This is a genomic window from Primorskyibacter marinus (assembly GCF_003313245.1).
GTDB classification, from domain to species: domain Bacteria; phylum Pseudomonadota; class Alphaproteobacteria; order Rhodobacterales; family Rhodobacteraceae; genus Primorskyibacter; species Primorskyibacter marinus.
Genome location: NZ_QJSD01000005.1, coordinates 57,672 through 115,342 on the forward strand (window position 1 = coordinate 57,672; position 57,671 = coordinate 115,342).

At 62.0% G+C, this 57,671-nt stretch carries 52 protein-coding genes (2 of these 52 cut by a window edge); 21 read left to right on the plus strand and 31 right to left on the minus strand.

What is annotated here, in order from left to right:
• Together prpE and DMZ65_RS09340 are read right to left on the minus strand one after the other, a co-directional pair.
• Positions 1-644 carry the 5' end (the start) of a propionate-CoA ligase PrpE gene (gene prpE / locus DMZ65_RS09335; RefSeq protein WP_116598644.1) on the minus strand. 1,246 nt of this gene lie to the left of the window's left edge, so only the first 644 of its 1,890 coding nucleotides appear in the window; the start codon lies at positions 642-644; its stop codon lies beyond the left edge, outside the window.
• Positions 645-1,141: 497 nt separating this feature from the next.
• The gene (locus DMZ65_RS09340; protein WP_116598744.1) at positions 1,142-3,421 is read right to left on the minus strand and encodes an NADP-dependent malic enzyme; all 2,280 of its coding nucleotides are present in this window, start codon (positions 3,419-3,421) and stop codon (positions 1,142-1,144) included.
• A 193-nt stretch (positions 3,422-3,614) separates the two neighbouring features.
• Between DMZ65_RS09340 and DMZ65_RS09345 the strand changes: the two genes are divergently transcribed.
• From DMZ65_RS09345 to DMZ65_RS09370, 6 genes are read left to right on the plus strand one after another with little or no spacing between them, the layout of a single operon-like run.
• Entirely contained in the window at positions 3,615-4,022 is a 408-nt protein-coding gene (locus DMZ65_RS09345; protein WP_116598645.1) for a cytidine deaminase, read from the plus strand.
• 2 nt (positions 4,023-4,024) lie between these two features.
• A complete protein-coding gene (locus tag DMZ65_RS09350) occupies positions 4,025-5,332 on the plus strand; it encodes a thymidine phosphorylase (protein WP_116598646.1) in 1,308 nt (435 codons plus the stop codon).
• Positions 5,329-6,537 carry a phosphopentomutase gene (locus tag DMZ65_RS09355; RefSeq protein WP_116598647.1) on the plus strand — a complete coding sequence of 403 codons (1,209 nt, stop codon included), beginning with the start codon at positions 5,329-5,331 and terminating at the stop codon, positions 6,535-6,537. Before DMZ65_RS09350 ends, DMZ65_RS09355 begins: the two co-directional genes overlap by 4 nt.
• Positions 6,534-7,520, plus strand: a complete 987-nt coding sequence (locus tag DMZ65_RS09360) for an adenosine deaminase (protein ID WP_116598648.1) — start codon at positions 6,534-6,536, stop codon at positions 7,518-7,520. The genes DMZ65_RS09355 and DMZ65_RS09360 overlap by 4 nt, the downstream gene beginning before the upstream one ends.
• Positions 7,517-8,149, plus strand: a complete 633-nt coding sequence (gene upp, locus DMZ65_RS09365; protein WP_116598649.1) for a uracil phosphoribosyltransferase — start codon at positions 7,517-7,519, stop codon at positions 8,147-8,149. Before DMZ65_RS09360 ends, upp begins: the two co-directional genes overlap by 4 nt.
• Entirely contained in the window at positions 8,149-8,859 is a 711-nt protein-coding gene (locus tag DMZ65_RS09370; RefSeq protein WP_116598650.1) for an SPOR domain-containing protein, read from the plus strand. Before upp ends, DMZ65_RS09370 begins: the two co-directional genes overlap by 1 nt.
• A gap of 51 nt (positions 8,860-8,910) precedes the next feature.
• On the opposite strand, the gene DMZ65_RS09375 is transcribed toward DMZ65_RS09370, so the two are convergent.
• A complete protein-coding gene (locus tag DMZ65_RS09375) occupies positions 8,911-9,930 on the minus strand; it encodes a M48 family metalloprotease (protein ID WP_116598651.1) in 1,020 nt (339 codons plus the stop codon).
• Positions 9,931-10,017: 87 nt separating this feature from the next.
• Complete coding sequence (locus DMZ65_RS09380; protein ID WP_116598652.1) at positions 10,018-11,643, minus strand: AMP-binding protein; 1,626 nt, start codon at positions 11,641-11,643, stop codon at positions 10,018-10,020.
• 105 nt (positions 11,644-11,748) lie between these two features.
• Between DMZ65_RS09380 and DMZ65_RS09385 the strand changes: the two genes are divergently transcribed.
• On the plus strand, positions 11,749-12,405 hold the full coding sequence (locus DMZ65_RS09385; RefSeq protein WP_116598745.1) for a sulfotransferase family 2 domain-containing protein: 657 nt from the start codon (positions 11,749-11,751) through the stop codon (positions 12,403-12,405).
• Between the two features lie 8 nt (positions 12,406-12,413).
• Here the strand turns inward: DMZ65_RS09385 and DMZ65_RS09390 are convergent, their stop codons facing one another.
• Entirely contained in the window at positions 12,414-12,728 is a 315-nt protein-coding gene (locus DMZ65_RS09390; RefSeq protein WP_116598653.1) for a DUF6476 family protein, read from the minus strand.
• On the opposite strand from DMZ65_RS09390, the gene DMZ65_RS09395 reads away from it, so the two are divergent.
• The 3 genes from DMZ65_RS09395 (at position 12,727) to DMZ65_RS09405 (ending at position 15,909) form a co-directional block, all read left to right on the plus strand.
• Positions 12,727-13,752: an RluA family pseudouridine synthase gene (locus DMZ65_RS09395; RefSeq protein ID WP_116598654.1), complete on the plus strand. Its 1,026-nt coding sequence runs from the start codon at positions 12,727-12,729 to the stop codon at positions 13,750-13,752. The genes DMZ65_RS09390 and DMZ65_RS09395 overlap by 2 nt on opposite strands.
• Before the next feature lie 168 nt (positions 13,753-13,920).
• The gene (gene rpoH, locus DMZ65_RS09400) at positions 13,921-14,817 is read left to right on the plus strand and encodes an RNA polymerase sigma factor RpoH (protein WP_116598655.1); all 897 of its coding nucleotides are present in this window, start codon (positions 13,921-13,923) and stop codon (positions 14,815-14,817) included.
• Between the two features lie 117 nt (positions 14,818-14,934).
• Positions 14,935-15,909, plus strand: a complete 975-nt coding sequence (locus DMZ65_RS09405) for a Gfo/Idh/MocA family protein (RefSeq protein ID WP_116598656.1) — start codon at positions 14,935-14,937, stop codon at positions 15,907-15,909.
• 122 nt (positions 15,910-16,031) lie between these two features.
• On the opposite strand, the gene phaZ is transcribed toward DMZ65_RS09405, so the two are convergent.
• Complete coding sequence (gene phaZ, locus DMZ65_RS09410; protein ID WP_116598746.1) at positions 16,032-17,318, minus strand: polyhydroxyalkanoate depolymerase; 1,287 nt, start codon at positions 17,316-17,318, stop codon at positions 16,032-16,034.
• Positions 17,319-17,435: 117 nt separating this feature from the next.
• Here phaZ and DMZ65_RS09415 point away from each other — a divergent pair, with 117 nt between their 5' ends.
• The 3 genes from DMZ65_RS09415 (at position 17,436) to phaR (ending at position 20,504) form a co-directional block, all read left to right on the plus strand.
• A complete protein-coding gene (locus DMZ65_RS09415; RefSeq protein ID WP_116598657.1) occupies positions 17,436-19,229 on the plus strand; it encodes a PHA/PHB synthase family protein in 1,794 nt (597 codons plus the stop codon).
• A gap of 132 nt (positions 19,230-19,361) precedes the next feature.
• The gene (locus DMZ65_RS09420) at positions 19,362-19,817 is read left to right on the plus strand and encodes a phasin, PhaP (protein WP_116598658.1); all 456 of its coding nucleotides are present in this window, start codon (positions 19,362-19,364) and stop codon (positions 19,815-19,817) included.
• Between the two features lie 132 nt (positions 19,818-19,949).
• Positions 19,950-20,504: a polyhydroxyalkanoate synthesis repressor PhaR gene (gene phaR, locus DMZ65_RS09425; RefSeq protein WP_116598659.1), complete on the plus strand. Its 555-nt coding sequence runs from the start codon at positions 19,950-19,952 to the stop codon at positions 20,502-20,504.
• A gap of 73 nt (positions 20,505-20,577) precedes the next feature.
• Here the strand turns inward: phaR and DMZ65_RS09430 are convergent, their stop codons facing one another.
• The 11 genes from DMZ65_RS09430 to DMZ65_RS09480 form a co-directional block, all read right to left on the minus strand.
• A complete protein-coding gene (locus tag DMZ65_RS09430; RefSeq protein ID WP_116598660.1) occupies positions 20,578-21,771 on the minus strand; it encodes a DegT/DnrJ/EryC1/StrS family aminotransferase in 1,194 nt (397 codons plus the stop codon).
• Between the two features lie 113 nt (positions 21,772-21,884).
• Positions 21,885-23,189, minus strand: a complete 1,305-nt coding sequence (locus DMZ65_RS09435; RefSeq protein WP_116598661.1) for an NAD(P)/FAD-dependent oxidoreductase — start codon at positions 23,187-23,189, stop codon at positions 21,885-21,887.
• Positions 23,190-23,266: 77 nt separating this feature from the next.
• A complete protein-coding gene (locus DMZ65_RS09440; RefSeq protein WP_116598662.1) occupies positions 23,267-24,634 on the minus strand; it encodes a glutamine synthetase family protein in 1,368 nt (455 codons plus the stop codon).
• Positions 24,631-25,314: a type 1 glutamine amidotransferase gene (locus DMZ65_RS09445; RefSeq protein ID WP_116598663.1), complete on the minus strand. Its 684-nt coding sequence runs from the start codon at positions 25,312-25,314 to the stop codon at positions 24,631-24,633. Before DMZ65_RS09445 ends, DMZ65_RS09440 begins: the two co-directional genes overlap by 4 nt.
• 75 nt (positions 25,315-25,389) lie before the next feature.
• The gene (locus DMZ65_RS09450) at positions 25,390-26,724 is read right to left on the minus strand and encodes a glutamine synthetase family protein (protein WP_116598747.1); all 1,335 of its coding nucleotides are present in this window, start codon (positions 26,722-26,724) and stop codon (positions 25,390-25,392) included.
• A 95-nt stretch (positions 26,725-26,819) separates the two neighbouring features.
• Complete coding sequence (locus tag DMZ65_RS09455) at positions 26,820-27,626, minus strand: ABC transporter permease (RefSeq protein ID WP_116598664.1); 807 nt, start codon at positions 27,624-27,626, stop codon at positions 26,820-26,822.
• A 97-nt stretch (positions 27,627-27,723) separates the two neighbouring features.
• Complete coding sequence (locus tag DMZ65_RS09460) at positions 27,724-28,608, minus strand: ABC transporter permease (RefSeq protein WP_116598665.1); 885 nt, start codon at positions 28,606-28,608, stop codon at positions 27,724-27,726.
• A 69-nt stretch (positions 28,609-28,677) separates the two neighbouring features.
• The gene (locus DMZ65_RS09465; protein WP_116598666.1) at positions 28,678-29,409 is read right to left on the minus strand and encodes a transporter substrate-binding domain-containing protein; all 732 of its coding nucleotides are present in this window, start codon (positions 29,407-29,409) and stop codon (positions 28,678-28,680) included.
• Between the two features lie 22 nt (positions 29,410-29,431).
• Entirely contained in the window at positions 29,432-30,208 is a 777-nt protein-coding gene (locus DMZ65_RS09470; protein WP_116598667.1) for an ABC transporter ATP-binding protein, read from the minus strand.
• A gap of 260 nt (positions 30,209-30,468) precedes the next feature.
• Positions 30,469-30,906 (minus strand): tellurite resistance TerB family protein, encoded by a 438-nt coding sequence (locus DMZ65_RS09475; protein WP_116598668.1) that lies wholly within the window; start codon positions 30,904-30,906, stop codon positions 30,469-30,471.
• A 109-nt stretch (positions 30,907-31,015) separates the two neighbouring features.
• Positions 31,016-31,792 carry a 23S rRNA (adenine(2030)-N(6))-methyltransferase RlmJ gene (locus DMZ65_RS09480; RefSeq protein WP_116598669.1) on the minus strand — a complete coding sequence of 259 codons (777 nt, stop codon included), beginning with the start codon at positions 31,790-31,792 and terminating at the stop codon, positions 31,016-31,018.
• 381 nt (positions 31,793-32,173) lie between these two features.
• Between DMZ65_RS09480 and DMZ65_RS09485 the strand changes: the two genes are divergently transcribed.
• Positions 32,174-33,094: a hypothetical protein gene (locus tag DMZ65_RS09485; protein ID WP_157960588.1), complete on the plus strand. Its 921-nt coding sequence runs from the start codon at positions 32,174-32,176 to the stop codon at positions 33,092-33,094.
• A 13-nt stretch (positions 33,095-33,107) separates the two neighbouring features.
• Here DMZ65_RS09485 and pyrG read toward each other — a convergent pair whose 3' ends face one another.
• The 3 genes from pyrG to DMZ65_RS09500 form a co-directional block, all read right to left on the minus strand.
• Positions 33,108-34,751 carry a CTP synthase gene (gene pyrG, locus DMZ65_RS09490; protein WP_116598671.1) on the minus strand — a complete coding sequence of 548 codons (1,644 nt, stop codon included), beginning with the start codon at positions 34,749-34,751 and terminating at the stop codon, positions 33,108-33,110.
• 159 nt (positions 34,752-34,910) lie between these two features.
• Positions 34,911-35,285, minus strand: coding sequence for a preprotein translocase subunit SecG (gene secG / locus DMZ65_RS09495; protein WP_116598672.1), 375 nt, complete (start codon positions 35,283-35,285; stop codon positions 34,911-34,913).
• 126 nt (positions 35,286-35,411) lie between these two features.
• On the minus strand, positions 35,412-35,930 hold the full coding sequence (locus DMZ65_RS09500; RefSeq protein WP_332871572.1) for a DUF6524 family protein: 519 nt from the start codon (positions 35,928-35,930) through the stop codon (positions 35,412-35,414).
• A 15-nt stretch (positions 35,931-35,945) separates the two neighbouring features.
• Here DMZ65_RS09500 and DMZ65_RS09505 point away from each other — a divergent pair, with 15 nt between their 5' ends.
• From DMZ65_RS09505 to DMZ65_RS09520, 4 genes are all read left to right on the plus strand, one after another.
• Positions 35,946-37,259, plus strand: a complete 1,314-nt coding sequence (locus DMZ65_RS09505; protein ID WP_116598748.1) for an adenylosuccinate synthase — start codon at positions 35,946-35,948, stop codon at positions 37,257-37,259.
• Positions 37,259-37,495, plus strand: coding sequence for a DUF2842 domain-containing protein (locus tag DMZ65_RS09510; RefSeq protein ID WP_116598674.1), 237 nt, complete (start codon positions 37,259-37,261; stop codon positions 37,493-37,495). Before DMZ65_RS09505 ends, DMZ65_RS09510 begins: the two co-directional genes overlap by 1 nt.
• 128 nt (positions 37,496-37,623) lie before the next feature.
• Positions 37,624-39,423: an ABC transporter transmembrane domain-containing protein gene (locus tag DMZ65_RS09515; protein WP_116598675.1), complete on the plus strand. Its 1,800-nt coding sequence runs from the start codon at positions 37,624-37,626 to the stop codon at positions 39,421-39,423.
• Between the two features lie 225 nt (positions 39,424-39,648).
• On the plus strand, positions 39,649-41,547 hold the full coding sequence (locus DMZ65_RS09520) for an acyl-CoA synthetase (protein WP_116598676.1): 1,899 nt from the start codon (positions 39,649-39,651) through the stop codon (positions 41,545-41,547).
• Between the two features lie 117 nt (positions 41,548-41,664).
• On the opposite strand, the gene DMZ65_RS09525 is transcribed toward DMZ65_RS09520, so the two are convergent.
• The 11 genes from DMZ65_RS09525 to DMZ65_RS09575 form a co-directional block, all read right to left on the minus strand.
• Entirely contained in the window at positions 41,665-43,101 is a 1,437-nt protein-coding gene (locus tag DMZ65_RS09525; RefSeq protein ID WP_116598677.1) for an amidase, read from the minus strand.
• Between the two features lie 42 nt (positions 43,102-43,143).
• Entirely contained in the window at positions 43,144-43,428 is a 285-nt protein-coding gene (locus DMZ65_RS09530; RefSeq protein ID WP_116598678.1) for an ArsR/SmtB family transcription factor, read from the minus strand.
• Between the two features lie 108 nt (positions 43,429-43,536).
• Positions 43,537-44,769: a mandelate racemase/muconate lactonizing enzyme family protein gene (locus DMZ65_RS09535; RefSeq protein ID WP_116598679.1), complete on the minus strand. Its 1,233-nt coding sequence runs from the start codon at positions 44,767-44,769 to the stop codon at positions 43,537-43,539.
• A gap of 22 nt (positions 44,770-44,791) precedes the next feature.
• Entirely contained in the window at positions 44,792-45,112 is a 321-nt protein-coding gene (locus tag DMZ65_RS09540; protein WP_116598680.1) for a hypothetical protein, read from the minus strand.
• Entirely contained in the window at positions 45,112-46,212 is a 1,101-nt protein-coding gene (locus DMZ65_RS09545; RefSeq protein WP_116598749.1) for a zinc-binding dehydrogenase, read from the minus strand. The genes DMZ65_RS09540 and DMZ65_RS09545 overlap by 1 nt, the downstream gene beginning before the upstream one ends.
• A gap of 161 nt (positions 46,213-46,373) precedes the next feature.
• Positions 46,374-47,714, minus strand: coding sequence for a lyase family protein (locus tag DMZ65_RS09550; RefSeq protein WP_116598681.1), 1,341 nt, complete (start codon positions 47,712-47,714; stop codon positions 46,374-46,376).
• Positions 47,711-48,427, minus strand: a complete 717-nt coding sequence (locus DMZ65_RS09555) for an alpha/beta fold hydrolase (RefSeq protein WP_116598682.1) — start codon at positions 48,425-48,427, stop codon at positions 47,711-47,713. Before DMZ65_RS09555 ends, DMZ65_RS09550 begins: the two co-directional genes overlap by 4 nt.
• Entirely contained in the window at positions 48,420-49,208 is a 789-nt protein-coding gene (pcaD, locus tag DMZ65_RS09560) for a 3-oxoadipate enol-lactonase (protein WP_116598683.1), read from the minus strand. Before pcaD ends, DMZ65_RS09555 begins: the two co-directional genes overlap by 8 nt.
• A 59-nt stretch (positions 49,209-49,267) precedes the next feature.
• Complete coding sequence (locus tag DMZ65_RS09565) at positions 49,268-50,263, minus strand: threonine ammonia-lyase (RefSeq protein ID WP_116598684.1); 996 nt, start codon at positions 50,261-50,263, stop codon at positions 49,268-49,270.
• Positions 50,242-51,063 (minus strand): alpha/beta fold hydrolase, encoded by an 822-nt coding sequence (locus DMZ65_RS09570; RefSeq protein WP_116598685.1) that lies wholly within the window; start codon positions 51,061-51,063, stop codon positions 50,242-50,244. The genes DMZ65_RS09565 and DMZ65_RS09570 overlap by 22 nt, the downstream gene beginning before the upstream one ends.
• Positions 51,063-51,746: a haloacid dehalogenase type II gene (locus DMZ65_RS09575; RefSeq protein WP_116598686.1), complete on the minus strand. Its 684-nt coding sequence runs from the start codon at positions 51,744-51,746 to the stop codon at positions 51,063-51,065. Before DMZ65_RS09575 ends, DMZ65_RS09570 begins: the two co-directional genes overlap by 1 nt.
• A 200-nt stretch (positions 51,747-51,946) precedes the next feature.
• On the opposite strand from DMZ65_RS09575, the gene DMZ65_RS09580 reads away from it, so the two are divergent.
• From DMZ65_RS09580 to DMZ65_RS09590, 3 genes are all read left to right on the plus strand, one after another.
• On the plus strand, positions 51,947-52,375 hold the full coding sequence (locus tag DMZ65_RS09580; protein ID WP_116598687.1) for an FKBP-type peptidyl-prolyl cis-trans isomerase: 429 nt from the start codon (positions 51,947-51,949) through the stop codon (positions 52,373-52,375).
• A gap of 404 nt (positions 52,376-52,779) precedes the next feature.
• Positions 52,780-54,591 carry an autotransporter assembly complex protein TamA gene (locus tag DMZ65_RS09585; protein ID WP_232824948.1) on the plus strand — a complete coding sequence of 604 codons (1,812 nt, stop codon included), beginning with the start codon at positions 52,780-52,782 and terminating at the stop codon, positions 54,589-54,591.
• Positions 54,588-57,671: the 5' portion of a translocation/assembly module TamB domain-containing protein gene (locus DMZ65_RS09590; protein WP_116598689.1), read on the plus strand. Its footprint extends 1,209 nt past the window's final position; only the first 3,084 of its 4,293 coding nucleotides appear in the window; the start codon lies at positions 54,588-54,590; its stop codon lies beyond the right edge, outside the window. The genes DMZ65_RS09585 and DMZ65_RS09590 overlap by 4 nt, the downstream gene beginning before the upstream one ends.

Sequence of the window (57,671 nt, forward strand, 5' to 3'; positions counted from 1 at the left end):
CCGTGCCAGTTGACGTCGCGGCCTTCCTTCAGGTGTGCCACTTCCTGTTCGCGCTGGAAAATCACGCAGAAATCGGGCTTGTGCGCGGCCTGATCAATGGCACCGTCCAGCAGGGGTTTGTAATGCACCACGCGGCCCGGCTCTATCCCGCAGGAGGCGGCGATGATCGCCTTGGGTTTGGCGTCGTCGATCCGCACTGCCAGTTCGCTTGCGGAAAATCCGCCAAAGACTACCGAATGGATGGCACCAAGGCGGGCGCAGGCCAGCATCGCCTCCAGTGCTTCGGGGATCATCGGCATGTAGATGATGACGCGGTCGCCCTTTTCGATCCCCTTGGCACGCAGCGCACCGGCAAGGGTGGCGACACGGTTTCGCAGCTCGACATAGGTGATTTCGCGCTTGGAGCGTGTGACAGGGCTGTCATGGATAATCGCCGCCTGATCGCCGCGCCCGGCCTCGACATGGCGATCAACCGCGTTCCAGCAGGTGTTGACCATGCCATCCGCGAACCATTCGTAAAGGTCATCGCCCTTGTCGAACAGCGCCTTGCTGGGCGCGCGGTCCCAGTCGATGCCTTCCGCGGCCTGCATCCAGAATGCTTCCGGATCGGCCTTCCAGCTGTCGTAGACGTCCTTGTATGCCATTGTATCCCTCCTCAAGAGCTGAATCGGTGTTACGGGCAAGCAGTCAATTCAGACAAGCCTGTTAGCGTTTGCAGCGTCAGAATGGCGCGCAAAATTTGCAGAAATCTGGGTGGTTCCACTGCAAAGTTTTGCAAATCATGCGTGATTAGACGTTTCGATGCAAATTATCGGACAGTTTGCAAAATTTAAATGATGTCATGCAAAATCAAGTGCGCGATCACGTTTGACCATGGAGGCGGCCGTTATGCCGGACCAGCCTGCACCATTTTCAGATAAAACCTGTCTGCGCGATGCCCAAGAGGGCTTGCGTGGTCGGATCGCCAAAGAGCACTCCGCGTCTCGTGCGAAATGGCTTGGTTCAGCGGCACCACAAGAGCCAGTTCAGTCAAAAGACCGGATACAAGAAAACCGGCCCCAAGAGGAGCCGGTGATCGGTTCTTGTTAACAAGAGACACGACAACCGCACAGGTTTCGGTCTGCGCGTGCCCTGCGGGGGCTCAGCCGTAATGCGACACCGGGGTGCCCGCGACGGCGGCCATGTTCAGCAGCCCGCGCGGCGTGATCGAGGGCGTCACGATATGGGCGCGGTTGCCCATGCCCATCAGGATCGGACCGACCTCCAGACCTCCGGCCTTCATCTTGAGGATATTTCGCGCGGTAGAGGCCGCGTCGGCATGGCCGAAGATCAGAACGTTCGCTACGCCCTCCATGCGGTTGTTCGGGAAAAGGCGCGCGCGCAATTCGGGGTTCAGGGCCGCATCAACGTTCATTTCGCCCTCGTAGCAGAAATCGCGCGGCTCCTGGTCGAGGATCCTGAGCGCGTCGCGCAACCGTTTGCCAGAGCCTTGGGCCTGGTTGCCGAATTGCGACTGAGAGCAAAACGCGATGTTCGGCGTAATCCCGAACCGGCGCACATGCCGCGCCGCGCCAATCGCGGTCTTTGCCAACTGTTCCGGCGTGGGCAACGTCCAGACATGCGTGTCGGCAATAAACAGCGGCCCGTCTTCAAGGATCATCATCGACAGCGCCCCCACCGGTTTTTGCGTCTCGGTGCCAAGGATCTGGGCGATGTAGTTCAGGTGCCAGCGGAATTCGCCGAACGTGCCGCAGATCAGGCTGTCCGCCTCGCCGCGATGGACCATGACAGACCCGATTGCAGTCGTGTTGGTGCGCATGATCGCGCGGGCCAGGTCGGGGGTGACGCCCCGGCGCGCCATCAATTCGTGATAGCTGCCCCAATAGTCGCGATAGCGCGGATCGTTTTCCGGGTTCACGATGCTGAAATCGCGATCGGGGAGGATCTCCAGCCCCATCCGTTCACAGCGGGCGGCAATCACCTCGGGGCGACCGATCAGAATTGGCAGTTCCGTGGTTTCTTCGAGAATGGCCTGCGCGGCGCGCAGCACGCGCTCGTCCTCGCCTTCGGCAAACACGATCTTGCGGCTGGCCGTTGCTGCGGCCTGAAACACCGGGCGCATCAGCAGGGCGGACTTGTAGACCGAGGCATCCAGTTTGCGGCGGTAGGCCTCCAGATCATCAAGCGGGCGCGTTGCCACGCCGGTCTCCATCGCCGCGCGGGCCACGGCAGAAGACACGATGCTTGACAGGCGCGGGTCAAAGGGTTTCGGGATCAGATAATCGGCACCGAATGTCAGCTGCTCGCCCTGATAAGCCGCTGCCGCTTCGGCGCTGGTTGTGGCGCGGGCGAGTTCCGCGATGCCTTCGATACAGGCGATTTCCATCTCGTCGTTGATCTCGGTGGCACCCACATCCAGCGCGCCACGAAAGATGAACGGAAAGCACAACACGTTGTTCACCTGGTTCGGGAAATCGCTGCGCCCGGTGGCGATGATCGCATCCGGTGCAATCTCGCGCGCGATGTTGGGCATGATTTCCGGCGTCGGGTTGGCAAGGGCAAAGATGATCGGGCGTTTGGCCATCTGGCCGACAAGTTCAGGCTTCAGCACACCGGGACCGGACAGACCCAGGAACAGGTCAGCCCCTTCGATCACTTCGGCCAGCGTCCGCTTGTCAGAGGCTTGTGCGAATGCTGCTTTTTGCGGGTTCATATCCTCGGTCCGGCCCTCATATACCAGCCCCTTCACGTCGCACAGCCAGACGTTTTCACGCTTTACGCCCAGCTTCAGCAGCATGTTGAGGCAGGCAATACCCGCCGCGCCACCACCGGTGGAGACGATCTTGATGTCCTCGAACGCCTTGCCCGCGACATGCAGCGCGTTTGTGGCGGCAGCCCCGACAACGATGGCCGTGCCGTGCTGGTCGTCGTGGAAGACGGGAATATTCATCCGTTCGCGGCACAGTTTTTCAACGATGAAGCAATCGGGGGCCTTGATGTCCTCAAGGTTGATGGCACCGAAAGTGGGTTCCAGCGCGCAGACGATATCGGCCAGTTTTTCGGGGTCGGTTTCGTCCAGTTCAATATCGAAACAGTCGATGCCTGCGAATTTCTTGAACAGGACGGCCTTGCCTTCCATCACCGGTTTGGACGCCATCGCCCCGATATTGCCCAATCCCAGAACCGCCGTGCCGTTGGACACGACGGCGACAAGGTTTCCGCGCGCGGTGTAGCGGGCAGCGGCGCTGTTGTCGGCCTGAATTTCAAGGCAGGCCTCGGCGACGCCGGGCGAATAGGCCCGTGACAGATCGCGCCCGTTGGCCATGGGCTTTGTCGCGCGGATTTCGAGTTTTCCGGGCTTGGGAAACTCGTGATAGTCAAGCGCGGCTTGACGTGCTGTCTCGCTGGGATTGTCGGCCATGGGATCCATCCTCCGGGTGTCTTTACGTCAGGCTTAAACCACTGTCGTGTGAAGCGGAACCATGGACAGCGCGAAACACCTTTTGATAAATGCGAACAGTCGCTGTTTCGACAGGCGCAGCAACGGAAGGCTTGCAATCCCCCGGCGCGCTAACGCACCATTGCCGGACTGATGGATGCGGGGGAGAGGACAGATGACACTCAGACAGTCAGCGTTGGATGTGCGGGACCGGGCCTATGCGCCGTATTCGGGGTTCAAGGTCGGGGCCGCGATCCGCGATACCGATGGTACCCTCCATTTGGGCTGCAATGTCGAGAATATCGCCTATCCCGAAGGCACCTGCGCCGAGGCGGGGGCAATTGCTGCGATGATCGCTGCGGGCGGCGCACGGCTGGCAGAGGTCTATGTTGTGGCCGATGCGCCGATGCCGGTGACGCCATGCGGGGGCTGTCGGCAGAAACTGGCGGAATTCGGCGCGGGGGATGTGCGCGTGACCATGGCCACAACCTCTGGCACCGAACAGGCGATGACCCTGGCCGAGCTGTTGCCCGGTGCCTTCGGCGCAGAGCATATGCGCCGATCAGAGACGGGCGGTGCCTGAGCATGGATGCCCGTGCCGTAAACGCCGCTTTGCGCGAGGGACAGGCGCTGACGTCAGAACAATTGGCATGGTTCGCGCAAGGTCTGGCGGATGGGGTGGTCTCGGATGCTCAGGCCGGGGCCTTTGCCATGGCCGTCTGTCTGCGCGGGCTAAGCAAGGAGGGCCGCGTTGCCCTGACGCTCGCCATGCGCGACAGTGGCGATGTGCTGCATTGGGATCTGGACGCCCCGGTGATCGACAAGCATTCGACCGGCGGCGTGGGCGATTGCGTCAGCCTTGTGCTGGCGCCCGCGCTGGCGGCCTGTGGGGCGTATGTCCCGATGATCTCGGGCCGTGGCTTGGGCCACACGGGTGGCACGCTTGACAAGATGGAGGCTATTCCGGGGCTGGTCACGGCGCTGGACGAGGATCGCTTTCGACAGGTCGTGCGTGACACGGGTGCGGCAATCGTCAGCGCCAGCGCCGATATCGCCCCCGCCGATAAACGCCTTTATGCGATCCGTGATGTGACCGGCACCGTCGAAAGCCTTGATCTGATCACCGCCTCGATCCTGTCCAAAAAACTGGCGGCGGGGCTGGACGGGTTGGTGCTGGACGTCAAGCTGGGCACGGGCGCGTTCATGAAGACGCCAGAGGACGCGCGCGCGCTGGCGCAGGCGCTGGTCGGGACGGCCAATGCGGCAGGATGCAAAACCACTGCGCTGATCACCGACATGAACCAGCCGCTGGCGTCGTCGCTGGGCAATGCGCTGGAGGTCGATGCCAGCCTGCGGGTGCTGACGGGGCTTGATCGCGGCCCGCTCGGAGACCTGAGTGCAGAGCTTGGCGGCGCGCTTCTGGCCTCGGCCGGGTTGGCAGAAAACGCGAAGGAGGGCAGAACGAAAATCGCCGAGGCGATCCGGTCCGGTGCTGCGGCAGAGCGGTTCGGGCGCATGGTCTATGCCATGGGCGGACCTGTGCATTTCGTCGAGGATTGGCAGCGCTTCCTGCCCGAAGCGCCGGTCATCCGCGAGATTGCCGCGAATGCGGCGGGCATTGTCACTGCCATCGACGGCGAGGCGCTGGGGCTGGCTGTGGTTGACCTTGGCGGCGGGCGGCAGGTGGAAACCGACGTGGTGGACCCTGCGGTCGGGCTGTCCGAGGTCGTGCGCCTTGGCGAGCGTGTCGAGAAAGGGCAGCCGCTGGCGCGTGTCCATGCCGCGCGGCTTGGTCAGGCCGATGCGGCAGAGACGGCGGTGCGCGCCGCGATCAGCCTTGGCGACGCGGCGCCCGTCGTGCCACCGCTCGTGCATGAAAGGATTACCCCATGAGCCGCGCTTTTCTGGTTGTGATCGACAGTGTCGGCATCGGCGGCGCGCCGGATGCGGATGCGTTCTTCAACGACGGTGTGCCGGATACCGGTGCCAACACGCTTGCCCATATCGCGCAGGCCTGTGCCGAGGGACGCGCCGAAGAGGGCCGCTCTGGTCCGCTGCGTCTGCCTACGCTCGACGCGTTGGGCTTGGGGGCGGCGGTCCGGCTGGCCTCTGGCGACAATGTGCCGGGGCTGGGTGCCGAACCCGTGGGCCTTTGGGGGGCCGCGACGGAGGTTTCGCCGGGCAAGGACACGCCGTCGGGCCATTGGGAACTGGCGGGTCTACCCGTGCCTTGGGACTGGACCTATTTCCCGAAACAGACGCCGGCCTTTCCCGACGACCTTGTGGCGCAGGTCTGCAAGATCGCGGGCACGAATGGCATTCTGGGCAATTGTCACGGCTCCGGCACGGTGATGCTGGACGAATTTGGCGCAGAGCATATGCAAAACGGCTGGCCAATCTGCTACACCTCTGCCGACAGCGTGTTCCAGATCGCCGCACATGAAGAGACATTCGGGTTGGATCGGCTGCTGGACCTTTGCGAAAAACTGGCCCCGACGCTGCACGAGATGAAAGTCGGCCGCGTCATCGCCCGGCCCTTTGTCGGGGAACCGGGCCATTTCAAGCGGACCGGCAACCGCCACGACTATGCGATCCGTCCGCCGGACCCGGTCTTGACCAACTGGGTGCAGGATGCGGGCCGTCAGGTGTTTGGGGTCGGCAAGATCGGTGACATTTTTTCGATGGAAGGCATTGACGAGGTCCGCAAGGGCGACGATGCCACGCTGATGACACATCTGTCCGATCTGGTCGATGATGCCCCCGATGGCAGCCTGACCTTTGCCAATTTTGTCGAGTTTGACAGCCTTTACGGGCATCGCCGCGACGTGTCCGGCTATGCCCGTGCGCTGGAATGGTTCGACGCAGGGCTGGCGCGGCTGTTGCCGCGGCTGCGCGGCACCGACATGCTGCTGATAACCGCCGACCACGGCAATGATCCCACCTGGACCGGAACCGACCACACGCGCGAACGGGTGCCGGTTCTGGTCGCGGGCCGGGATGCGGGATCGGTGGGACAGGTTGCTTTTGTCGATGTGGCGGCCTCTGTCGCGGATCATCTGGGCGTGGCCAGTCACGGCCCCGGAAGGAGTTTTCTATGAGTTTTCGATCCCTGCCCAAGGTGGAGCTGCACCTGCACCACGAAGGTGCCGCCCCGCCGGAGCTCATCCGGCGGCTCGCGGCCGAAAAATCGGTGAACCTGACAGGCGTGTTTGCCGAGGATGGCAGCTATGCCTACCGCGATTTCGTGCATTTTCTCAGCGTCTACGAGGCGGCAACACAGGTCTTGCAAAGCCCCGAGGATTACGCCCGCCTGACGCGCGCCATCCTGGAACAAAGCGCGGAAAACGGCGTGATCTATGCCGAAACCTTCCTGAGCCCCGATTTCTGCGGCGGCGGGGATGTCGGGGCCTGGCGCGAATATCTACAGGCCATTCGTGAGGCCGCAGAGGAAGGCGAGCGTGATACGGGTGTCACCTTGCGCGGCATTGTCACCTGCATCCGCCATTTCGGGCCGGAACGCGCCAAGCCGGTGGCGCTTTGCGCCGCCGAAACCGCGGGCGACTGGATCGTGGGCTTCGGCATGGGCGGAGACGAGAATATCGGCAATCAGGCCGATTTCGCCTACAGTTTCGATATGGCGCGCGAGGCCGGGTTGCGCCTGACCACCCATGCGGGCGAATGGCGCGGCCCGCAAGAGGTGCGCGAGGCCGTGGATGATTTGCGCGTCGAACGCATTGGTCACGGCGTCCGCGCGATAGAGGATCTGGCGCTGGTCGATGACCTGGCCGAACGCGGCATCGTGTTGGAGGTCTGTCCGGGGTCAAACGTGCGGCTGGGGGTGTATCCGCGTCTCTCTGCGCATCCGATCGAAAAGCTGCGCGCGCGCGGCGTCAAAGTGACAATCTCGACCGATGATCCGCCGTTCTTTCACACCACGATGACACAGGAATATGACAACCTCGCGCGGGTGTTCGGTTGGGAGGAGGATGATTTTCTCGACCTCAACCGTATTGCCGCCAGTGCCGCGTTCTGCGATGACGCCACCCGCGCCCGCATTCTGAAAAAACTGGAGCCCGCATGACCGATCACCTGAACGTCGTTTTACACCCGTTGGTGCAGCACAAGCTTACCCTCATGCGCAAGAAGGACACCTCAACCGGGGTGTTTCGGCAGTTGCTGCGCGAAATCAGCCAACTGCTGGCCTATGAAATCACCGCCAATCTGCCAATGACCACGCGGACCATCGAGACCCCGATGACCGAGATGGAAGCGCCGATGCTGGCGGGCAAGAAGCTGGCGCTGATCTCTATCCTGCGGGCTGGCAACGGGCTGATGGACGGCGTTTTGGAGCTGATCCCCTCGGCCCGCGTCGGCTTTGTCGGGCTTTACCGGGACGAAGAAACGCTGCAACCCGTGCAGTATTATTTCAAGGTGCCGGACAGTCTGAAAGACAGGCTGGTCATTGCGGTGGACCCGATGCTGGCGACGGGCAATTCCTCGGTTGCGGCGATTGATCTGCTGAAACAGGCCGGGGCGACGGATATCCGCTTTCTTTGCCTGTTGGCGGCACCCGAAGGGGTTGCCCGGATGAAAGAGGCGCATCCGGACGTGCCAATCGTGACGGCTGCCTTGGATGAACGGTTGGACGAGAAAGGCTATATCGTGCCGGGTCTCGGCGATGCGGGCGACCGGATGTTCGGCACCAAGTAGTGCAATCGCCGGACGTCGAGACCCTTCGGGACGGTGTGGAAATTGGCAAGATATTGGCGGGGACAGATATGCAGATCGCGAGTTTGATTGCATCGGTGGTGCTGGTCATTGGAACCAGTGCTTTCGGGCAAGAGGCCGGAACAGCGGCCGGGCAGGGGGCTGGTGCATCATCCGGTGATCTGCTTCATGCCCCGGCCGAAGCGCCACCCGCAGAATTTCCCGGCGCGCAATATGTCGACAGCCGGGGATGCATCTTCGTGCGCTCGAAAGACGACGGGCGCGAGGACTGGGTGCCCCGTATCGCCCGGTCCGGGCAGATGATTTGCGGCGCGGTTCCAAGCCTGACGACCCTTGCCGGACAGACACCGCAGGTCCGGCCAATGGCGCGGCTGGCACCGGCCACCGGAGGCAGCGATGCAGCCGCGCGGAATGCGACGCAGCCAATTCCCAATATTGCCGGCACACCCGACCCGAACGGATTGCCTGGCAGGTTTGTGCAGGCCGGATCTTTCAGAAGTGAAAAGACGGCGCAGGAAGCCGTCCAGAAGATCGCGGGCACCGGCTTGCCAGTGACGGTCAAACGCTGGCGGCGCGGCAGGGTGTATTATCAGGTCGTTTTGGCAGGGCCACTTCATGGCACAGTCGCACAGGAGCGCGGCGTGCGTATCGTGCAGGGCGAAGGTTTCAGCGACGCCTATTTAAGAGACTGAGGCGTTTCGCGTCCGGGCAGCGGAAATGCGGCAAGTTTCATCGTCTCGCGTTCAGTTGCCGCAGATGGTTTGCAGGCGGATCCAGTTGCTATCGCTCAGGACTGACGTGTCGGACCCGGTGGGATAGGGGTCGGCCTCGATCAGGCCCAGCACGGATTCGCCCGATACGTCTCGGGCATAGGCATAGGGTGCGGTGCGCAGCTTCGCTTTGGTAAAGGCGGCAATCATCTCGGCGTCAGGCAGGGGGGCGGGCGGCGCGGTCAGGATGCGTTCGGCCTGTGCGTCAAGTGTTTCAGGGGTGAGTTCGCCGCGCGTCAGAAGACGCAGGCTGGACCAGAAACCAGCGGAACGCAGCAGCGCCTCCAATGGATCTTGGCGGTCTGCACGCAGCGCTTCGGCGACGATGTAACCGGCAGGCACGTCCGCATCCTCGAAATCCTCGACCAAGGCGCGGTTCAGCAGAATTGTGCCGCCGGGCAGATGGGCGGTTTCCCGCACGCCGCCGGGCAGAACAACCAATCTGTCAGGCGTGTCCAGAAGGCGCAGTGACAGCGCCTGCAACGCCGGTTGCGCGGCGCGGTCGGCGCAGGCTTGGCCCGAGATGCGGGTGATGCGCGACAGCAGGACCTCGCCGATCTCGGTGCGTTTGACGTCCGGGATCACCGTGACGGTGTGATGCAACAAGGCACCCGGTAGCCAGACGAAAGCCAGCGCCGCCACGACCGCTGCGGCCGACAAGGTCAGCACCAGTCGCAAACGTCCGGGTTTTGGGCGCCGACGGTCGATGACCCTGCGCAAACGCTCGATCGCGTCGAGCATTACAGTGGCATCCTCGCTAAGTTCCAGCGTCTCGCCGGGGTCGCCGTCAGGGTGATAAATGGCCGGAAACTGACCGGGATTTGCCCGTTCCAAGGCCGCGAGCGACCAATGCGTCAGCGCCACGTCCCGCAGGTCGGAAATGGTCAGCGTGGCATCGCCCAGCGACACGACCACCTCGCGGCGTTGATCGTCGGCATTGGCCCGCCAGAGGCCGCTTGCCTCCAATCTGTCGTATTGCTTCAGCGCTGTCATTATCCGGGCTGCTCTGGCTTATTATTGCGCGGAAGCTAGCACGCCGACGACATGCCCGGCAATGCAGCACCGTCCGCAACCCGGCACCTACAGATCGGCCGCACGCTTGCGCAGTTCGAATTTCTGGATCTTGCCCGTGGAGGTTTTGGGCAACTCTTCGAACGCGATCTTCTTGGGCGTCTTGAACCCGGCCAGCCGCGCGCGGACGAAAGCGATCAGGTCGGCCTCTGTGACTGTGCGTCCCTGTTTCAGCTCGACGAAGGCGCAGGGCACCTCGCCCCATTTGTCATCCGGTCTGGCCACCACGGCACACAGGCTGACCGCCTCATGCGCCATCAGCGCGTTTTCCACTTCGACCGACGAGATATTCTCGCCGCCCGAGATAATGATGTCCTTGGCGCGGTCGGCGATCTGGACATGGCCGTCAGGGTGCATCACGGCGATGTCGCCGGAATGGAAATACCCGCCCGAGAAGGCCTCGGCGGTGGCTTCCGGGTTCTTGAAATACCCTTTCATCACGCCATTGCCGCGGAACATGATCTCGCCCCGGCTGGCGGCATCGCGCGGCACCTCGGCCATTGCGTCATCCATCACGGTCACACGATCAAGGAACGGCATCGCCACGCCTTGCCGTGCCTTGACGGCGGCGCGCTCTTCTCCTTCAAGCCGGTCAGAATGCGCCAGCCAGAGGCTTTCGGTGCCGGGGCCGTAGGTCTCTGTCAGGCCGTAAACCTGCGTGACGTTGAACCCCATGGGTTCGATCTGTGACAGGGTGGACGGGGCAGGTGGTGCGCCTGCGGTGAAAACCTCGACCGTCTGGGAAAATTCGCGACGGTCGGCTTCGGATGCGTTGATCAGCGCATTCAGCACGATGGGCGCGCCGCCGAAATGCGTGACGCCCTCATCCGCGATGGCGTCGAAGATCGCCTTGGCGGTGATGTCGCGGCAGCAGACCACGGTGCCGCCGACCATTGGCATCATCCATGTGTGGCACCAGCCATTGCAATGAAACAGCGGCACGATCGTCAGATAGACGGGCTGCAAGGTGATGCGCCAACTGATGACCTGCCCCATCGCGCTGAGATAGGCACCGCGATGGTGACAGACCACGCCTTTCGGATGCCCGGTGGTGCCCGAGGTATAATTGAGCGCGATGCTTTCCCATTCGTCCTGCGGCAGGATCCATTCGAAATCCGGGTCTGCCGAGGTCAGCAGATCCTCATAGGTCCGGTGCCGCCCGCTGGCTTTGAACCCTGCCTGCGGATCAGGGCATTCGATCAGCGTTGGTTCGGGGCCGTCCAGCGCGGCGATGGCGTTTTCCGCCAGATCAATGAACTGGCTGTCGACCAGCAGTACCTTGGCACCGCCGTGATCCAGAATGTAGCTGACGGTGGCAACGTCCAGCCGGGTGTTGATGGTATTGAGAACCGCGCCACAGGCGGGTGCGCCGAAATGCGCCTCTGCCTGCGGGGGCAGGTTGGGGATGATCGTCGCCACCACATCGCCCGGCGCAATGCCAAGCGCGGCCAGCCCGGATGCCAGCCGCGTGCACCGTTCGTAATATTCGGCATAGGTTACCCGGTGCGTGCCATAGACCATCGCGGTCTCATCAGCGAATACATCTGCCGCGCGGATCAGTCCTGAAAGCGGCGTCAGTGGTGTATAGTTCGCGGCGCATTTATCCAGCCCGGTTTCATCTGCAAGCCACCCCATCGGAACCTCCGCAATTTGCTGTGTTGGCTGACTATGCGGCGCTTTGCAGAGAGTGAAAACCCCTTTGCGCTTTTCCCCGGCTGGCGGCGCGCTAAACTGCGGCGCATGATTATTTCCGAAGGGCGCGCCTATATCTTTGTGCATATCCCCAAGACCGGCGGCACCTCGATGGCACTGGCGCTGGAGGCGCGTGCGATGGCCGAGGATATTCTGATCGGCGACACGCCCAAGGCGCTGCGCAGGCGCGGGCGGCTGAAGGGGTTGCAGCCGCGTGGCAGGCTTTGGAAACACAGCACATTGGCGGATATCGACGGCGTGCTGGCACCTGCGCAGATCGCCGCGATGTTCACCTTCACCATCGTGCGCAATCCCTGGGACCGGGCGGTGAGCTATTATCACTGGCTGCGCGCGCAGAGCTTTGCGCATCCGGCAGTGACACTGGCGCAACAGACTGATTTCGCGGCATTCCTGCGCGATCCGCAGATTGTGCGCAGCCTGCATGGCGCGCCGGCGCGGCACTACATGACGGATGCGACGGGGGTTGAACGTGCCTCGGCTTACCTGCGACTGGAACATATCGAAGAGGACATGTCGGTGCTCTCTCGGCATCTGGGGTTCACGCCCGATTTGCCGCATGTGAACCGGTCGGACCGGGCGGATGACTATCGCCAGCATTATGACGACGCGCTGGCCGGGCATCTGTCAAAACTCTGCGCCGAGGATATTGCCCGTTTTGGCTATCGCTTCGACGCGGAGGGGTAGGCGGCGCGTCAGGGTGCCGGGCGGACCTCTATGGTGTTGACAAGTTTTCCGTTGGCGCGGTCGAAAATCAGGATGCGGTCATCGGCCGTGACCACCGCGTACCAGTCCGAGCCTTGGGTGAAGGCGGTGGCCGTGGTCCCGTCCGGCAGGGTGATCGCCTCCGGCAAAGGGGCGCGCTGGTCAGAGTAGCGGATGACAACCAGCGCAATGATGATTAGAAGTCCCGCGATCATCGTGCCGGTCAGGATCGTGACCAGCATCCGCAGAAATTTCAGGTTTGCCGGTTCTTCGAAAACCTCGTCCGGCTTGGGAGCGTCATCCATGGATACCACCGTGATTAGCGTCACGATCGGGCTGGCCCCGCCGCCCCGCCTTGATAAGGCGCTTTCGCGGGATGTGCCAGACGCGGCATCGCTGTCGCGCACAAGGCTGGCACGGCTGATTGCCGATGGCTGCGTTGCGCTGAATGGCACTGTGGTGACAGACGCCAAGGCCAAGGTATCAGAAGGCGACGTGCTGGAGATCACCGTGCCGGTGGCGACCGAAAGCCATATTGGCCCGGAACCGATCCCGCTTGAGATCGTTTACGAGGACGACGACCTTATCGTGGTGGACAAGCCTGCGGGGATGGTGGTGCATCCCGCGCCGGGCACACCGACGGGCACATTGGTCAACGCTCTTTTGCACCACTGCGGCGACACGCTGTCAGGCGTCGGCGGCGAAAAGCGCCCCGGCGTCGTGCACCGGATCGACAAGGACACGACCGGATTGCTGGTTGTGGCCAAGACGGACCGGGCGCATCACGGGCTGGCCGCGCAGTTCGAGGCCCATACCGCCGAACGCGCCTATCGGGCGATTGTCCACGGCATGCCAGATACGGGCGATCCGCGTCTGCGCGGCATTCGCGGTGTCTCGGTCGAGCCGGGGGCGGTGATCCGCATCACCACGCAGTTGACGCGCCACAAGACGGACCGGCAAAAGCAGGCCGTGGTGTTCAATGGTGGACGACATGCCGTCACGCGGACGCGGGTGCTGGAAGGGTTTGGAACACCGCCTGCGGTGGCGCTTGTCGAATGCAGGCTGGAAACCGGGCGCACGCATCAAATCCGCGTCCATATGGCCCATGCCGGTCACGGGCTTGTCGGGGACCAGACCTATGGCGGGCACCGAAAGATCGCGGCAAGGGCTTTGACCGACACGGCACGAGACGCTGTATCGACGTTTCCGCGACAAGCGCTGCATGCCGCCGTGTTGGGATTCAAGCATCCCGCGAGCGGTGAGGTGATGCGATTTGAGTCGCAGCTTCCTGCCGATATGGCGCTGCTTTTGGCGCAATTGCGCGCATGACGTGGTCAAATACACAGCACATGCGCGTGAGCGCACTGACATAATGATTTCATCCCGACGGAAATGGCTTAACTAAACGTTATAGTTTTGCACGCTACGGGAGTTGAAAGCCCGTACCGAGATACCTAAGTTGATGTTAAGCCCTTAAACATGGGGAGGGACATATCCATGAGTAACTACAAAAACCTGCCGGCACCGACGCCAGAAGGCGGCCTGAACCGCTATATGCAGGAAATCCGGAAGTTCCCGCTGTTGGAGCCGGAAGAGGAATACATGCTGGCCAAACGCTGGGTCGAAGAGCAGGACACCGAGGCCGCCCACAAGATGGTGACATCGCACCTGCGTCTCGCGGCCAAGATCGCCATGGGCTATCGCGGCTATGGTCTGCCGCAGGCCGAGGTGATTTCCGAGGCGAATGTCGGTCTGATGCAGGCGGTCAAACGCTTTGATCCAGAGCGCGGCTTTCGACTTGCAACCTATGCGATGTGGTGGATCCGCGCCTCGATCCAGGAATATATCCTGCGCTCGTGGTCGCTGGTAAAGCTTGGCACGACCTCGGCCCAGAAAAAGCTGTTCTTCAACCTGCGCAAGGCAAAATCCCGCATTGGCGCGCTGGAAGATGGCGATTTGCGGCCCGAGCATGTCGAGCGGATCGCAAATGATCTGGGCGTGACAGAGACCGAAGTCATCTCGATGAACCGGCGTCTGTCGGGCGGGGATGCGTCGCTGAACGCCACGGTCGGGCAAGAGGGCGAAGGCTCTATGCAGTGGCAGGACTGGTTGGAGGACGAAGATGCCGACCAGGCCAGCGATTATGAAGAGCGTGACGAGTTGGAAACGCGCCGGGCGCTGCTCGCCGAGGCGATGTCGGTGCTGAACGATCGTGAAAAGGACATTCTGACCCAGCGCCGCCTGGCCGACCAGGCCGTCACACTGGAAGAACTGTCCGGACAGTATGATGTCAGCCGCGAACGCATTCGGCAGATCGAGGTGCGGGCCTTCGAAAAACTACAAAAGAAGATGCGCGATCTGGCAAGCGATGCCGGGATGACACTCGCGCAGTAACGCTGCCCATATGCCGACACCTGACAGGCCCCCATCGTGGGGCCTGTTTGCACATCTGATGGGCTGTTGACCTAAGGGGCGGCAAAGGTAAGGTGTTCACAACAGGGAGAAAACGCAATGAGCAAACACATCCGCTGGGGTATTCTGGGTGCCTCGAACTTCGCGTTGAACCACATGGCACCCGCCATTCACTCTGCGCGTGGTGGCGCGTTCAGTGCGCTTGCAACCTCTGACGCTGAAAATGCAAAGCCCTTTGTCGAGAAGGTGCCCGGCCTGACGGTGTTTGAGGATTACGATGCTCTGCTGGCCGACGACCAGATTGATGCAATTTATGTGCCGCTTCCGAACCATCTGCATGTCGAATGGACATTGAAGGCCTTGCGTGCCGGCAAGCATGTTCTGTGTGAAAAGCCGATTGCCATGCGGGCCGATCAGATCGACCAGATCATTGCCCTGCGCAATGAAACCGGGTTGCTCGCAGCCGAGGCCTATATGATCGTGCATCACCCGCAATGGCAGAAGGCCAAGGCGCTATACGAAGCCGGTGCAATTGGCGAACTCGTTCGCGTCTCTGGCGCGTTTTCCTACGATAACAGCGCCGATGGCGGAAATATTCGCAACAGGCCCGAAACCGGTGGCGGCGCGATTCCGGATATTGGTGTCTATACCTATGGCTCGACCCGTTTCGTGACCGGGCAAGAGCCGCAGGAGATCCTGTCCACGGCGATCCGCTATGAAAATGACGTGGATGTGTGGTCGCATATCACGGCACAATTTCCGTCATTCCACTATACGTCCGTCAATTCCATGCGGATGAGCCCCTGGCAGGACATGACATTCCATGGGTCCGAAGGGGTGATGCGTCTGACCGCGCCGTTCAATCCGATGGTCTACGGCGAGGCGCGCATTGATCTGCATCGCGCCAGTGGCGAGATCGCCGTTTACCGGTTTCCTTCCGACAACCACTATGTGCTTCAGGTCGAGGCGTTCAACCGATCCGCGACAAGCGGTGCCGCATATGCCTGTCCGCTGGAGTTTTCTCAAGGAACGCAGGCGATGATCGACATGGTGTTCGACAAGGACCGGGGTTGAGCCGACAGCCTTGCGGCTGGTCTGTTCCCCGCACGACCGTCTTGCATAAGAGGAGGGCCGAACCATCGCTGGTACGGCCCTGTCTTGTGATTGCTCCAACGCGACGCCCCGGAGATTTCCGATCAGGCGGCGGCGTTCTTGTTCGCTGTCTTGGTGGTTTTGGCGGCAGGCTGTGGCGCGTCCGAATTGGCGTCGATGAATTCCAACACCAACGGACGAATGTTCTGCCGCCAACTCTTGCCTGCGAAGATGCCGTAATGGCCGGCACCCGGTTCGAGATGGCTGGCTTTCTTGGACTCGGGCAGGCCGGTGCACAGCGCCAGCGCCGCCACGCATTGACCGGGGGCCGAAATATCGTCCTTGGCACCTTCGACCGTCTTGACGGCAACGCTGGTGATCTTGCCGATATCAACCAATTTGCCTTTGACGGTAAATTCGTTCTTGGCAATCTCGCAATTCTTGAACACGCGTTCCACCGTGGACAGATAGAACTCCGCAGGCATGTCCATCACGGCCAGATATTCATCGTAGAATCGGTTATGCGCGTCATGGTCAGAGGCTTCGCCACGGCTGACCCGCATGATCTGGTCATTGAACGCCTTGGAGTGCCGTTCGGCGTTCATCGAGATGAACGAAGACAGTTGCAAGAGGCCGGGATAGACCATCCGCCCGACGCCATTATACTTGAATCCGACGCGTTGGATCATGGTCTCTTCAAGCTGACCCATTGTAACGCGTGCGCCGAAATCGGTCACATCGGTCGGCGCTGCATCGGGATCAATCGGCCCGCCGATCAGGGTCAGCGAACGCGGTTGCGCATCGGGATCTTCTTCGGCCAGATAGGCGGTGGCGGCCAGCGTCAGCGGTGCGGGCTGGCAAACGGCGATCACATGGGTGTCGGGACCGAGATGGCGCATGAATTCGACAAGGTAGAGGGTGTAATCCTCGACATCGAATTTGCCTTCGCTCACCGGGATGTCGCGGGCATTGTGCCAGTCGGTTACATAAACCTCGCAGTCAGGCAGCAAAGAGATGACTGTCGATCGCAGCAGCGTGGCATAATGCCCCGACATCGGCGCGACCAAAAGCACTTGCCGGGGTTTCGGTTCGCGCCCCTGTACTTTAAAATGGATCAGGTCACCGAAGGCGCGCTGAACAACGTTCTGCTTGACCACAACGTGATCTTTTCCGTCTTCGCAAGTGATAGAACGGATGCCCCATCCCGGTTTTGCGGTCATTCGTTCGAAAGATCGTTCCGTAACCTCGCCCCAAGCCGCCATCCACTGCAACGCAGGGTTGGGAATCAGGGCAAACGCAGGGTAGGATGCAGCAGCCTTGGCCGTCGCTCCCAACCACTGGTTGGTGTTGCGAAGGGTTTCCATAAGGTCGTACGTCGCCATGTAGCGCATGTGCGTCTCCATAAGTCCGGGCAGGCAAGCCGGTTCATTTCGTCGCTTTGCCCCCCAACAAGAGGCGACAGGATATTTTATTCTGCGTAGCAGCAAAAGTAAGGGGGAAATTTTCCAATGACAACTAAAGACGTTGCCGCAGGGCAGAATTTGGATCGGCTGAAGGAAAATTTGACGCGTGTTGAGGAGTTGTCGCAACGTTTGATGGCCGCGATGTCGCAAAAACAGCCGGTAAATCCGGCACTCAGCGGCCCGAATCAAGAGTTGTATACCAAGGCTATGCAGACCTATTGGACGGAGGCCGTTCAGAACCCGTCGAAGCTTCTTGAACACCAGATCGAATTCTGGGGCAGCTCTCTGAAGCATTTTGTCGAGGTACAACAGACGCTTGCGCGCGGAAAACTGGAGGCACCCGAAGATCCCGGCCCGAAAGACCGGCGGTTTGCCAACCCGCTGTGGGATTCGCACCCTTATTTCAACTTCATCAAGAAGCAGTATCTGATCAATGCGGATACGATTTCTCGTGCTGTCGAGGACATCGAACATCTCGACAATATCGAAAAGCGTCGGCTGACGTATTTCTCGCGGCAGATCCTTGATATGATGGCACCGACCAATTTTTTCGGCACCAACCCGGATGCATTGCAGAAGGCGGTTGAGACGGATGGCGAGTCCCTGGTCAAAGGTCTCGAAAATCTGGTGTCTGACCTTGAAGCCAACAATGGCGAGTTGGTGGTGCGCCTGGCGGATGAAAAGGCCTTTGTGCTGGGCGAGAATATTGCCACGACACCGGGCGAAGTTGTCTATCGCAACAAGATGATGGAGCTGATCCAGTACACGCCGGACACCGATCAGGTCTATGCCACGCCGATCGTGCTGTTTCCGCCGTGGATCAACAAATTCTACATTCTCGACCTGAAAGAGCAGAACAGCTTTATCAAATGGGTGACGGATCAGGGTTACACGCTGTTCGTCGTCAGTTGGATCAATCCCGATCCCAGCTACCGCGACGTGGGGCTGGAGGATTACATAGAGGATGGCTACCTGACCGCTTTTCGGGAAGTGAAAAAGATCACCGGACAATCTGAAGTAAACGCGGTGGGCTATTGCATTGCCGGGACCACGCTGTCGCTGACGCTGTCGCTGATGAAGCAGCTCGGCGACAAGACGGTAAAATCGGCCACGTTCTTTACCACGCTGACAGATTTCAGCGATCAGGGCGAATTCACCCCTTTCCTGCAAAACGACTTTATCGACGGGATAGAACAAGAGGTCGAGGCCAAGGGGATGCTGCCATCCTTTGTCATGGCGCGAACCTTCAGCTTTCTGCGGTCGACGGATCTTATCTACGGTCCGGCGATCAAAAGCTATATGATGGGGGAAACGCCGCCCGCTTTCGACCTGCTTTACTGGAACGGCGACGGTGCCAATCTGCCCGCCAAGATGGCGATGCAGTATCTGCGCGGCCTGTGCCAGCGGAACGAATTCTCCGAGGGCACGTTCGAGCTTATGGGCCACACACTGAAACTGTCCGACGTTGATGTGCCTCTCTGTGCAGTCACTTGCGAAACCGATCACATTGCTGCTTGGAAAGACTGCTACCGGGGTGTTCAAAAGATGGGAGCGCGGTCCAAGACCTTCATCGTGTCGGAATCCGGCCACATTGCAGGCATCGTCAATCCGCCGTCCAAGAAGAAATACGGGCATTACACCAACACCGATCTGAAGCAGGACGCAGACGGCTGGATGGAGGGTGCGACCTTCACCGCCGGGTCGTGGTGGCCGCGGTGGGAGGAATGGCTGCGAAAGCGTTCCGGCAAGAAGGTGGACGCGCGAAAACCGGGTGATTCGGACCATCCGACGCTTGGGCCCGCCCCCGGAACCTATGTGGCGATCAAGGCAATTCGCTGAAAACATTGGTCAAACAAACATTTTGCTGCGTCGCAGCATTTAATTCTTGAAATGCCGCGTCGCAGCATGCATATTCTCTTCAATCGCAGGAAACGGGGTGGGCCCGGGTCCAGCATTGAAAGGAATTTAACAATGGCTAAGACACAAGATCCGACCGCAATGATGAAAGACATCATGGGCGCGTTCCCGGTTGACACGAAAGCAATGGAAGACGCGTTCAAGACCACGGCGACTCTGAACGAGAAGCTCTCGGGTGTTGCACTTGAAGCCGCCGAGAAGTCGACAGAAATCTCCGCCAAGTGGGCCAAGGACACACTGACCAAACTGGCAGACATGTCCAAAGCCAAAGCAGAGCCTGCTGACTACGCCAAAGCGATGACCGATTTCGCATCCGCTCAGGCTGAAGTCGCTTCCGAAAACATGGCCGCTTTCGCTGAAATCGCGAAAAAGGTTCAGATGGACACGGTTGAGCTGATGATGGCTGCCGGCAAGGACATCTCTGAAGACGCATCCGCGGCTGTCAAAAAGGCAACCAACGACGCGACAGCCGCTGCCAAAAAGGCAACTTCTGCCGCAACTGCGAAGTAAGTTATAATAACTACTGCGCCAACACCTCCCAGCGCGGCGCAGGGGTAGGGGCGGGCTTTATGCCCGCCCTTTCTTTTTGTTCTGCACTCGCATAAGCTTTTCTGCATTGCTGCATTCTTGGGGAGAACCTTCTTGGCTGACACCGATAAACCGCTGCTGATCAAGCGCTATGCAAGCAGACGACTCTACAATACCGAGACCAGTGATTACGTCACGCTTGAAGATATTGCAGGCTTCATTCGCGCCGGCCGCGAGGTTCAGATCGTCGATCTGAAATCCGGCGATGACCTGACCCGTCAATATTTGCTGCAAATCGTGGCTGAACATGAAAGCAAGGGCGAAAGCGTCCTGCCGATCAATGTGCTCACCGATCTTGTGCGCAGCTATACGACGCAGGCGACCTCTGTCGTGCCACAATTCCTTGCGGCCTCCTTCGATATGTTCCGCGACAGCCAGTCGAAATGGGTCGACAACATGAACTCGATGAACCCGATTTCCAAGGTTCCGGGGTTTGAGGCAGTTCAGGCGCAGCAAGAAGCGTTTGTTAAGGCGATGACCAGCGGAATTGGCAACACTTGGACCGGCCCCGGCAAGGACCCCAACGCCGAGAACGGCGATGAGGACCTGGAAGACATCAAAAAACAGCTCGCGGAGTTGCAGGCAAAACTGTCCAAACTCTCCAAGTGATAAAGCCTGTGACCGGAGACGCAGTAAAAGCCCGGTTACATATTCCGTTTCTTGTGTGTCTGATCGCCGTTTTTCAGGTGCCGTAGGCAGGCAGGGGGGGCATCACTGCCGCGGCCGCACCGGTCAAGGCATCTGCCACGAATTTCAGTTCAGGCATCGTCAGTCGTGCCGGAAGACGTACATCGCAGGCCTGTTTCAGCATGGCGCGGGTCTTGGGCAGATCCGGGATTCCGCCCGGAAGAAACTTCCAATTCCAGAACGCGCGTGCATTGTCCGTGGACAGGCCGAAAATCTGTACCTTGACCCCGGCTGCTGCGGCGGCTTCGGCAAAGCGCGCGGCATCTTCACCGTCCATGCCGACAAGGTTGAACTGGATCGAATCCGGCGCGCGTTCTTCAGGTGACAGCGGGGCAGGGACGTCCAGCCAAGGCGACTGGTTCAGCCGTTCGGCAACAAAGTCGTGGTTTTCCCGCCCATCACGCACCCTGCGCGAAAGTTCTTCCAATTGCGGGCGGATGACAGCCGCGCTGAGGTTGCCCATGCGCAGATTGTAAAGCGGCAGCAGATTCTGCCAGCGCTGGAACGCAGCCGCCAGCCCGTCATGCTTTTTCCAGTTATGCTCATAGGCACCGGACATGATCACCGCCTGAGCGACAATATCCGCGTCATCGGTGATCAGGATGCCACCTTCGCCCGCGTTGATCAGCTTGTAGCTTTGGAAACTGAAACATCCGATCTTGCCGATCGTGCCGATCTTGCGACCGTCCCATTCAGTTCCCAGGGAATGCGCGGCATCCTCGATCACCGGGATGTCACGGGCATCGGCCAGTTCCATGATGCGGTCCATATCAGACGTGTGTCCGCGCATATGGCTGATCAGAACCGCCTGCACATCGTCCAGCTTCGCCTCGAAGTCTTTCAGATCAATACGGTAATTTGTACCGACCTCGCACAGGACCGGATGGCAATCCGCGTGCAGAACGGCAGAGGGTACGGCGGCGAAGGTGAAGGCAGGGATCAGCACCCGTGCACCACGCGGCAGACCCAACGCCTTGAGCGAAAGGAACAGTGCGGCAGAGCAGCTTGACACCGCCAGCGCATATTTCACGCCCATCATATCGGCGAATTCGCGCTCCAGCAGGGACACCGGTGCGTCCTGTGCGGCATGATAGCGGAAAAGATCGCCCGATTGCAGCAGCTCCTCGACCGCTTTCAAGGCGGCTGCGGGGATCGGCTCGGCGTCATGCATCTTGGGTGCGGTGACCATATTTCAATTTCCCAAATAGACCTTTCTGATTTTGTAAACTTATGACGCGACACCGCAAAGCGAAAAATGCCCGCGCCACGGGGTTTTCATCGAATTGTCACATAGAAGTGTGGTCAGACGCCCAACCGGTCCCGCAGCGCGTACCAGCTCATCGCCAGGGCCAGCAGGGGATTGCGCATCATCGTGCCGCCGGGAAAAGGCTGCGCCGGGACCGCCGCCATCGCCTCGAACCCATCGGTCTGGCCTTCGATGGCGCGTGCCATAAGTTGACCGGCATGCACGGCCGTGCCCACACCATGCCCGGAATAGCCCGAGGCCGACAGGATGTTCGGTGCAACCCGTGCGAGATAGGGCATTCGCCGCATGGTGATCGCAAGCGTTCCACCCCAGGCATGGTCGATGCGGACGTCCTTTAGCTGCGGAAAACTGTGCTCCATCGGTTTGCGCACAAGGGCCGCAATGTCCGCCGGGAACTTGTAGCCATAGCTTTCGCCACCACCGAACAGCAGGCGGCCATCGTGGCTCATCCGAAAATAATTGACCACGAACCGATCGTCAGCCACTGCGACGTTCCGCGCCAGAATCTCGGCGGCCCGATCGCCCAGGGGTTCTGTCGCGGCGATAAAGTTGTTGATCGGCATCACCCGTGCCGCGACCTTGCGGTTCAATCCGCCCAGATAGCCGTTGCAGGCAAGGATGACATGATCGGCAATCACGCGCCCGCCCTCTGTTTGGATGGTTGCCGGGGGGCCTTCGGTCAGGTGATGCACTTGACTTGTTTCATGGATCTGCACGCCAGCGTCGCGCGCTGCCCGCGCCAGCCCAAGTGCCAGTTTCAAAGGGTGCAGATGCGCGGCACCGTGGTCAAGAATGGCCCCCAGATGCTGTGGCGCGCGGCAGATCGCCTGCCAGTCGTTGGTCCGCAGCGCGTCTATCTCTTCGTAGCCGTAGCGCGCGGCCAGATGTTCGGCATAGCGGTGCAACCCGTCCACGGATCCTTGCGACGTACCGGCCCAGGCCACGCCTGGCGTCAGGTCGCAGGCAATATCGTGGCGCGCGATCAGATCCTTGACCAGTGTCTTGGCATCCTCGGCCAGTTCCCACAGCACGCGCGCCGGACCGTCGCCCATCAGCTTTTCCAGCCCATCCTGCGTCAGCCGCTGTCCGGATCCCAACTGCCCGCCATTGCGCCCCGATGCGCCAAAGCCCACGCGATGCGCCTCGATCAGCACCACCGACCGGCCCGCCTGCGCCAGATGCAGCGCGGCTGACAGCCCGGTATAACCGCCGCCCACCACGCAGACATCCGCGCGGACCTCGCCGCGCAGGGGCGCAAACGGCGCGAGAGGCGTGGCCGTCGCGGCATACCATGACGCCGGGTAGGTGCCTCGTCTGTCATTGGAAAACAGCAAATCCACGACGCAGGTCCCTGTTTTGTTGCCTCAGGTCATTCGGAAAGGGGCAAAGCCCGTCCCCTTCCTCGCTTGTGGAACGATCAGACGTTCAACAGCAGATGTTCGCGTTCCCACGGGCTGATCACTTGCAGGAATTCTTCGTATTCGGTGCGTTTCACGATGGAATAGACCCGCGCAAATTCCGGGCCAAGCACCTTGTGCAGCGCCTCTGCCCCGTCGAACACATCCAGGGCCTGTCCCAGCACGCGGGGAATATCGCCTCCGCCCTCATAGGCATCGCCACGGAATTGTTTTTGCGGGCGGATTTCCTCCATCATGCCCAGATAGCCGCAGGCCAGCGACGCGGCGATGCCCAGATAGGGGTTGCAATCCATTCCCGCCAAGCGGTTTTCCACGCGCCGTCCGTCGGGGCTGGACAGGGGAATGCGAATACCGGTCGTGCGGTTGTCGCGCCCCCATTCCAGATTGATCGGTGCGGCCTGATCTTTCACATAGCGGCGATAGCTGTTCACATAAGGTGCCATCACGGCGATGGCCGAGGGCATATAGGTCTGCAACCCGCCAATGAAATGGAAGAACGCGTCGGTTTCACCGCCCTGCGGTCCGGAAAAGGCGTTCAGCCCGGTTTCAACATCCAGCACCGAATGGTGGATATGCATGGCGCTGCCCGGCTCGTCCGCGATGGGTTTGGCCATGAAGGTCGCGAAACAATCGTGGCGCAAGGCAGCTTCGCGGATCAGCCGCTTGAAGTAGAACACCTCATCGGCCAGTTTCAGAGGATCACCATGTTGCAGGTTGATCTCCAACTGTCCGGCACCGCCTTCCTGCGTGATGCCGTCAATCTCGAATCCCTGCGCCTCGGCAAAGTCGTAGATATCGTCGATCACCGGGCCAAACTCGTCCACGGCGGTCATCGAATAGGCTTGTCGTGCGGCTGCGGGCCGACCTGAGCGGCCCATCATCGGCATGATGTCCTTGGCCGGGTCCAGATTGCGCGCCACGAGGTAGAATTCCATCTCGGGCGCGACCACGGGCTGCCAGCCCTGATCATGATAAAGCTGCACGACCCGGCGCAGCACATTGCGCGGCGCGTAGGGAATGGGCCGGTCCTTGCGATCATAAGCGTCGTGGATCACCTGCAATGTCCAGTCACCCGTCCAGGGGGCGGCGGTGGCGGTGGCCATGTCCGGGCGCAGGATCATGTCACGCTCGATAAAGCCTTCGTGCTCGTCGGCAGCCTCGCCCCAGTCACCGGTGATGGTCTGATAAAAGATGCTGTCGGGCAGGTGAAAATGCTTCTGCCGGGCAAATTTGCTGGCGGGCACCGCCTTGCCACGCGCGATGCCGGGCAGGTCCGAGATGATGCATTCGACCTCGTCAAGGCGGCGACCTTCCAGATAGGCGCGGGCCGGGTCGGGCAAGCCATCCTGCCAGTCAGTGTCGCTCATGTGATCCTCTTTTCCTTGAAGAACAGCGCAAACATCTCGGCCAGTCGCGTGCTGTCCGTGTCGGCGTCAAAGCGGGATAGCGCCTGCTGACGCAGCGGTTCGGGCACGACGCCTTGGGCCCGCTTGTCCAGAAGCCCCTTGAGATAGGTCCGGTCAATCTCGGGGTGCGGCTGGATGGTGAAGGCGCGATCGCCATATAGCAGTGCCGCATATTTGCAGAAATCGGTGGAGGACACCGTTTGCGCACCTTCGGGTGCCACCACGACCTGATCCTGATGCCAAGCGTTCAGGTTCAGGGTCTCGCCCAATATGTCATAGCTTGTGCGCCCGACAGACCAGCCGCCCGCAAATTTCTCGACCTTGCCGCCAAGCGCCTGCGCTATGATCTGATGGCCGAAACACACGCCGATCATGGGCCGCCCCGAGGCGTAGATGTCGCGGATCAATTCCTCAAGCGGCGGTATCCACGGATGATCCTCATAGGCACCAAAGCGCGACCCGGTGATCAGCCAGCCTTCGGCAACTTCCGGGCCGTTCGGAAACTCGCCGTCCACGACCGCGTAGTTGCGGAAGGTCAGGTCACGGCCTGCCAGAAATTGCGCAAAGATTTCCGGATAATCACCGTTCTCCGCGACAAGGTCTTGCGCGACATGACCGGTTTGTAAAATGCCAATAAGCATGGGGCACCAATGTTGGGGTTCTCGTCAAACCTAAAGATGCGAAGGGCCGTCCACAAGGGGCGGCCCGTCGGCGTGTCACACTGTGTCGAGGTAAATTTCGACCTGTTCGGTCGGGCTAAGCTCAGCCATGTAGTATTTCTCTTGTTTCTTGGTCAGCACGAGATTGCGGATCAGTTCTGGCGAGAAGACGCGCGGGATGAAACTGCTGGCCTCGAACGCCTCGATGGCACTGCCCCAGTCGGACGGGATATGCGGTAGATCCTGCGCATAGGCGTTGCCGGTGATCGGCTCACAGGGTTCGATCTTGTCTTCGATGCCCACCAAGGCGGCACCAAGGATCGCGGTCAGAAGCAGATATGGGTTCACGTCCCCGCCCGCGACGCGATGCTCGATCCGGCGTGCGGCGGATGCGCCGGAAGGAATGCGGATCGCAGATGTGCGGTTTTCATAGGCCCAGCAGATCGCCGAGGGCGCATGGGCACCGGGCACCAGCCGGTCATAGCTGTTGGCATGCGGTGCGAAGATCAGCGCGCTGTCATGCATGCCCGCAAGGCAGCCGCCCACGGCATGCCGCAGCATATCGGTGCCCTTGGGGCCGCCATCGTCGAAAATGTTGTCGCCATTCTCGTCCAGAACCGAAAAATGCGTATGCAGGCCGGAACCCGCGTAATCTTCATAGGGTTTCGCCATGAACGACGCGGCAAAACCGTAGCGGCGGGCCAGCCCTTTGACGAGGATCTTGAACAGCCATGCGTCATCGGCGGCGCGCAGCGCGTCGTCGCAATGCATCAGGTTGATCTCGAACTGGCCCAGCCCGGCCTCGGAAATGGCGGTGTCGGCGGGGATGTCCATGGCCTCGCACCCATCGTAGAGATCGGTGAAGAACGTGTCGAACTGGTCAAGCGCGCGGATCGACAGGGTCTCGGCCGCCTTGCGGCGCTTGCCGGAGCGCGGGCTGATCGGCACTTGCAGGTTGCGGCCGGAATCGTCGATCAGGAAGAACTCCATCTCCATCGCGACAACGGGGGTCAGGCCGAGCTTCTTGTAGCGTTCGACCACGGCGCGCAGCGCATGGCGCGGATCGCCGTCATAGGGTTTGCCACCATCGCGATACATCCAGATCGGCAGCAGCGCGGTCGGTGCTTCCAGCCAGGGCATCGGCATGAAGCCACGCTCTGTCGGCTTCAGGATGCCGTCCTCGTCGCCGCTTTCAAAGACCAGCGGGCTGTCGTCGATATCTTCGCCCCAGATATCAAGGTTCAGGACGGACATCGGAAAGCGCGTACCATCCTCGACCACCTTGTCGGCAAAGCGCGACGGTACGCGTTTGCCACGCGGCTGGCCGTTCAGATCCGCGGCAGCCACGCGAATGGTGCGCACCTCGGGATGTTTGCGCAGGTAGTTCTTCATTGTCAGCTTGGACATTTGGCACCGGTTGATAATATGATCAAATCATCGATAACTGGGCAGGGGCGGGCTTGGCAAGAGGCATGACAGCACAGGCCCTAGCGCAGCAGGTTCGGGCGCACCCTCAGCTTTGGCCGCGCGTCCTGTGGAAGATGCCGGTTGAGGTGCCGGTTGATCAGTCCGAATATCCCCACGATCACCAGCGTCAGCAAAATGAAATACCCGGCAAGAATCGGGTAGGGGATAAACGGGTTGAACGTCTTGTCAGCGAAGTAGCTGGCGTAATACAGGGCATCGCCCTTCTGTTGCAGCGCCGGAAACCCCGAGAAGAAGACAAGCGTCGTGGCATGAAACAGAAAGATCGCCTCGTTGGTATAGGCAGGCCATGCCAGCCGCAGCATCGTGGGCCAGACGATCCGGCGAAACCGTGGCCAGCCGGACATGCCGTAAGCGTCGGCGGCTTCGATATCGCCCTTGGGGACTGACAAAAGCGCGCCGTAGAAGATCTCTCCGCTATAGGCGGCGGTGTTCAGAAACAGCACCACCAACGCGCCCGCCCAGGCAGAGGAAAAGGCGGCGAACATGCCGGTTGCCTGTTTGAGGCTGAGAAACAGGAAGTAGGCGAAGAAGAACTGGATGAACAGCGGGGAACCCCGGAAGATGAAGATGAACCATTCAGACAGTTTGCGCAGGACGCGGTTGTTCGAGGCCTTTCCCATCGCGACGGCGGTTGCCAGGCCAAAGCCCGTAACCAGTGCGCATATGCCGAAATAAATGTTCCAAAGCATCCCTGAGCCGATCAGTGTGACCTGCTGGCACAGCGTAAAACCCTCTCGGGGCAAAAGCCGTTCGCCAATCCCGAGCGAGCGCAAACCGTAATCGGCAATCGTTTCCCAACAACTCATGGCACCGTCCTGCCCCGGACTTGATCCGGGGCCTTGCGGCCGGCAGGGCAGAGGTCCCGGATCAAGTCCGGGACGCGTGTCGCTGTGTCTTTCGCCATCATGTCGCCGCCTTGCGTTGCGCTTCGCCGCCGGTGGTGGCCTGGCCATGAGTGAGCCGGGTCATCAGCCGGGTAAGGACAACCTCTGACACGCGGGTGAACGCAAGATAGAAAATCAGCAGCGCCAGAAAATACCACATGCGCCAGTCGTCATGCGGGTAATCGGTAAAGCGTGGCGTCTTGGCACCGCCCAGTTCGCGCGCCCAGTAGACGATATCCTCGACCCCCAGCAGGAACAGCAGCGGTGTGGCCTTGATCAGCACCATCCACAGGTTCGACAGGCCGGGCAGGGCAAACACCCACATCTGCGGCACAAGGATACGCCAGAACACCTGCCTGCGCGACATGCCGTAAGCCGCGGCGGTTTCCAATTGGGCATGCGGCACAGCCCGCATCGCGCCGAACAGGACATTGCCCGCGAAGGCCCCAAAGACGATGGAAAAGGTCAGCACCGCCAGAAAGAAACCGTAGGTTTCGTGCATCCATTGCGGAGAATTGCCCAAAGGCAGCTTGGCCGCGGCGCAGACGACGAAATCGTTGCCCTGACGGATCGGTTGATCCCAGTCAGCACATTTCACCTTGTGCCGCATCCATTCGAAGGCCTGATCCAGCGCGATCACGAAGAACAGAAAGAACGCGATGTCGGGCACGCCACGCACGATTGCGATATAGGTCTTGCCGATCCAGCGCAGCGGCGCGATGGCGGATCGCGCCGCACCGGCGGCGGCAAATCCAAAGGCCAAGGCCGTGGGGGCCGTGATTGCCAGAAGCAGCAGCACCGTGCCGAACGAGACGTAAAATCCCATATGCTTGCCGGTGGTCAGGTAGCAGGCAAACCACTGCAATCCGTCCAGAGCTGTGGGGTCTGTGCAATAGCTGAAAATGGCAGACCTCCCTGGGCAGGCGGATGGGTGGAGATCAGGGGCAGCCGCAGCCGCCCCCGGATCGGATCATCAGAAGGCGGGCGAATCCTCGCCCAGATATTCAGCGATCATTTTGTTCAGTGTGCCGTCATCCTTCATCGACTGGATAGCGGCATCGAACTTTTCGCGCAGCTCGGGGTCGGACTGACGGAAGGCCATGCCGATGCCGCCGCCCAAAGGAATATCCTCGCCCACGAACACCATCGCGCCACCGGATTCCTCGACCGCAGGGATCAGGAAGTCCTTGTCGGCAAGCCCGGCATCCGCTTCGCCGCTGACCACGGCGGCAACGATTTCATCAGGGTTGGGAAATTCCAGCAAGGTGGCCCCGGTATTGGCGATATGCGCGGCCTGGATCGTGCCGGTCTGGGCCGCGATCACCCCGTTATCAATATCCACATCCGCGGTCGCACCGACATAAGAGGACGGCGATGGCGGCGTGTAGTTCTGGGTGAAAGCGACGACTTCTTCACGTTCCGGCGTGATCGACATGCCGGCGATGATCGCGTCATAGTTGCCGGATACCAGGTTGGGGATGATCGAATCCCAGTCGTTTGTCACCCATTCGCAGGTCAGCTCTGCACGTTTGCACAACTCGTCGCCCAAGACACGTTCGAACCCGTCGACCTCTCCGGCATCGTTGATGAAATTATACGGAGGATAGGCACCTTCCGTACCCAGACGCACAACCGAATGGCTGGCGGCGAAAGCCACTGACGCGCTGAGGGCCAGCGCGGCGGTGCCAAGGATCAGACTTTTCATGAATACACTCCCTTATTGAACTTTATGCCGTCTGCGTGGCGCTGAGAAACCCGCGCAGGCGTTCCGATTTGGGTGCACCGAACAGCCGGTCCGGGGCACCTTCTTCCTCGATCAGGCCCTGATGCAGAAAGACGACGTGATCCGACACATCGGCGGCCAGTTTCATATCATGCGTGACGATCAGCATCGTCCGGCCTTCGCGGGCCAGATCCTTGATGACACGCACCACTTCCTGTTCCAGTTCCGGATCCAGCGCCGAGGTCGGCTCGTCGAAAAGCAGTGCCTCGGGTTCCATGCACAGGGCCCGCGCGATGGCGGCGCGTTGCTGCTGACCCCCCGAAAGCTGTGCCGGATAGGCATTGGCCTTGTCGCCGATCCCAACCTTGGCAAGATAGGCATGCGCGGATTGTTCAACCTCTGCCCGGTCACGGCCCAGCACCGTCACCGGAGCCTCCATCACATTCTGAAGGATGGTCATATGGGACCACAGGTTGAATTGCTGAAACACCATCGACAGGTTGGTCCTGATCCGCAAAACCTGTTTTGCATCGGCAGGCCGCCGCGACAGGCCATCGCCGTGCCATTGCACCGGTTCCCCCTTGAACAGAATCTCGCCCTGCTGGCTGTCCTCAAGCAGATTGCAGCAGCGCAAAAGCGTTGATTTTCCCGATCCGGATGATCCGATCAGCGACACCACACCCCCAACCGGCGCAGAGATGTCTACCCCTTTGAGAACCTCAAGTGACCCGTAGCGCTTGTGCAGGTCGTGGATCTCGATAACGGAACTGGTGTCTGCCAAAGTAAACCCATGCTGATAGCAATCCTACACTGCGTAGCATGGGCTGCTTTTTTGCCTCATTGCAACATTCAAAGTGCCCGGAACACATCGGGAATGCCAAATTGACGACACGGAAGGTCGCTTTGCCGAACCTTCCCAAGGTTGCAGGCGGTCCCAGCGCCGCCGAGCGGCTCCCTTGCATTTCTTCCAGCAGAAACGGTGATAAGGCTGGCCATTTGGCTTGAAGGCGGCGCGCGGGTTAGGCATTCCAAGCTGCGCGATCAGCCTTTTTCCATCCGTTGCCGTGCCAACGCGCTGTCGACATCGCTGACGCCCAGCAGGTTGGACACGAGCCGCAGCAAAGCATCCTCTGCCTCGTCACGTTCGCCATCCGCCAGAACCACCTGCCAAAGCGCCTCAATCACGCCGATGCGGTGGTCGTAGGGCACGGCGTCCTTGATCGCGCGGGTAAAGCGTACCGTGTCGGGGGCTTCGGATTCCAGCGTTTCGGCATCGCGCCGCAGGGCCGTTGCCTCAAACGGCGACAGACCGTAGCGCGCCGCGGCGATACGGTCGATGCGCGAAATCTCGCGGTCGGCATAGTCGCCATCGGACCGGGCCACGCGGACAAGCAGGGCGGTCAGGGCGAGGCGGGCATCACCGTCGTCCAGCGGGGCGGGCTCTGGCTGGGTCAGCCGTTTGAGGAAATCTGCAAACATAGGTGATGATATATGCCGCCAGTCGGGGCGCGCCAAGCCTGATCGTTCCGGGTTTGCGCGAAAGGGCGTTGCTGTTCGGGGTTAGTGTGCGTTGCCAATGTGTTGGATGTCAGAGCGTCGCGAAGAGTTCGCTCAGGCGGGCGGTTTCGCCTTCGATCCGGTAGGGCGGGTTGAGGATGAAGAGGCCGGAGCCGACCATCCGGTGGCCCTGACGGGCGGGCGGAAAGCTGACTTCGTGGCGCAGCGCGTCGGGATGGGCCTTGGTCAATGCGTTCAACATCTTGCGGTGCGGCGCGTCCGAAAGGATCGGATACCACAACATGATGATGCCGACATTCCACTTGCGATGCAGGGCAGCGATCTGCGTGGGGATCAGATCATAATCGGTTTTGACCTCATAGCTGGGGTCGATCAACAACAGGCCGCGGCGCGGGGTAGGGGGACAGATGGATTGCGCCATCTCGAAGCCATCTTGTTGATAACATTTGGCTTTTGGCACGGCATAGTCGAGGGCTGCAAATTCCTGCGGGTGGAGTTCCGCAAGGTGCAAACTGTCCACCGGGCGCAGGATCTGCGAGGCGATCAGAGGCGAGCCGGGATAGCAATTTATCCCATGATCTGAATGGGTTGCGCGGATTGTTTTTGCATATGGATGGGCTGTATCAAACCAGTTCAGGGCGTTTGCACGGGCAATGCCCTGCGCGGCCTCGCCGGTTTTCAGCGCCTCTGCGGCGTCCAGCCGGTAGAGCGCCCGGCCCGCATGGGTTTCCAGATAGGAGAGCGGTTTGTCCTTCTGGATCAACTGGTTAAGCATCCATGCAAGCAGGCTGTGCTTGTGGACATCGGCCAGATTCCCGGCATGATAAATATGTTGGTAAGACAGCATCGGACTGGCTTAGCCCCGCGCGCCTGTCCGCGCAAGAGCGGCCGACGTTTGGGGCCTTTTGTGCGTTTTGTACGCTGAATATGTACAAATGCCCGCCGGCCCGGAAATTGCGTGGTTTGTGCGGCAGAACCGCGCCCGGAATCAAGCGCGCAGCGCACCGGGGTCGCCTTTGTCGCGCTATTGGTTCGAGCGACAATGGCGACGCCTGCCCGTTCCGGCGGGCTGGCGCTTTGGTGAGGTCAGCGTATCGCGTTGAGGGCAGACGGATTTGGCAGGCATAAAATGGTCCGCTTAGCCGTTGGAACGTGACAGACTATTTGTTTCTTTTCTCTGCTATAAAACAGTGATTCGTCAATATTAGCGTCTGACTGGATTTTGATTATGAGAAGATTTGTTCGGATTTACGGAAAACACAAAACAGATAATCGCGGTTGTAGTGGTCACTTAATAGCGGATGAGGACAACGTAGCCGGAGAAATACTTAATAAAAAATACAATGAAACTGGCGGACTTGAAACGGTGTTAGCTAGATTAGCTTCTGAACCAAACTTTATGCCGAAAGAATACATCTTCACAAAATCGATTGAAAATATTGCTCCGTTAAGGTCATTTCATAGATTTATTCATAGAGATTTCATCTCCCTTGATCCAGACGTAATGGGAGTGTTGGAGCCGCAGAACGACACAGTATATTTAAAAAACTCACTTCGACGTTTGGAAATCCTACAATCGGACTGCCTGAACATTTTCCGATATATTTATCCGAGTGAAGAATCTCTCGATGCGTTTGGCGACAAAATATCTCAGTTGTTAATCCTTGCATGTTTGGAGGTTGAAGGTCACTTCAATAATATTCTGCGACACAACGGGTGCAAGTGCGACAAGCCAACTATGTATCATTTCAAAAAGTTGGCGCCAATATTGCCGTTGAGCGGTATTAGCTTGCAAATTCAATCACTTCCTGAGATCGACCTTAGGACTCCGTTTGCTGGCTTTGGTGAGCGGAGCCCTGATTGGTGGCGAGCATATAACAAGTGTAAGCACGATATAATGGATGTACCTGCTGGAAAGCTTCGGCACGCCTTGGATGCTCTGTTTGCTGTTGAAATACTAATTGCTGCTCAGTTCGGAAAACGGGGCGGACAAAGTAGCTTTTCAACTAGGTTTTTCTTCCCAGGCGTTGATGGTGAAACATACATAGATGATCGCAGTGAGGCAGAAATCTTAAGAGGGGATGGCACTGAATCTGAGTATTTTGGCTGGCACCATGTGAATCACCCTGACATCGCGAAAATTAAATGAACTAGAGCATCAATCAAACCAACCGCGACACGTCCTTCGCCGCCCGCACGAAATCCTTGAAGAGGGGGTGCGGGTCGAAGGGCTTGGACTTTAGCTCGGGGTGGAATTGCACGCCGATGAACCACGGGTGGTCGGGCCATTCGATGATCTCGGGCAGCTTGCCGTCGGGGCTCATGCCTGAAAATTTCAGCCCGGCTTTTTCAAGCTGGTCCTTGTACTGGATGTCGACCTCGTAGCGGTGGCGGTGGCGTTCGTCGATGGTGGTCGTGCCGTAGATCTCTGCCACGCGCGACCCTTCGGTCAGCACCGCGTCATAGGCGCCCAGACGCATGGTGCCGCCCTTGTCGTCCGCGACCGAGCGGTTGACGCGCTCATTGCCCTGCACCCATTCCTTGAGGTGATAGACGACGGGCTCGAACCGTTTCTTGCCGGCCTCGTGGTCAAATTCCTCTGACCCGGCGGTGGTGAGGCCCGCGACGTTGCGGGCGGCCTCGATCACGGCCATCTGCATGCCCAGACAGATGCCCAGATAGGGCACCTTGTGTTCGCGGGCATATTGCGCGGCCTTGATCTTGCCTTCGGTGCCACGCTCGCCAAAGCCGCCGGGCACTAGAATCGCGTGGAAGCCTTCGAGATAGGGGCCGGCATCCTCGCGGTCGAAAATCTCGGCATCGACCCATTTGATATTGACCTTGACGCGGTTGGCCATGCCGCCATGGGTCAGCGCCTCGGCGATGGATTTATAGGCGTCCTCAAGCTGGGTGTATTTGCCGACGATGGCGACGTTGACCTCGCCTTCGGGGTTGTAGATCCGGTCGGCCACATCGTCCCAGCGGCTAAGGTTGGGGCGGGGGGCGGGGGTGATCTGGAAGGCATCGAGCACGGCCTGATCCAGACCTTCGCGGTGATAGGCCAGCGGTGCCTCGTAAATGGATTTGAGATCCTGCGCGGCGATCACGGCATCGGAGCGGACATTGCAGAACAGCGCCAGTTTTTCGCGTTCCTTGACGGGGATCGGCCCTTCGGAGCGGCAGACAAGGATGTCCGGGGCAAGCCCGATGGAGCGCAATTCCTTGACCGAATGCTGCGTCGGCTTGGTCTTCAACTCGCCCGCCGCCTTCATCCAGGGCAGCAGCGTCAGGTGCATGAAGATGCACTGGCCGCGCGGCTTGTCCTGGGAAAACTGGCGGATCGCCTCGAAAAAGGGCAGGCCCTCGATGTCGCCGACGGTGCCGCCGATCTCGCAGAGCATGAAATCGACCTCATCCTCGCCGGTCGAGATGAAATCCTTGATCTCGTTGGTGACGTGGGGGATGACCTGAATGGTCTTGCCCAGATAATCGCCGCGCCGCTCTTTTTCCAGCACGTTGGTGTAGATCCGGCCCGAAGAGATGGAATCGGTCTTGCGGGCGGGAACACCGGTGAAGCGTTCGTAATGGCCAAGGTCGAGGTCGGTTTCCGCGCCATCATCGGTGACGAACACCTCGCCATGTTCAAACGGCGACATGGTGCCGGGATCGACGTTGAGATAGGGGTCAAGCTTGCGCAGACGCACGGAAAATCCGCGGGCTTGCAGCAGCGCGCCAAGGGCGGCCGAGGCCAGCCCCTTGCCAAGCGAGGAGACAACGCCGCCGGTGATGAAGATGAAGCGTGCCATGGACCGTGAACCCCGTGATTTATTGCATTTCAGGTGCCCACGGCAGCAGAAATCTGCCGCAGCATCACGGGACTTTATACTACAAGGATTCGTATGCGCTTGGCAATGGATACCGCAAGATGCTGTTGCGGTATCCTCTCCTTACTCAACCGATTGTGGTTAGTCGGCGCGAGGGGTCAGCGGGGCGTCATCCTCTGCCCCTGGCGGCAGAAGCGTGTCCAGATCGCCAAGGCCCGGCACTGTGGTATCCTCTGCGCCATCCGCCGGGGCAGAGGATCCGCCCAGACGGTCGATCACCGACGCCCCTGCGGATTTCTCGGCCGCGATCACGGTCAGCGTGATCGACGTGATGATGAAGGCGATTGCGAGGATCCAGGTCACCTTGCCCATCGCCGTGGCCGCGGCACGGCCCGACATGGCACCGCCGCCGCCACCGCCCATGCCAAGCCCGCCCCCTTCGGAGCGTTGCAAAAGCACGACCCCGATCAGCGACAGCGCCAGGAGGAGGTGAATGATGAGGACGACGTTTTCCATGGGCGGGATGACCTGTTCTCTTGTTCCGGTGGTATCTATGCAAATCCGCGCGCTGCCGCAACCCGCCTTCTGCGCCGCGATGCGAGGTTGCAGGGTGACATATTGGCCGGGTGCGCCGGAACTGCCTCAATCCTCGACATCGTCCACATCTGCCTGACCTGACAGCTTGCGGCGCACGAGGCTCCAGCTAAGACCGATGCCCAGAACGAAGGACAGCGCCAGAAGGCCAAGCCAGACGGTGAAATCGCGGTTCGACAGGTCCAGGATGCCGTAATCATACAGCACCCAGAACAGCGCCGCGACAAGGGCCAGCACCAGCGTCATGCCCAAGCCGCCGATGGATCGCAACGTGGCGCGCAGGTAGATGATGTAGCCGACCAGCAGGGTCAGCCCCAGCAGCACCACCAGTGGCAGTTGCGCGTCAAATTCGGCGCGGGCCCAGCGGACATAATTCCACGGCGTCGGGTTGAAGGTCGCGGCCAGCAGCGCAAAAGCGGCGGCCCAGCGTATGACAAAACCCATCCTGTGTCCTTCGGTTACAGCACCTGACTGCGTGTCGTGCCGATCCGCCGCGCCCTGGGGCGCAAATTCACGGTTCCCCTCGGCGGCGGCAATGGCTATATCGGCGCGGGTTTGAAATCTCAATCGGAAGGGTTCAGCATGGCCAATGTAGTCGTCGTCGGTGCGCAATGGGGGGACGAGGGCAAGGGCAAGATCGTCGACTGGCTGTCAGAGCGGGCGGATGTGATCGCGCGCTTTCAGGGCGGCCACAATGCCGGCCACACGCTGGTGATCGACGGGACTGTCTACAAGCTGCATGCGCTGCCGTCGGGCGTGGTGCGCGGCGGCAAGCTGAGCGTGATCGGCAATGGCGTGGTGCTGGATCCCTGGCATCTGGTCGCCGAGATCGAAAAGATCCGCGAGCAGGGCGTGGAAATTACCCCCGAAACGCTGATGATTGCCGAGAACACGCCGCTGATCCTGCCGATCCACGGAGAGTTGGACCGCGCCCGCGAAGAGGCCGCCAGCAAGGGCACCAAGATCGGCACCACCGGGCGGGGCATCGGCCCGGCCTATGAGGACAAGGTCGGGCGCCGGTCTGTCCGGGTGGCGGATCTGGCCGATGCGGCGACGCTGGAGGCGCGGGTGGACCGCGCGTTGCAGCATCACGATCCGCTGCGCAAGGGCTTGGGCATCGCGGCGGTGGACCGCGACGCGCTGGTTGCACAACTGCGCGAGATCGCGCCGAAGATCCTGCAATATGCCGCCCCGGTCTGGAAGGTGCTGAACGACAAGCGCAAGGCCGGCAAACGCATCCTGTTCGAAGGCGCGCAGGGCGCGTTGCTGGATATTGATTTCGGCACCTATCCGTTTGTGACCTCGTCCAACGTGATTGCAGGTCAGGCCGCCACGGGTGTTGGCGTCGGACCGGGTGCGATTGATTATGTGCTGGGCATCGTCAAGGCCTATACCACGCGGGTGGGTGAAGGCCCGTTCCCGTCCGAATTGCTGAACGCCGATGGCACGCCGGATGCCGATGGCCAGCGTCTGGGCGAGCGCGGCCACGAATTTGGCACCACCACCGGCCGTCAGCGGCGCTGTGGCTGGTTTGACGCGGCGCTTGTGCGCCAGACCTGCGCGACCTCGGGGGTCAAGGGCATCGCGCTGACCAAGCTGGACGTGCTGGACGGGTTCGAGACGCTGAAAATCTGCACCGGCTATGAACTGGATGGCACGGTTCTGGACTATCTGCCCACCGCTGCCGACCAGCAGGCGCGCTGCAAGCCGATATACGAAGAAGTGCCGGGCTGGTCCGAATCGACCGAGGGCGCGCGCAGCTGGGCGGAGCTGCCCGCCAATGCGATCAAATATGTCCGCCGAGTCGAAGAGCTGATCGATTGCCCGGTGGCGATGCTGTCCACCTCGCCGGAGCGTGAGGATTCGATCCTTGTCACCGACCCGTTTGCCGACTGATGGCGCTGTCCTACAAAGCGCGCAGGCGGTGGTCGCTGGTGGTTCTGCTGATCGGTTTGCCACTCTATATCGTCGTGGCGGTGACGCTGGTGAATATGCTCGACCGGCCTTCGGCGCTGGTCGAGCTGGCGATCTATGTCGTGTTGGGCGTGATCTGGATGGTGCCTTTGCGCTTTGTCTTTCTGGGCGTCGGGCAGGCTGACCCAGACAAACAGGACCGCGACGACAAGGGGTGACGCCGTGATGTTCGGGGCGGTTCTGCCCCGATTGCCCGCGATGCGGGCGGTGCCGCGTGACAATGCGGCACTTGACCCTGCCGGACCGGGCGGCAAGAAAGCCCGCAACATTGCCCTAAGGAGACCCCATGGCCAGAGCCCCCGTTCTTGCCCCAGGAGAGGCCGAACGCAAGAAGTCCAAGCGGCTTGGCGTGCTGTCCCGGCTGTGGCCGTTCCTTTCGCCGTACAAACTGCTGCTGGTGGCGGCAGTGCTGGCGCTGATCCTGACCTCTGCGGTGTCGCTGACCCTGCCGATGGCGGTGCGCCGCGTGGTGGACAATTTCAACGCCGAGGATGGCGCGCTGCTGGATCTGTATTTCGGCGCGGCGCTGGGGATTGCCGCGCTTCTGGCTGTGGGGACCGCGCTGCGCTATGCGTTGGTGACGCGGCTGGGCGAACGGGTTGTCGCGGATATTCGCAAGGCCGTCTTTGATCGCGTGATCGGCATGAGCCCTGCGTTTTTCGAGAAGGTGATGACCGGCGAGGTTCTCAGCCGGATCACCACCGACACCACGCTGATCCTGTCGGTGATCGGCTCGTCGATCTCGATCGCGCTGCGCAATGCGTTGATCTTTGCGGGCGGGATGGTGCTGATGCTGTTCACCTCGCCCAAGCTGACCGGGCTGGTGTTGCTGATCGTGCCGCTGGTGGTGGTGCCGATCCTGACCTTGGGCCGCAAGATGCGCAAGCTCAGCCGCGAGAATCAGGACTGGATCGCGGCCTCGTCCGGCAATGCGTCAGAGGCGCTGTTGTCGGTCCAGACGGTGCAGGCGTTCACGCATGAGGACATCAACCGCGCCGCCTTTGCCGAGGTGACGGAGAAAAGTTTCGACGCGGCGCGCAAGCGGATCTTCACCCGCGCGCAGATGACGATGATCGTGATTTTCCTGGTGTTCAGCGGTGTTGTCGGCGTGCTGTGGATCGGGGCCTGGGACGTGCGCGCAGGCGAGATGAGCGCCGGCGCGCTGGTGCAGTTCGTGATCTATTCGGTGATGGTAGCCGGCTCTGTCGCCGCCCTGTCCGAGATTTTCGGCGAATTGCAGCGCGCGGCGGGCGCGACGGAACGGCTGGTCGAATTGCTGGAGACCGAGGACAGCGTCAACGACCCCGCCAGCCCGGTGCAGATGCCCGCGAAACTGCGCGGCGAGATCCGGTTCGAGGATGTGCATTTCAACTATCCCGCACGGCCCGATACGCGGGCGCTGGAAGGCGTTGATCTGACGATCAATCCGGGCGAGACGGTGGCGCTGGTCGGACCGTCCGGGGCGGGCAAGACGACCGTCATCCAGTTGATCCAGCGCTTCTACGATCCCGATAGCGGGCAGGTCACGCTGGACGGGATTGATCTGGCGGCCACGCGGCGCGACGATTTCCGCCGCTCCATCGCGCTGGTCTCGCAGGATCCGGTGATCTTTGCCGCCTCGGCGCGCGACAATATCCGCTTTGGCCGGCCCGATGCCAGCGACGCGGAAATCGAAGAGGCCGCCCGCATCGCCGCCGCCGATGAGTTCATCACCGCGCTGCCGGATGGCTATGACACCTATCTTGGCGAACGCGGCGTGATGCTGTCGGGCGGGCAGAAGCAACGGATCGCCATCGCGCGGGCCTTGCTGCGCGATGCACCGGTGCTGCTGCTGGACGAGGCGACAAGCGCGCTGGATGCCGAAAGCGAACGTCTGGTGCAGGCCGCGGTTGACAAGCTGGCGCGCGGGCGCACGACGATCATCGTCGCGCACCGGCTGGCCACGGTGAAGAAGGCCGACCGGATCATCGTGATGGATCATGGCCGGATCGTTGCCTCTGGCCCACATGACGCGCTGGTGGCGCAGGGCGGTCTGTATGCGCGGCTGGCCCGGCTTCAGTTCACCGATGGGGTGGCCGCGGAATAGGCGCTGGGCGCGGTTTGCGTGATTGCCTTGGGCGACGCGCAGTACCTGTGCCCGGTTGCGCCGTGCCGATGACGGGCAAGGGTGACTGAGAATATTCAAGGCATGGCTGTTTGGACGTTGCGTCAGTCCGCAAGTTTCCGCAGCGTCTTGGGTGATGTGGCAGGCTTGCGTGAGGCGATGCTTGTCCTGCAAGGTGGGGCGGGGACGCGACTGGGAGGAGCACTAATGAGTTTTGCATCCATGGCGGATCGGAATGCCATCGAGGACGAAATGTCCTGGGAAGACCGGGATCTGCCCAAGACCATATTCGGACTGCTCGACCGGACCGCGACGGCCTTTCCGGACCGACCCGCCGTCAGCTATCAGCTGACCTCTGGCCCGGCCGACAAGGCGGAAACGCTAAGCTGGGCGCTGCTGCGCGAACAGGTGGTGCAGGCGGCCAATCTTTTCCGTTCGCTCGGGATCGGTGAAAACGATGTGGTGGCCTATGTGCTGCCCAATTGCACCGAAACCATCGTGACGCTGTTGGGCGGCATGATTGCGGGCATTGCCAATCCGATCAATCCCTTGCTGGAACCGGAACAGATTGGCGCGATCCTGCGCGAGACGGATGCCAAGGTCGTGGTCACGCTGCGCGCCTTTCCCAAGACCGACCTGGCGCAGAAGATGGCAGAGGCTGTCCGTCACGCCCCGCATGTACATACGGTGCTTGAGGTTGACCTCAACCGCTATCTGACACCGCCGAAGTCGTGGATCGTGCCGCTGATTCGCCCGAAAGCTACCAGCGATCACAAGGCCAGCGTCAAATCCTTTCACAAGGAAATCGCCCGCCAGAACCGCAAGCTTGATTTTGCAGACAGCGAGGGCGACCGGGTGGGTGCCTATTTCCACACCGGCGGCACCACCGGAATGCCCAAGGTCGCGCAGCACCAGTATTCGGGGATGATCTACAATGGCTGGCTGGGACATCGCCTGCTGTTTACCGAACAGGACAACATCATGTGTCCGCTGCCGCTGTTTCATGTCTTTGCCTGCCATGTGATATTGATGGCCTCGCTGGCCTCTGGCGCGCATGTGGTGTTCCCCACCCCGCAGGGGTATCGCGGCGAAGGTGTGTTCGACAATTTCTGGAAGCTGATAGAACGCTGGCAGATCAGTTTCATCATCACCGTGCCAACGGCGCTTTCGGCGCTGATGCAGCGGCCCGTGGATGCTGATGTATCTTCGGTCAAGACCGCGTTTTCCGGCTCTGCCCCGCTGCCTTTGGAACTGTTCCGGCGATTCGAGGAAGCCTCTGGCGTGACCATCGTCGAGGGCTACGGGTTGACCGAGGCGACCTGTCTTGTGTCCTGCAACCCGCCCGAAGGGGCCAAGAAGGTCGGATCGGTCGGGATTCCGTTCCCGCATACCGAGGTTCGTATCCTCAAATCCGGGCCGGACGGGCAGATGCAATGCGAGGTGGACGAGGTGGGCGAGATCTGCATCGCCAATCCGGGCGTCTTCGCGGGCAGCACCTATACCGAAGAGGTGAAGAACAAGGATCTGTTCTATCACGACCGGTTCCTGCGCTCCGGCGATCTGGGGCGGATCGACGCGGATGGGTATCTGTGGATCACCGGACGGGCCAAGGATCTGATCATTCGCGGCGGGCACAATATCGACCCGGCCGAGATTGAAGAGGCGCTGCTGTCGCATCCCGCCGTGGCCTTTGCCGGGGCGATCGGTCAGCCGGATGCGCGCGCGGGCGAACTGCCTTGCGCCTTTGTCGAACTGGTCGGCGGGAGCGAGGTCACAGAGGACGACCTGATCGCGCATTGCAAGACGCATGTCCACGAACGCGCGGCATGGCCCAAGCATATGACGATATTGCCGGAACTGCCCAAGACCGCCGTTGGCAAGGTGTTCAAGCCCGATCTGCGCAAGATGGCGATCACGCGGGTGTATAACGCGGCGCTGGAAGAGGCGGGGGTCGCGGCGCGCGTGGTGTCCGTCATCGACGACAAGAAACGCGGGCTGGTCGCCCAACTGGAGGCGAACGGCACAGACGCGGCGTCGGTTGGCGATGTGCTGGGCAATTTCACGCGGCCATGGGAATGGGCGCGGGAAGAAGAGTCCGCCTCTTGATCCGTCAGGCCGTCACAGGCCGGAGGCCGCGCAAAATGGTCCCGATGCCGACGGGGGTTTGCGCGGGGCGCTTGTGAGGGTGTCAGGTCGCGCGGCGATTTTGCCCGTCAGGAACTGTCAGCGGCCGGCAGGGCTGCTGCGGGTGATCGGGTCGATCGGTGTCGTCGGCAGCGCCAGCGCGGTTTCGATATGCTGGGCGACCTGCAAAAGCCGGGCTTCGCCGCGCGGGCGTCCGATCAGTTGCAGCCCCACCGGCAGCCCGTCGGGTGTGAAGCCTGCCGGCAGGGACATGCTGGGCAGGGTTGTCGTGGTGGCGAGGAAGGAAAAGCGCAGCCAGTCGATGTAATCCCCGGTCGGGACGCCTGCGACGCTGCGCGGAAACTCCTCTTCCACCGGGCCCGGGCCGATGCCGGTCACGGGGCAGGCCAGCACGTCGAAATCGGCCAGGAATCGCCGCATTCGGTCATAGAGGGCAGAGCGGCTTAGCTGTGCGTTCACGATGTCCTCGGCGCAAAGCGCGCGGCCTTCGGCGATGTTCTGTGCCAGCGTCGGCTTGTAGAACTCTTGCACGAAATCCGGCGCGCGGCCCGGAAGTGCTGCCCAGTAAAAGGCGCGCAACGCGCGGTAGGTCTTTTCCAGATCGGGCAGGGCGGGGCAGGCGTCCTCGACGGTGCAATCGGGGCCTTGCGCCTGCGTCATGGCGTCCGAGAGCACTTGCGCGATGACGGGTTCCACCGGGGCAAAGCCGCCCAGATCGGGGGCAAAGGCGATGCGGATCGGGCCGGGATGTTGCGCGGCTGCCTGCGCATAGGGTGTCGCAGGCGCGGGCATGGATAGCGGCCAGACCGGATCATACCCGGCCATCGCGTCCAGAAACAGCGCACAATCGGCCACGTTGCGCGCCATCGGACCTTGCAGCCCTTCATTGGCAAAGCCCATCGCCGCAGAGCCACCGCCCGCCACGCCCGGCGAAGGACGAAAGCCCACCACGCCGCAAAAGCTGGCGGGGGTGCGCAGGCTGCCCGCAAGGTCGGACCCGTGGCTGAGCCAGACCTCGCCCGTGGCCAGCGACACGGCGGCCCCGCCCGACGAGCCACCCGCATTGCGCGCCGTATCCCACGGATTGCGGGTCATGCCGAAAACCGCGTTGAACGTGTTGCCGCCGGCACCCATCTCGGGCGTGTTGGTCTTGCCCATCACGATGGCGCCGCGCTCTTCCAGACGCAGCACCAGCGGATCGGAGGCCAGCGGGTAATTGCGTTTCAACGCTTTTGTGCCCATCGTGGTCAAAACGCCCGCGACCGGGGTCAGATCCTTGATGCCGATGGGCAATCCGCCCAGATCGGTGCCTGCTGTCTTCCGCGCGGCCTCGCGCGCGCGGTCGGCGCAGACCGTGACGGTGGCGTTGACCGACGGTTCCACCTGCGCGATGCGCGTCAGGCTGGCCTCGACCAGTTCTGTTGCCGAAACCTCGCCCCTGCGGAGCAGCCCGACCGCTTCGGTGGCGGACAGCGTGCAAAGCTCGGGGCCGCTGAAACTTGTATCGGGACGCATGGCGGCTCCTGCAAGATGATTGGGGGCGGTGTCGTCGCGCAGCTAGTCTTGCTGGCAGAACAGGTCGTGAAGCAGGCCGATGACGCGGCGCGTGTCGGTGTTGGCGAGACTGTAATAGATTGTCTTGCCCTCGCGCCTTGTGCTGACCAGATCCTCTTCGCGCAGGCGGGCCAGCATCTGGCTGACCGCCGCCTGACGCATGTCCAGCAAGGTTTCCAGCTCTCTCACGGATTTTTCGCCGGGGCCAAGATGGCACAGGATCATCAACCGGCCCTCATGCGCCAGCGTCTTGAGATAGGCGGCGGCACGGCTGGCACTTTGCGCCATCTCCTGAGGTGGTGCGATTGGGTCTGCGACGCTCAATTCAACGGTTCCCGGACTGCTGTTCACTCTTGTTTAACATGCGGCATGGGACGGGTGAATTTCAAGCCTTCGTCAATCCGCGGGCGGCGGCGCACCGCCCTGAAAGGCGTTCTGACCGTGATAGTCGCAAGGGGCCTCTTGCATCTGGAGATGCAGATCGGTGCCGGTATAGGGATGCGCGCGGGCCAGATCCTCGTCCACGTCGATGCCAAGGCCGGGGCCTTGCGGGGCGGCGACAAAGCCGTTCTCGACCCGGATCGCCCCACGGATCAGCGCGTCATGGAACGGGGTTTCGATGGTTTCGGCCATCAGCAGGTTGGGGATGGTGGCGGCAAGATGCAGGTTCGCCGCCCATTCCACCGGGCCTGCATAGAGATGCGGGGCGATCTCGGCGTTGAAGCCTTCGGCCATGGCGGCGATCTTGCGCGTCTCCCAGATGCCACCGGCACGGCCCAGGGCGGGTTGCAGGATGCGCACGCCGCCCAGACGCAGAAGCGCGGCAAACTCGGCCTTGGTGGTCAGGCGCTCGCCGGTGGAGAGCGGGATGCGCACGGCGCGGGCGATCTCGGCAAATTCGGTCAGGTTGTCGGGCGGGATCGGTTCTTCGAACCACAGGGGCGCATAGGGTTCCAGCGCCTGTCCCAGCCGGATCGCGCCTGCGGTGGTGAATTGCCCATGCGTGCCGAACAGCAGATCTGCGCGGTCGCCAACGGCGGCGCGGATCGCCTTGCAGAAGGCCACGGATCGGGTGATGTCGCGCATCGCGGGCTGGTGGCCGCCGCGGATCGTGTAGGGGCCGGCGGGGTCGAATTTCACCGCCGTATAGCCACGCTCAAGGCAATCGAGCGCCGATTCGGCGGCCATGTCGGGCGAGGTCCAGAAATCGGCCATGCGGTGCTGTGGCAGGGGGTAGAGGTAGGTATAGGCGCGGATGCGGTCGTTCATCAGCCCGCCCAGAAGCGCCCAGACCGGTCGGTCGCGTGCCTTGCCGAGGATGTCCCAGCAGGCGATCTCCAGCCCCGAAAAGGCGCCCATGACGGTGAGATCGGGGCGTTGGGTGAAGCCCGACGAATAGGCGCGGCGGAACATGCGTTCGACGTTTTCGGGGTTCTCGCCGGCCATGTGGCGCGCGAACACATCCGCGATGACGGCGCGCATCGCGTCCGGTCCGACAGAGGCGGCATAGCATTCGCCCCAGCCGGTGATCCCACAGGCGGTGGTCAGCTTCACGAGGATCCAGTAGCGCCCGCCCCAGCCGGGTGCCGGGGGCGCGGTCACGATGATGTCGAGTGTATCAAGACGCATGGCCGATCCTTTTGTCGCGTGGTCAGAGCCCGGCCCTGTCCATGAAATCACGCAGCGCGCCGTTTATCATGCGGATCGCCGCGGGCGGGCCGAAAAACGACAGGTCAGGGGCGTCTTGATCGTCCATGAACACCTCAAGCGTGATCCGGCTGTCTGTTCCATTCGCACCGATGGTCAGGATCCATTGCCGGGTCGCCCCAACCGTCAGCCCGGCGATTTGTGTGGCGATGGACGCCAAGTCATCCGGGTCGACGGTCAGGTCGGGATGTGCCGCCAGATCGCTGAAAAAGGGCGCGACGTTGTCCAGATCGAAATTGGCCGATGCTTCGGCGGGGGGCGTCATTAGGCGCGCCTTTCGGGTTGAAACAGGATCACATTGCGCCGCGCACCGCCGGTTTTGGTGTCGGCGATGGCTTCGTTGATCTGGTCAAGGGGCCAGCGGGCCGAGATAAGCTCGTCAAGTTTCAGGCGGCCCTGCTGGTAGAGGTCGACCATCCAGGGAATATCGCGCGAGATCACCACGTCGCCCATTTTCGACCCGATCATGCCCTGGCCCATGAAAGCAGACACGACAGGTTCATAGCTGGCCTGTGCGCCCGAAGGCGGCATACCGACCATGACCACCCGGCCCCCCGCTGCGAGGTAAAGCGGCGCGCTGTCATAGGCCGGGATCGCGCCCACGGTGACAATCACGGCGTCGGCACCGCGTCCCGTGGCCTTGCGCAAGGCTTTCCACGGCTTCTCGGATGTCGCAAGCAGCCCGTCCGTGGCACCAAAATCGCGGGCGATGGCCAGTTTCTCTTCGGTCATGTCGACGGCGGTGATGCGGCGGGCCCCTGCGATACGGGCCCCCTGAATGGCGTTGAGCCCGACGCCGCCCGCGCCGATCACCACGACGTCCTGCCCGGCGCGCAGCCCCGCCGCGTTGACCACGGCGCCGACGCCGGTGATGACCCCGCAGGACAGGAGGCTCGCCGCATCCATCGCCATGCCTTCGGGCAGTTTCGCGATCTGGCTGGTGTCGATGACCACGCGTTCGGCAAAAGCGCCGCAATTCATCGCCTGCACCACCTCTGCGCCGTCGGGTGCGGTCAGCGGGGAACCGTGCGGGCCGGTCTGGTCCTCGCAGATCGTCGGGCGGCCGGTGGCGCAGTTGGGGCAGGTGCCACAGCTGCGGATCAGGGTGACGACCACGGGATCGCCGAGGGCAAACCCGGTGACGCCTGTGCCAACCGCGCTGATCCGGCCCGCCGCCTCGTGGCCGTAAACAGCGGGCAGCGTACCGCCCCACGCGCCCTCGGCATAGGAAATGTCGGAATGGCAGATCGCCACCGCCTCCAGCGTGACTTCGGCCTCGCCCGTCAGGGGCGCGCGCAGGTCAAGCTCTTCGATGGTGAGCGGTGCGCCGAATGCGCGGCAGATGGCGGCCTTGATGCGTGGCATATGTTCTCCGGGCGTCACGGTCTCGGCAGAACGGTTGCGCGGAACCTGCCAGAACGCAAGGAGAAATTCCGACATGCGTCACAGGTTCCGGACGTCGCGCGGGCAGCAAGACACCTGCCAGACAGAAGGCCCGCGCCGCAGCCCATGCGGCGCCTCGCGCTTCAGTCGCCTTGGGGCAGAACGGTGCGGGCGGCGGCGGCAAAACCGCGTGCCTCGGCGGGGGCCCGACCCATCATTGCGGCCTTGTCGAACGCCTCGGCAGGCAGATCGGGCCATTCCGCGCGGGCCATCTGTATCAGGTCCCCGTCCTCTGCGACAACCCTCTGGCACAGCGCCTTGACGGCGGCCTGTGCGTCGGGGCGCGGCATCCGGGCGGTCAGGGCAAAGCTGAGCGCCTCGGCGTTCAGCAGGCCCTGCGCGCTGTCCAGCGTTGCCTGCATCTGTGCAGCGTCGGGGACAAGCGACGCGGCCAAGGCTTCGGCATGTCCAAGGGCCGAGGCCGCCGTCAGGCACAGCTGCGGCAGGGTCAGCCATTCCGTGAACCAGGCAGCCCCGTCGCGTTGCAGGGCGTGGCCCGCCGTGCCGCTTAACGTCGATGCCAGCCCGGCCCCGTGATGCCAAAGCGCGATCAGCGCCGACGGCCCGACCGGGTTCTGCTTTTGCGGCATGGTCGAAGACCCGCCCGACGCCGCCAGACGGATCTCTGAAATGCCCGATTGGGTCAGCAGCACCAGATCGGTGCCCAGCTTGCCAAGTGCGGCCAGCAACCGGGTGATCCACTGCGCAAGCCGCAGGATCGGGGCGCGGTCGGTATGCCAACTGCGCCCCGGATCGGTCAGGCCCAGCTTCGCACCAATCGCGGCCCGCAAGGCGGGGGCCTTATCGCCCAGGGCCGAGGCGGTGCCAGCCGCCCCCGACAGCGACACCCAAAGCCCGGTTTCGCGCATCCCCCGCAGCTCTGCCAGCAGATCCAGCAGCGGTGCGCCCCATTGCGCCGTCAGCGCGCCAAAGCTGGTGGGCGTGGCGTGCTGGCCATAGGTGCGCGCGGCCATTGGCAGGTCGGCATGGGCCTCGGCCTGTGTCGCCAGCGCGCCGATCAACGCGGTCAGGCCTGCCTCATACTGTGCCAGAACCTGTTTCAGCCGCAGCATCTGCGCGGTATCCAGAATGTCCTGCGAGGTCGCCCCCCAATGGACATATTGCGCATGTTCCGGCGCGCTCATTTCGTGGCGGAAGGCCGCAACAAGGGCGGGGACGCTGACGCCGTTCTGCGCCGTCGCCTCGCGCAGTTGCGCGGGGTCGATCAGCACCTCCATCGCGGCGCGCTGAATCGCGGCGGCGCTGATCTCGGGGATGATGCCTGCCTGACCCTGTGCCTGCGCCAGCGCCCCCTCGACCAGCTGCATGGCGCGCACCTCGGCGGTGTCGGAGAACAGGCGGGCGGTTTCGCCGGTGTCGAACAGGCCGCCCAGATGGGCGCTGTCAAAGGGGGTGGCAGTCATGGTGTGGTCCTTGCAATATCGGACAGGCGGCGCGCGAGGTCATCGGGTGCCGAAAAAAACGGTGAATGGCTGGTGGGCATCTCGGTGACGTCCGGGGATGGCCAGTCAGAGGCCATGGAGCGCTGAAACTCCGGCGGAACGGTGCGGTCTTGGGTGCAGCGGATATAGCTGCGCGGCACGCTTGCATAATTGGCACCAAGGCTGACGGGCGTTTCCTGCGGCCGGATCGCCTGCGGGCCAAGCCGTGCTTTGGCATAGGCCACGGTGTCCGGGGGGCAGTCGTGATAGAAAACCTGCTGCGCCATGTCGGGCCGCACCGTGAAAGCAAGGCCATCGGCTGTCTTTTCGATGGCAGGCAACAACGGCTGATACGGTGCCTGCCTGCGGCGCTGGGCGAGTGACAGCCCGTCTGCCGGCACATAGGCGCAGAGATAGATCAGACGGCTGATCCTGTCGGGCGCACGCTCTGCGGCAAGGCTGATCGGATAGCCCGCCATCGAGTGACCGACCACCACTGTGGGGCCGTCCAGCGCGTTCAGGATCGCCTGTGCATAAAGCTCCAGCGTGATGTCTTGCACAGGGGTCTTGTCGGCACCCTGACCCGGCAAGTCGATGGCATGGGCGCTGTGGCCCTGCGCCGTCAGCGCCGGGATCACGTCGCGCCAGCACCACGCGCCGTGGCAGGATCCGTGGACCAGCAGAAAATCAGACATGGCCCTGCGCGGTCAGAAAGTCGGTCAGGATGGCGGCATATTCTTCGGGCTTCTCGACGCAAGGCAGGTGGCCCGCGCCCTTTATCAAGCGGAAGTCGGAGCCTTTGATCAGGTCCACAGTCTCGCGGACCAGATCGGGCGGGGTGGAGCCATCGACCGATCCCGCGATGCCAAGCGCGGGCAGGGTTAGCGCGGCGGTGGGCGTATAGAAATCGGTGCCGGAAATGGCCTGCGAGCAGCCGATATAGCCTTCCAGCGGTTGCCTGAGCAGCATGTTTTGCCACCCAAGAAACGCGTCGGTCTGGCGGAACCCTTCCGAGAACCAGCGTTCGAGGATCGGGTCCGCCAGCGCGGCAATGCCGCCTTTGCGGACTGCCGCGATGCGGTCTTCCCACATATCCTTGGTGCCGATCTTGGCAGCGGTGTTGGACAGGACCAGCGCGCGGACCTGATCCAGCCGTTTGGCCGCCAGTCCCTGCGCGATCATGCCACCGATGGACAGGCCGACAAAGACGCAATCGCGCACGCCCAGATGATCCAGAAGCCGTTCGGCATCCGTAACAAGCGCGCCCATCGAATAGGGCGCGGGTGGACAGGAGGACAGGCCGTGCCCGCGCTTGTCATAGCGGATATATTTCAACCCTTTCGGCAAGAGCGGGATCACCTGATCCCAAAGCCGCAGGTCGGTGCCCAGCGAGTTTGCAAAGACCACCGGCGCGCCGTCCGGATTGCCATCAATCCGGTAATGCAGGCCGATCTTTCCCAGCGTTGCGATCTTCATGTCTGTTCCTTCAGTGGCGGCACGACGCGCGGGTTTGACGGATCCGCGCGCTGGTGCGGTCAGGTGTTGCCAAGGCGAGAGGCGCGGGCAAAGACGTCTGCATCGACATTGCCGCCCGAAATGACACAGATCACCGCATCCCCGTCAATCTGGTCGGGGTGGTGGAGTGCTGCGGCCAGCGCCACGGCGCCGCCCGGCTCGGCCACCAGTTTCAGCCGCAGGAATGCCTGCGCCATCGCGTCCAGTGCCTGTGTGTCGGTGACGACAAGGCCGGGGCCGCACAGGCGCTGCATGATCGGAAAGGTCAGATCACCGGGCGCGGGCGTCAGGATCGCGTCGCACAGCCCGCCGGACAGCCGGTCGTTGCGCAGGATCTGACCGGCGACAAGCGAGCGGGCGGTGTCGTCAAAGCCTTCGGGTTCGACGGGGCGGGCGCGCAGACCGGGGGCATGTGCCTCCAGCGCGAGGGCAATGCCAGAGGTCAGCCCGCCACCGCCGCAGCAGACCAGCACATCGGCCGTCTCCACGCCTGCGTCGCGCGCCTGTGCGGCAATCTCCAGCCCGCAAGTGCCTTGGCCCGCGATCACCTGCGGTTCGTCGTAAGGCCGGATCAGGGTCAGGCCGCGCGTCCGTGTCAGATCTTCGCCCAAGGCTTCGCGGGTCTGCGCCCCGGCACGATCATAAAGCACCACCTCGGCCCCCAAGGCGCTTGTATTGGCGATTTTCAGCGCGGGCGCATCCTGGGGCATGATGATGACGGCGGGAATGCCGTGCTGGCGGGCGGCCAGTGCCACGCCCTGCGCGTGATTGCCCGACGAATAGGCCAGTACGCCCCGCGCCCGCACATCCGCTGCCAGCGCAGAGATCGCCGCATAGCCGCCGCGATATTTGAAGCTGCCGGTATGTTGCAGGCATTCGGGTTTGACCAGCACGCGTCGCCCGGCGATTTCATCCAGAAACGGTGATGACAGCAGCGGTGTGCGTCTTGCATGACCGCTTAGCCGCTGTGCGGCGGCCTCGATCATGGTGATATTCAACGCATGCTCTCCAGCCATTCATCCAGTGCGGCCAGCGCCTGGGGTTCGTCCAGAAAGGGAATATGCGCGCGGTCGGGCACTTCGGCGGCGATCATGTCGGGGCGGCGGCGCTGCATTTCCGCAAAGGTGGCAGGGGTCAGCAGATCGGAATTGGCACCCCGGATCGCCGCCAGCGGCAGGCCCGCCATCGCGTCGAAGAACGGCCAGAGATCGGGGGCGGGCTGCGCGCCAGCGGCCTCGACGGCATCACGCAGCTGCGCGTCATAGGGCAGATCGAGGCCTTCGGGCGTTTCGATATACAGTTTTTCGACCTCGGCGCGCCACCGCTCTGCCGGGACATTGGCAAAGCCTGTCATCGCCCCGGCGCGCGCGGCGGTGGCCTCGTCATAGGTCTTCCAGCGCGGCTTGCGGCCGAGATAGCCCATGATCGCCTCCAACCCGCCGGTGGCGATGTCCGGGCCAATGTCGTTGAGCGCGACACCCAGCAGACGGTCGCGGGTGCCGGCCCCAAGCCCCATGGCGATCAGCCCGCCACGCGACGTGCCCAGCACCGCGGCCTTGGACAGCCCCAGATGGTCCAGCAATTCGATGGCGTCGCGCGCCTCGATCGGGATGGTGTAGGATTCCGGGCCCGGCCAGTCGGATTTGCCGCGCCCGCGATAGTCCAGCCGGATCAGGCGCACGCCCTTCAGATGCGGAGCGACATAGTCGAAATCGCGGCCATCGCGGGTGAGGCCGGAAAGCGCCAGCACCGGCAGGCCTTCGCCCTCATCGGTGTAATGCAGGCGCACATCGTCGGAGGACTGGAAATAGGGCATCAGGTGGCGATCTCCGGCAATGTCGTCAGGTCGGACAGAATATGGGCCGGGCGGTGGGGCAGACGGTCGACGGGATCGCCCGCGCGATTGGCCCAGACCGTGCGGAACCCGTAGCCTGACGCCCCGGCCACGTCCCAGCCGTTGGACGACACGAAAAGTACCTCTTCGGGGGCGCAACCGAAGCGCGCGCCGACCATGCCATAGACTTTGCTGGCGGGCTTGAAGATGCCGACATCCTCGACCGACAGGACCGCGTCGAGATAGGTGCCGATGCCGGAAAACGCGACAGCGCCTTCCAGCATGTCGGGACTGCCATTGGACAGGATGGCGCAGGATTTGCCCGCGGCCTTGAGCTTGGCCAGCATGGCGGGCACTTCAGGGTATGCGGCAAGTTCCCAATACAGCGCCAGCAGGATTTCGCGCAGCTCTGCGTCATCCTCCAGCCCGTGTTTTTCCATCGCCCAGTCCAGCCCGTCCATCGTGACGTTCCAGAATGGCGTATGTTCGCCAGTGATCGCCCGCAGCCAGGTGTATTGCAACTGTTTGGCGCGCCAGTCAGCGGCGAGCGCCTGCCACGAGGCGGCCAGTTTCTCGCGCCCCGGCTGCTCTGCGGCTTGTCGCGCGGCGGCGGTGACGTCGAACAGGGTTCCGTAGGCGTCGAAGACACAGGTGGTGATGGGCATGCTGTCCTCCGTGGGTCGGGTCACAGTCGCATGCTGGACCGGCGGGGAAAAGGGGCGAAATTCGCCTGTTCTTCGCCATCGGGGATGACGGTTTGCAATCCGCTGGCAGGGCGGTTAGGGTCTTGCGCCATTCATCCAGGTCGCCTGCGCAGGCTGCGCACGGCCTTTCAAACTCATCCCAAGACAGTACTGGATTTAGCATGACCGAAGTCAAAACGGGAGACACCGTTCGCATCCACTATACCGGCACGCTTGCCGATGGCAGCACGTTCGATTCCAGCGCGGGCCGCGATCCGCTGGAATTCACCGTGGGGTCCGGGCAGATCATTCCCGGCCTCGACAAGGCGATGCCCGGCATGGCGGTTGGCGATTCCAAGAAAGTCGAAGTGGTCGCGGATGACGCCTATGGTCAGCCCGACCCCGCGGCGCGCCAGTCCGTGCCGCGCACCGAGATCCCGGCGGATATTCCGCTGGACCTTGGCACGCAATTGCAGGTGCAGACGCCCGATGGCCAAACGATGGCCGTGACCGTTGCCGAAGTGACCGAAGAGCAGGTGACGCTTGACGCCAATCACCCGCTGGCGGGCAAGGACCTGACCTTTGATATCGAGCTTGTCGAGATCGCCTGAGCTGGCTTTGCAGGTTTGACCTGAATGGGTGCCTTCGGCACACAGGTTTTTTCAAAAAACGCGGCCCCCATCGGGGCCGCGTTTTGCGTGTGGCAAATGTGGTCCTGCCGGAACCAGAGGCAAGTTTGCCGGAGAGTTTCCCGGAGAGTTTGCGGGGGCGTTCGCGCCGATACAGGGGGCGGGAGGGAGGTCTGGTCAGGACCGTACCGCTTTCCCGCAGCAGGCTGGGCGGCGACCCCGACGTTGTGTGTGTTCTTGGATGCCGTGCATCATCTTCTTGGCAAATGGGTGGTTTTGTCGGTAGCCTCACGCCGAAGTGATACTGTTTGCCGTTGCAAAGTTTCAAACTGGTGGAGTCTCGGCTCGGTCCTATCTAGTCTGCAAAGCGAGGGCAGGAGAAAAAGGTGCGGTTTCATATGCGTGTTGGAAGTTGGGCTGGGGTTGCGGCGATTGTGGTCATTGGCATAGGCGGTGCGCCGTCGGGACTCTGGGCGCTCGACTCCGTTGATTTCCGCTTTGCCAATGGTGAGTCAGAGCTTGCCGAAGACATTCAGGACGTCTCGCTTGTCGCGGCTGCGAAGGATGAGGGGCGTACCGGGCCAAGGAGCATCCTTGCTGCTGCGCTGGCCGATTACGCCCGCATCGTCGAGACATTGTATGCGCATGGATATTACGGTGGCACGGTCAATATTCTGGTGGACGGACGCGAGGCGAGCGCCATCCCGCTTTTGGATGTGCCGACCAGCATCGACACTGTTGCCATTGTCGTGGATCGCGGTCCGCAGTTTCGGTTCGGACGGCTGAGCGTGGCCCCGCTTGCGCCGGGGACCGAATTGCCCGACGCGTTCGGGGCGGGCAAGAAAGCCCGTAGCCCGGTTATTCGCGACGCCGTCAATACTGCCGTCGGTGGCTGGCGAGAGGTCGGCTATGCCAAGGCCGATGTCGGCGCGCAAACCGTCAATGCCCAGCACAGCAACAGCACGCTGTCGGTGGATGTGCGCATCGCGCCCGGCCCAAAAGTGCGCTTTGGCGATCTTGTCATCACCGACCCCAGTGCGGTGCGCGCGGCGCGTATCCAGCGCATTGCAGGTTTGCCGACCGGCGAAGTCTATTCGCCCGACGAGCTGCGCCGCGCCGCCGAACGGCTGCGCCGCACCGGGGCCTTTGCCTCTGTCAGCCTGACGGAGGCTGATCTGGTCAGGCCGGATGGCAGCATGGATGTCGAAGCCGCCCTGGTTGATGAAAAACCGCGTCGCTTCGGCTTTGGTGCCGAGATCTCGTCGCTGGAAGGGCTGATGCTAAGTGGCTTCTGGCTGCATCGGAACCTGCTTGGCGGGGCAGAGCGGCTGCGTTTCGACGCGCGGGTTTCAAATATCGGCGGCAACAGCGGCATTGACTATTTCGCGGGTGTGAGACTGGAGATTCCGGCCGCTTTGGGGGCCGATACCACGGGTTTTGTCATGGCTGAATACGAGCTTCAGGACGAGCCATCCTATTTCTCCGAAGCGATTACAGTGGGCGGCGGTGTCACCTGGCGTCTGACCGAGGATATCAGCGCCGAGGCGGGGATTTCCTACAGCTATTCGGAAATCAGCGACAGTTTCGGCGACCGGACCTTTCAGGTTGTGGCGTTCCCCACATCGATCACCCGCGACAAGCGCGACGATGTGCTGAACCCCAAGAAAGGCACCTTTGCAAAGCTGGAATTGACTCCATTCGCTGGCCTGCAAGGCTCTGACAGCGGGGCGCGGGTCTATACCGATATTCGTGGCTATCAGGGATTTGGCGAAGAGGACGGCGTGGTGGTTGCGGGGCGGCTGCAATTTGGCGCGGTGCTTGGCGCGGGGCTGGAAAACACGCGGCCGGAATACCTGTTCTATTCGGGTGGTCCCGGCACGGTGCGCGGTCAGCCTTACCAATCGCTTGACGTCGATCTGGGCAGCGGGGACAGCAGCGGCGGGCGCGGCTTTGTGGGGCTTTCGACAGAACTGCGCGTGGCGATCACGCAAAGCATCGGCGCGGTGGGATTTGCCGATGCCGGCTATGTCAGCGCCGATAGCAGCTTTGGCGATACCGGCGACTGGCACGCGGGTGCGGGGCTGGGATTGCGATACCAGACGGGCATCGGCCCCATTCGTTTTGACGTCGCCGCCCCGGTGTCGGGGGATACCGGCGACGGCGTGCAATTCTATATCGGGATAGGGCAAGCGTTTTGAAACATCTGACCTGCATCCTTGTCATTCTTGCCGGCCTCATGCTGCCGATGGCGGCCACTGCACAAACGCAGGAGGAAGATCGCGGCTACCTTCAGGGTCTGCTGGAGGATAACCTGTCCTCGGCTGGCCGGTCGGTGCGGATTGTCGGGTTCGAGGGGGCGCTGAGTTCGACGGCGACGATCGAAGAGATGACCATCGCCGACGATCAGGGCGTCTGGATCACCGTGCGCGGCATCGTGCTGGACTGGAAACGCTCTGCCTTGCTGCGCGGCGCGGTGGTGGTCGAGGAGTTTTCCGCGACAGAGATTGATCTGGACCGGTTGCCTGTCTCCACCGGACCGGACGTACCAGCGCCGGAAGCCACGCCATTTGTGCTGCCGGATCTGCCGGTGTCCATCAATATCGGCAAGATCGCCGCCGAACGTGTCCGCCTTGGACCGACCGTTCTGGGCCGCGAAGTGGTGGCGACGCTGGAAGGTTCTGCGCAATTGGCAGACGGCGAGGGCGAGGCCACGTTGACCGCGCAAGGTACAGAAGGCACCGACATCGCGCTGAACCTTGCGGGCAGCTATGCCAACGAGACCCGCAACCTGACGCTGGATCTGAGCGTCGAAGAGGGCGAGGACGGGTTGGTTGCCACGCTGATCGGCCTGCCGCAGACGCCTGATCTGGCCTTGACCGTGCAAGGCGATGGGCCGCTGGACGCCTTCGGGGCGGAAATCGCGCTGGAGACCGACAGCGAACCCCGTCTTGAGGGCACGGTCACGCTGTCGCGGGTCGAAGGCGACACGCCGTCCGAGACCGGCCGCCGTTTTGCCGCACAGCTTGGCGGCGACATTCGACCGCTGCTGCAACCGGACTATCGCGATTTTGTCGGCGCGGACCTATCGCTGGATGCTTCGGGCGTCAGCTATGAGAATGGCCGATTGGAACTGACGGAACTGGATGTGCAGGCGCAGACGGTCTCTGTCGTCGGCAGCGCGGCGCTGGGGACAGATAAATGGCCAGAGCGTTTCGATCTGGAGGCGCGCATCGCGTCCGAAGACGGCGCGCCCGTGTTGCTGGCGATCCCCGGCGACCGGACAGAGGTTGGTTCTGCGCAGATGCGGCTGCAATTCGACAGCGCACAAAGCGATGTCTGGCAGGCCCGGATCGCAGCCGACCGTTTTGCACGGCCGGATCTGACGGCCGAGGCTTTTGTGCTGGCCGGGGAGGGTACGCTGCGGCGCGGTGAGGGAACCGCACTGGGGCAGGTTCTGGGCGATCTGAACCTCAGGATCGGGGGCTTGGGTTTCTCAGACGAGGCGCTGGCCGCCGCGGTGGGGTCTGATCTGACCGGCGATGTGAGTTTTGATTATACCGAAGGCAACCCGCTGAACCTTAGCACGATCCGTCTGAGTGGGGCCGATTACAGGCTGAACGGCGACGCCACGGTTGCTACGGTCGAGGGCGCTGTCGAGACCGATATATCGGGCAATATCGCGCTGTCGGCAAATGATCTTGGCCGGTTTGCACCGCTTGCCGGACAACCGCTGAAAGGGGCCGCGCAATTGCAGATCGCGGGGCGGGTCTCGGCGATTTCGCGCGGTTTCAACCTGACGGCCAATGGCACGACCACCGATCTGGCGCTGGGGCAGGAGAATTTCGACCGGCTGTTCGCCGGTGAGGCGGCACTGTCGCTGGATGCTGTGCGCGATGAGGGCGGCGTCACGCTGAACAAGTTCAGCATCGACGCGAACGGCACAAAGCTGGAGGCCAGCGGCACCCTTGCCACTGGCGACAGCGCGGGCGAATTTTCATTGGTCACTGCAAATGCCGGGCTGATAGAGCCGCGCCTGCAAGGATCAGCGCGCCTGTTGGGCACCTTCAATCAGACTGGTGACAATTGGGATTTCGACGTTGATGGCGCTGGGCCGGGCGATGCCACAATCGCGGCCAAAGGCCGGGCGGAAACCCTGAACGGGGCGCTGGTGGCGCTTTCCGGGGATGGCGAATTGCAAGCCGGTGATCTGGCCGCCTTTGCCGAGATCGCGGGCCGCCCATTGGCGGGGGCCGCGTCCCTGACGGTTAATGGCCGGTTTGAGCCTGAAACGCAGCATTTCAACGTCGAGGCCAATGGCACCACGCGCAATCTGGCCATCGGGCAGGAGAATTTCGACCGGCTGTTCGCGGGGCCTGCGACGCTGGCTGTGGTGGCGCGCCAGGACGAAACGGGATTGGCTTTGGAAAGCGCGAAGATCGACGCCGACGGGCTGCGGCTGGACGCCGACGGCACGTTGATCGATGGCAACAGCGCGGGCCGGTTCACGCTGATCGCACCGGATGCAAGCCGCCTTGACGGCCAGCTTCGCGGTGCCGCCCGGATAAACGGCACGGTCACGCAGACCGGCGATGACTGGGTGTTCGATGTGAATGGCGACGGGCCGGGTGCGGCGCAGCTTAGCGCGCGCGGGTCGGCTGTCACCGACGAACTGGCGCTGGTTTCTGTCACTGCAGAGGGCAGCGCGCAGGTGCAGGACCTGTCGGCCTATGCGCAGATCGCCGGGCGTCCCATCGGCGGGGGCGTGCAACTGGAAGGCTCGGGCAGCTATCAGGCATCGGGCGATCTGAACGCGACGGCCAGCGTGGTCGGTCAGTCCCTGCGCACAGGGATCGCCGAGGCCGACAAACTGCTTGTCGGGCGCAGCACGTTCGAGACCACGCTGCGACGCGAAAGCGGCACTTTTGTCTTCGATCAACTGGAAATCGCCACGCCAGAACTGACGGCGGACCTGACCGGATCGCAGTCGGCAGAGCGCAGCCGTCTGCGGTTTTCCGCAGCCTTGCGCGACATCGGGCTATACGCGGCGGATTTCTCGGGGCGGGCGACGGCCAGCGGTTTGATCAGCGCATCGGGCGGGCCTTACACGGTGGATGTCAGTGCGACCGGACCGGGGGGCATCGCCGCCGATATTGACGGGCAATACGATGCCGCCAATGCGCGCGCCAACCTGACGGTGCGCGGCAATGCACCGCTGGGGCTGGTCAGCGGCCTTGCCGCCCCGAACCTGATTTCCGGCGCGGTGGATTTCGATATCGGC

Coding starts and splice junctions, on each gene's coding strand:
- DMZ65_RS09545 (WP_116598749.1), bottom strand. CDS start 46,212: ATGCCACGCATCAAGGCCGCCATCTGCCGCGCATTCGGCGCACCGCTC.
- DMZ65_RS09395 (WP_116598654.1), top strand. CDS start 12,727: ATGGATACCACCGTGATTAGCGTCACGATCGGGCTGGCCCCGCCGCCC.
- phaZ (WP_116598746.1), bottom strand. CDS start 17,318: ATGCGCTACATGGCGACGTACGACCTTATGGAAACCCTTCGCAACACC.
- DMZ65_RS09515 (WP_116598675.1), top strand. CDS start 37,624: ATGGCCAGAGCCCCCGTTCTTGCCCCAGGAGAGGCCGAACGCAAGAAG.
- DMZ65_RS09475 (WP_116598668.1), bottom strand. CDS start 30,906: ATGTTTGCAGATTTCCTCAAACGGCTGACCCAGCCAGAGCCCGCCCCG.
- DMZ65_RS09375 (WP_116598651.1), bottom strand. CDS start 9,930: ATGACAGCGCTGAAGCAATACGACAGATTGGAGGCAAGCGGCCTCTGG.
- DMZ65_RS09550 (WP_116598681.1), bottom strand. CDS start 47,714: ATGACTGCCACCCCCTTTGACAGCGCCCATCTGGGCGGCCTGTTCGAC.
- DMZ65_RS09485 (WP_157960588.1), top strand. CDS start 32,174: ATGAGAAGATTTGTTCGGATTTACGGAAAACACAAAACAGATAATCGC.
- DMZ65_RS09480 (WP_116598669.1), bottom strand. CDS start 31,792: ATGCTGTCTTACCAACATATTTATCATGCCGGGAATCTGGCCGATGTC.
- DMZ65_RS09505 (WP_116598748.1), top strand. CDS start 35,946: ATGGCCAATGTAGTCGTCGTCGGTGCGCAATGGGGGGACGAGGGCAAG.
- DMZ65_RS09405 (WP_116598656.1), top strand. CDS start 14,935: ATGAGCAAACACATCCGCTGGGGTATTCTGGGTGCCTCGAACTTCGCG.
- DMZ65_RS09530 (WP_116598678.1), bottom strand. CDS start 43,428: ATGGCGCAAAGTGCCAGCCGTGCCGCCGCCTATCTCAAGACGCTGGCG.
- DMZ65_RS09385 (WP_116598745.1), top strand. CDS start 11,749: ATGATTATTTCCGAAGGGCGCGCCTATATCTTTGTGCATATCCCCAAG.
- DMZ65_RS09455 (WP_116598664.1), bottom strand. CDS start 27,626: ATGAGTTGTTGGGAAACGATTGCCGATTACGGTTTGCGCTCGCTCGGG.
- DMZ65_RS09390 (WP_116598653.1), bottom strand. CDS start 12,728: ATGGATGACGCTCCCAAGCCGGACGAGGTTTTCGAAGAACCGGCAAAC.
- DMZ65_RS09520 (WP_116598676.1), top strand. CDS start 39,649: ATGAGTTTTGCATCCATGGCGGATCGGAATGCCATCGAGGACGAAATG.
- pyrG (WP_116598671.1), bottom strand. CDS start 34,751: ATGGCACGCTTCATCTTCATCACCGGCGGCGTTGTCTCCTCGCTTGGC.
- DMZ65_RS09430 (WP_116598660.1), bottom strand. CDS start 21,771: ATGGTCACCGCACCCAAGATGCATGACGCCGAGCCGATCCCCGCAGCC.
- secG (WP_116598672.1), bottom strand. CDS start 35,285: ATGGAAAACGTCGTCCTCATCATTCACCTCCTCCTGGCGCTGTCGCTG.
- pcaD (WP_116598683.1), bottom strand. CDS start 49,208: ATGAAGATCGCAACGCTGGGAAAGATCGGCCTGCATTACCGGATTGAT.
- upp (WP_116598649.1), top strand. CDS start 7,517: ATGACCGATCACCTGAACGTCGTTTTACACCCGTTGGTGCAGCACAAG.
- DMZ65_RS09575 (WP_116598686.1), bottom strand. CDS start 51,746: ATGCCCATCACCACCTGTGTCTTCGACGCCTACGGAACCCTGTTCGAC.
- DMZ65_RS09510 (WP_116598674.1), top strand. CDS start 37,259: ATGGCGCTGTCCTACAAAGCGCGCAGGCGGTGGTCGCTGGTGGTTCTG.
- DMZ65_RS09355 (WP_116598647.1), top strand. CDS start 5,329: ATGAGCCGCGCTTTTCTGGTTGTGATCGACAGTGTCGGCATCGGCGGC.
- DMZ65_RS09580 (WP_116598687.1), top strand. CDS start 51,947: ATGACCGAAGTCAAAACGGGAGACACCGTTCGCATCCACTATACCGGC.
- DMZ65_RS09440 (WP_116598662.1), bottom strand. CDS start 24,634: ATGAGCGACACTGACTGGCAGGATGGCTTGCCCGACCCGGCCCGCGCC.
- DMZ65_RS09450 (WP_116598747.1), bottom strand. CDS start 26,724: ATGAAGAACTACCTGCGCAAACATCCCGAGGTGCGCACCATTCGCGTG.
- DMZ65_RS09525 (WP_116598677.1), bottom strand. CDS start 43,101: ATGCGTCCCGATACAAGTTTCAGCGGCCCCGAGCTTTGCACGCTGTCC.
- DMZ65_RS09350 (WP_116598646.1), top strand. CDS start 4,025: ATGGATGCCCGTGCCGTAAACGCCGCTTTGCGCGAGGGACAGGCGCTG.
- DMZ65_RS09465 (WP_116598666.1), bottom strand. CDS start 29,409: ATGAAAAGTCTGATCCTTGGCACCGCCGCGCTGGCCCTCAGCGCGTCA.
- DMZ65_RS09570 (WP_116598685.1), bottom strand. CDS start 51,063: ATGCCCTATTTCCAGTCCTCCGACGATGTGCGCCTGCATTACACCGAT.
- DMZ65_RS09340 (WP_116598744.1), bottom strand. CDS start 3,421: ATGGCCGACAATCCCAGCGAGACAGCACGTCAAGCCGCGCTTGACTAT.
- DMZ65_RS09345 (WP_116598645.1), top strand. CDS start 3,615: ATGACACTCAGACAGTCAGCGTTGGATGTGCGGGACCGGGCCTATGCG.
- rpoH (WP_116598655.1), top strand. CDS start 13,921: ATGAGTAACTACAAAAACCTGCCGGCACCGACGCCAGAAGGCGGCCTG.
- DMZ65_RS09360 (WP_116598648.1), top strand. CDS start 6,534: ATGAGTTTTCGATCCCTGCCCAAGGTGGAGCTGCACCTGCACCACGAA.
- DMZ65_RS09535 (WP_116598679.1), bottom strand. CDS start 44,769: ATGCGTCTTGATACACTCGACATCATCGTGACCGCGCCCCCGGCACCC.
- DMZ65_RS09445 (WP_116598663.1), bottom strand. CDS start 25,314: ATGCTTATTGGCATTTTACAAACCGGTCATGTCGCGCAAGACCTTGTC.
- DMZ65_RS09540 (WP_116598680.1), bottom strand. CDS start 45,112: ATGACGCCCCCCGCCGAAGCATCGGCCAATTTCGATCTGGACAACGTC.
- DMZ65_RS09565 (WP_116598684.1), bottom strand. CDS start 50,263: ATGGCTGGAGAGCATGCGTTGAATATCACCATGATCGAGGCCGCCGCA.
- DMZ65_RS09555 (WP_116598682.1), bottom strand. CDS start 48,427: ATGTCTGATTTTCTGCTGGTCCACGGATCCTGCCACGGCGCGTGGTGC.
- DMZ65_RS09420 (WP_116598658.1), top strand. CDS start 19,362: ATGGCTAAGACACAAGATCCGACCGCAATGATGAAAGACATCATGGGC.
- DMZ65_RS09380 (WP_116598652.1), bottom strand. CDS start 11,643: ATGGGGTGGCTTGCAGATGAAACCGGGCTGGATAAATGCGCCGCGAAC.
- DMZ65_RS09415 (WP_116598657.1), top strand. CDS start 17,436: ATGACAACTAAAGACGTTGCCGCAGGGCAGAATTTGGATCGGCTGAAG.